Source organism: Lysinibacillus sp. NPDC059133, assembly GCF_042755925.1.
Lineage (GTDB): Bacteria > Bacillota > Bacilli > Bacillales_A > Planococcaceae > Lysinibacillus.
In genome coordinates this window covers 1-51,402 of sequence record NZ_JBHZDH010000040.1, presented here as the reverse complement: position 1 = coordinate 51,402, position 51,402 = coordinate 1, and the positions used below count along the sequence as shown (strand labels likewise).

The 51,402-nt window shown below is 36.7% G+C and carries 37 protein-coding genes, 5 pseudogenes and 1 other annotated feature; of the genes and pseudogenes, 33 read left to right on the top strand and 9 right to left on the bottom strand.

All coding sequences use genetic code 11. From position 1 onward, the window contains the following. Positions 1-792: 792 nt before the first annotated feature. The 3 genes and pseudogenes from ACFXN8_RS18615 to ACFXN8_RS18605 all read left to right on the top strand — a co-directional run bounded on the left by ACFXN8_RS18615 (position 793) and on the right by ACFXN8_RS18605 (position 2,150). The gene (locus tag ACFXN8_RS18615; RefSeq protein ID WP_386847168.1) at positions 793-1,170 is read left to right on the top strand and encodes a hypothetical protein; all 378 of its coding nucleotides are present in this window, start codon (positions 793-795) and stop codon (positions 1,168-1,170) included. A gap of 50 nt (positions 1,171-1,220) precedes the next feature. Beyond that, entirely contained in the window at positions 1,221-1,763 is a 543-nt protein-coding gene (locus ACFXN8_RS18610) for a TlpA family protein disulfide reductase (RefSeq protein ID WP_386847166.1), read from the top strand. Between the two features lie 105 nt (positions 1,764-1,868). Beyond that, positions 1,869-2,150: pseudogene (locus ACFXN8_RS18605) on the top strand (DinB family protein). 255 nt (positions 2,151-2,405) lie between these two features. On the opposite strand, the gene ACFXN8_RS18600 reads toward ACFXN8_RS18605, so the two are convergent. Then, positions 2,406-3,410 carry a nucleoid-associated protein gene (locus tag ACFXN8_RS18600; protein ID WP_376074692.1) on the bottom strand — a complete coding sequence of 335 codons (1,005 nt, stop codon included), beginning with the start codon at positions 3,408-3,410 and terminating at the stop codon, positions 2,406-2,408. 224 nt (positions 3,411-3,634) lie between these two features. Here ACFXN8_RS18600 and tsaA point away from each other — a divergent pair, with 224 nt between their 5' ends. Continuing rightward, positions 3,635-4,096 (top strand): tRNA (N6-threonylcarbamoyladenosine(37)-N6)-methyltransferase TrmO, encoded by a 462-nt coding sequence (gene tsaA / locus ACFXN8_RS18595; RefSeq protein ID WP_386847163.1) that lies wholly within the window; start codon positions 3,635-3,637, stop codon positions 4,094-4,096. A 46-nt stretch (positions 4,097-4,142) separates the two neighbouring features. Then, complete coding sequence (locus ACFXN8_RS18590) at positions 4,143-4,700, top strand: GNAT family N-acetyltransferase (RefSeq protein ID WP_386847161.1); 558 nt, start codon at positions 4,143-4,145, stop codon at positions 4,698-4,700. 217 nt (positions 4,701-4,917) lie between these two features. Here ACFXN8_RS18590 and ACFXN8_RS18585 read toward each other — a convergent pair whose 3' ends face one another. From ACFXN8_RS18585 to ACFXN8_RS18555, 7 genes are all read right to left on the bottom strand, one after another. Then, positions 4,918-5,778, bottom strand: a complete 861-nt coding sequence (locus tag ACFXN8_RS18585; protein ID WP_386847159.1) for a DUF6612 family protein — start codon at positions 5,776-5,778, stop codon at positions 4,918-4,920. A 607-nt stretch (positions 5,779-6,385) separates the two neighbouring features. Then, positions 6,386-6,670, bottom strand: coding sequence for a cytochrome aa3 quinol oxidase subunit IV (gene qoxD, locus ACFXN8_RS18580; RefSeq protein ID WP_386847157.1), 285 nt, complete (start codon positions 6,668-6,670; stop codon positions 6,386-6,388). Continuing rightward, positions 6,670-7,269, bottom strand: a complete 600-nt coding sequence (gene qoxC, locus ACFXN8_RS18575; protein WP_370075462.1) for a cytochrome aa3 quinol oxidase subunit III — start codon at positions 7,267-7,269, stop codon at positions 6,670-6,672. Before qoxC ends, qoxD begins: the two co-directional genes overlap by 1 nt. 1 nt (position 7,270) lies before the next feature. Continuing rightward, positions 7,271-9,214, bottom strand: coding sequence for a cytochrome aa3 quinol oxidase subunit I (gene qoxB, locus ACFXN8_RS18570; protein WP_386847154.1), 1,944 nt, complete (start codon positions 9,212-9,214; stop codon positions 7,271-7,273). A 27-nt stretch (positions 9,215-9,241) separates the two neighbouring features. Next, positions 9,242-10,165, bottom strand: a complete 924-nt coding sequence (gene qoxA, locus ACFXN8_RS18565; protein ID WP_376074696.1) for a cytochrome aa3 quinol oxidase subunit II — start codon at positions 10,163-10,165, stop codon at positions 9,242-9,244. 831 nt (positions 10,166-10,996) lie between these two features. Continuing rightward, a complete protein-coding gene (locus ACFXN8_RS18560) occupies positions 10,997-11,839 on the bottom strand; it encodes a DUF2785 domain-containing protein (protein ID WP_376074697.1) in 843 nt (280 codons plus the stop codon). Positions 11,840-12,161: 322 nt separating this feature from the next. Beyond that, positions 12,162-12,629: a hypothetical protein gene (locus ACFXN8_RS18555; RefSeq protein ID WP_376074698.1), complete on the bottom strand. Its 468-nt coding sequence runs from the start codon at positions 12,627-12,629 to the stop codon at positions 12,162-12,164. 529 nt (positions 12,630-13,158) lie between these two features. Between ACFXN8_RS18555 and ACFXN8_RS18550 the strand changes: the two genes are divergently transcribed. From ACFXN8_RS18550 to ACFXN8_RS18415, 28 genes and pseudogenes are all read left to right on the top strand, one after another. Further along, positions 13,159-14,148: a hypothetical protein gene (locus tag ACFXN8_RS18550; RefSeq protein ID WP_386847151.1), complete on the top strand. Its 990-nt coding sequence runs from the start codon at positions 13,159-13,161 to the stop codon at positions 14,146-14,148. A gap of 111 nt (positions 14,149-14,259) precedes the next feature. Further along, positions 14,260-15,549 carry a trigger factor gene (tig, locus tag ACFXN8_RS18545; protein WP_376074700.1) on the top strand — a complete coding sequence of 430 codons (1,290 nt, stop codon included), beginning with the start codon at positions 14,260-14,262 and terminating at the stop codon, positions 15,547-15,549. Positions 15,550-16,346: 797 nt separating this feature from the next. Continuing rightward, positions 16,347-17,618 (top strand): ATP-dependent protease ATP-binding subunit ClpX, encoded by a 1,272-nt coding sequence (gene clpX, locus ACFXN8_RS18540; RefSeq protein ID WP_376074701.1) that lies wholly within the window; start codon positions 16,347-16,349, stop codon positions 17,616-17,618. A gap of 230 nt (positions 17,619-17,848) precedes the next feature. Further along, on the top strand, positions 17,849-20,173 hold the full coding sequence (gene lon, locus ACFXN8_RS18535; RefSeq protein WP_386847147.1) for an endopeptidase La: 2,325 nt from the start codon (positions 17,849-17,851) through the stop codon (positions 20,171-20,173). Positions 20,174-20,177: 4 nt separating this feature from the next. Beyond that, positions 20,178-20,759, top strand: a complete 582-nt coding sequence (gene yihA / locus ACFXN8_RS18530) for a ribosome biogenesis GTP-binding protein YihA/YsxC (protein WP_249072773.1) — start codon at positions 20,178-20,180, stop codon at positions 20,757-20,759. 117 nt (positions 20,760-20,876) lie between these two features. Then, positions 20,877-21,050, top strand: a complete 174-nt coding sequence (locus ACFXN8_RS18525; protein WP_080709112.1) for a YjfB family protein — start codon at positions 20,877-20,879, stop codon at positions 21,048-21,050. 163 nt (positions 21,051-21,213) lie between these two features. Further along, complete coding sequence (locus tag ACFXN8_RS18520) at positions 21,214-22,872, top strand: hypothetical protein (protein WP_376074702.1); 1,659 nt, start codon at positions 21,214-21,216, stop codon at positions 22,870-22,872. A gap of 411 nt (positions 22,873-23,283) precedes the next feature. Further along, the gene (locus tag ACFXN8_RS18515) at positions 23,284-24,735 is read left to right on the top strand and encodes an S-layer homology domain-containing protein (RefSeq protein WP_386847144.1); all 1,452 of its coding nucleotides are present in this window, start codon (positions 23,284-23,286) and stop codon (positions 24,733-24,735) included. A 19-nt stretch (positions 24,736-24,754) separates the two neighbouring features. After that, complete coding sequence (locus ACFXN8_RS18510; protein ID WP_376074704.1) at positions 24,755-27,658, top strand: vWA domain-containing protein; 2,904 nt, start codon at positions 24,755-24,757, stop codon at positions 27,656-27,658. Between the two features lie 311 nt (positions 27,659-27,969). Continuing rightward, positions 27,970-28,724: pseudogene (locus ACFXN8_RS18505) on the top strand (MBL fold metallo-hydrolase). A 120-nt stretch (positions 28,725-28,844) separates the two neighbouring features. Continuing rightward, on the top strand, positions 28,845-29,378 hold the full coding sequence (locus ACFXN8_RS18500) for a hypothetical protein (protein ID WP_376074705.1): 534 nt from the start codon (positions 28,845-28,847) through the stop codon (positions 29,376-29,378). 848 nt (positions 29,379-30,226) lie between these two features. Beyond that, positions 30,227-31,591, top strand: a complete 1,365-nt coding sequence (gene hemA / locus ACFXN8_RS18495; RefSeq protein ID WP_376074707.1) for a glutamyl-tRNA reductase — start codon at positions 30,227-30,229, stop codon at positions 31,589-31,591. Positions 31,592-31,783: 192 nt separating this feature from the next. Next, positions 31,784-32,611 (top strand): cytochrome C assembly family protein, encoded by an 828-nt coding sequence (locus ACFXN8_RS18490; protein ID WP_370041722.1) that lies wholly within the window; start codon positions 31,784-31,786, stop codon positions 32,609-32,611. A gap of 18 nt (positions 32,612-32,629) precedes the next feature. After that, the gene (gene hemC / locus ACFXN8_RS18485) at positions 32,630-33,562 is read left to right on the top strand and encodes a hydroxymethylbilane synthase (RefSeq protein ID WP_376074708.1); all 933 of its coding nucleotides are present in this window, start codon (positions 32,630-32,632) and stop codon (positions 33,560-33,562) included. After that, positions 33,552-34,313: a uroporphyrinogen-III synthase gene (locus ACFXN8_RS18480; protein ID WP_376074709.1), complete on the top strand. Its 762-nt coding sequence runs from the start codon at positions 33,552-33,554 to the stop codon at positions 34,311-34,313. The genes hemC and ACFXN8_RS18480 overlap by 11 nt, the downstream gene beginning before the upstream one ends. Then, positions 34,310-35,290 (top strand): porphobilinogen synthase, encoded by a 981-nt coding sequence (gene hemB, locus ACFXN8_RS18475; RefSeq protein ID WP_376074710.1) that lies wholly within the window; start codon positions 34,310-34,312, stop codon positions 35,288-35,290. Before ACFXN8_RS18480 ends, hemB begins: the two co-directional genes overlap by 4 nt. After that, positions 35,291-36,583 carry a glutamate-1-semialdehyde 2,1-aminomutase gene (gene hemL, locus ACFXN8_RS18470; protein WP_386847139.1) on the top strand — a complete coding sequence of 431 codons (1,293 nt, stop codon included), beginning with the start codon at positions 35,291-35,293 and terminating at the stop codon, positions 36,581-36,583. It abuts the gene before it with no gap. 231 nt (positions 36,584-36,814) lie between these two features. Then, positions 36,815-37,261, top strand: coding sequence for an SRPBCC family protein (locus ACFXN8_RS18465; RefSeq protein ID WP_376074712.1), 447 nt, complete (start codon positions 36,815-36,817; stop codon positions 37,259-37,261). A 293-nt stretch (positions 37,262-37,554) separates the two neighbouring features. Beyond that, positions 37,555-38,361 (top strand): valyl-tRNA synthetase, encoded by an 807-nt coding sequence (locus ACFXN8_RS18460; RefSeq protein WP_376074713.1) that lies wholly within the window; start codon positions 37,555-37,557, stop codon positions 38,359-38,361. 269 nt (positions 38,362-38,630) lie between these two features. Next, positions 38,631-38,916: a binding site (T-box leader), on the top strand. 127 nt (positions 38,917-39,043) lie between these two features. Then, entirely contained in the window at positions 39,044-41,689 is a 2,646-nt protein-coding gene (locus ACFXN8_RS18455; protein ID WP_386847136.1) for a valine--tRNA ligase, read from the top strand. A gap of 257 nt (positions 41,690-41,946) precedes the next feature. After that, positions 41,947-43,239, top strand: a complete 1,293-nt coding sequence (locus ACFXN8_RS18450; RefSeq protein ID WP_376074716.1) for a bifunctional folylpolyglutamate synthase/dihydrofolate synthase — start codon at positions 41,947-41,949, stop codon at positions 43,237-43,239. Then, positions 43,236-44,489 (top strand): bifunctional folylpolyglutamate synthase/dihydrofolate synthase, encoded by a 1,254-nt coding sequence (locus tag ACFXN8_RS18445; RefSeq protein WP_386847133.1) that lies wholly within the window; start codon positions 43,236-43,238, stop codon positions 44,487-44,489. The genes ACFXN8_RS18450 and ACFXN8_RS18445 overlap by 4 nt, the downstream gene beginning before the upstream one ends. Positions 44,490-45,066: 577 nt before the next feature. After that, positions 45,067-45,711, top strand: a complete 645-nt coding sequence (locus ACFXN8_RS18440) for a hypothetical protein (protein WP_386847131.1) — start codon at positions 45,067-45,069, stop codon at positions 45,709-45,711. A 99-nt stretch (positions 45,712-45,810) separates the two neighbouring features. Then, complete coding sequence (locus ACFXN8_RS18435) at positions 45,811-46,404, top strand: Maf family protein (protein WP_386847129.1); 594 nt, start codon at positions 45,811-45,813, stop codon at positions 46,402-46,404. Between the two features lie 33 nt (positions 46,405-46,437). Beyond that, positions 46,438-46,911: pseudogene (gene radC, locus ACFXN8_RS18430) on the top strand (RadC family protein); the annotation flags it as partial. A 556-nt stretch (positions 46,912-47,467) separates the two neighbouring features. Further along, positions 47,468-49,281, top strand: a pseudogene (locus ACFXN8_RS18425) (reverse transcriptase domain-containing protein). 987 nt (positions 49,282-50,268) lie between these two features. Continuing rightward, positions 50,269-50,727, top strand: coding sequence for a hypothetical protein (locus ACFXN8_RS18420; protein WP_483869462.1), 459 nt, complete (start codon positions 50,269-50,271; stop codon positions 50,725-50,727). Between the two features lie 206 nt (positions 50,728-50,933). Next, positions 50,934-51,080: pseudogene (locus ACFXN8_RS18415) on the top strand (JAB domain-containing protein); the annotation flags it as partial. Positions 51,081-51,147: 67 nt separating this feature from the next. On the opposite strand, the gene ACFXN8_RS18410 reads toward ACFXN8_RS18415, so the two are convergent. After that, positions 51,148-51,402: hypothetical protein (locus ACFXN8_RS18410; RefSeq protein WP_386847127.1), on the bottom strand; the 255-nt coding region annotated here is incomplete at its 5' end.

Here is a 51,402-nt window from a genome sequence, read left to right as displayed (position 1 = left end):
ACAACTTTGTCTTATGCAGTAAAACAATATACTTTAATGCAAGAATCAAAACACTATCGAAAACAATTACGTTGCTACCAAAAAGCGAAAAAATCTAATGATTCTTGTAACGCTTCTCTTAAGTACATAAGAACCCCACTGCTTTAGCTGTGGGAGTAGTCAGTACTGATTTGTTAGAAAAATTTTTCACAGCTGAAAAAATGTCATCTTGCCAGATTGTATTGAATAAAAGGGGGATAGATACTACGTTCTATAGAGAGTAGACTGAATTAATAAAATTGGCTAAAATGGTAATTAACTGGTTAGTCACTAAAAGTTGTGCCTATTTGTTGATTGGAGTGGAGACCGGGCGACTCCTTGGGGATCAGTAATAGAGGAACGAAGGCTAAAACTATCACATCCTGTGATAACGCCTTCCAACATCGTGCTGCTGCCGCTACGTTAGCACTACGCTTTCGCGCAAAAAACATCTGTTGGCCCGAGACCCTGAAGCGAGCGCATAGGAGAACGAAGGCTAAAAGCATCACGTCCTGTGATAACGCTCCTTCGTGATCAACATCGGAGCCGCTTCGCTTTCGCGCAAAAAACATTTGCCGCTGCCGCTTCGCTTTCGCGCAAAAAACATTTGCCGCTGCCGCTTCGCTTTCGCGCAAAAAACATTTGTTGGCTCAAGTGCTCATCGGGCGCCCCCTAGGAAAGTGCACAGTCGGAACAGAAATCAACCACATGTTATGGTGATGATCCAATCTTATATAATGGAAAATTAAAAAACGAATGAAAGAGGTCAATAGAATGATAATCCAATCTACAAATAATAATTACATAAATACAATTAAAAAAGATGAACTAAATAGACTATCTCCAGATATATTTTTAGATAAAAATAAACAGAGCAAAGCAAAATATGAAATTAAAAAAGAAGATGGTTATATTCGCCATTATGTAACCAAATTGAATGGTGAAAGAGTAATGATAAAAGAAACCAAATTACCAAAGGGACAAGATACAGATCAAAGCACAGGCGAGATACCCGATATTTTAGTAGATAACCTATTAAAACAATATACAAAAACTTTAGATCATCAATTATCGGATGAATTATTAAAAACAGGATTAGCTGGTCAGAAAGCCAAAGAAAAATTAATAATAGCTTATCAAAATTCAATCTAGGAACGTTTGAGAAAAATTGATTTTTAAAGGGGTAATTTAGGTGATCGTTTATGCAGATTAAGAAGCGTTTAGGTTTATGTTTCTCAGCTTTGTTAATCATATTACTTGCTGGAATTGTTGTGAAAAATGTATTGCTAAAAGAAGCAACAGTTAACCCAATAGTAGAAAATGAAGATGGAACAAAACAGCTAGTTTTTGATGCAAAGTTAACACGATTAGACGAATCAACAACAACATTTAAAGAATACAATGGAAAGGTCCTAATCGTTAACTTTTGGGCATCTTGGTGTGGGCCTTGTCAAGAAGAGGCTTCGGAATTAAGGGATTTTTATAATAATAAATCTGAAAATGTTGAGCTGTTAGCGATTAATGCGACTTCTCATGATAGTAGTGAAAATGCTATGGAATTTCAAGATACATACAATTTGAATTTCCCTATATTTCTTGATTTAGATGGTACACTTCAAAAATCATTTGGAATAATGGCTTATCCAACAACTTTTATTTTTGATTCTAAAGGTATATTAAAGTACACGATAAAGGGATCGATTAATCAAAAAGAATTAAATGATTATATTGATAAACTCTACTAATTTGTAAACGCACAGCTCCCTTTCCGATTCCGGAAGCGATTATGCCGAGGCATAATTGATCGGTGGAATTATTAAATATTTATGCAAGAAAAGAGGGATATTATTATGTATCAGACTTTAAATGGTTTTTTTTAAGTCTTGGGGTTCGAAGCCAATTGTACACAGAAGTTATTGAATACTCTAACTGACGAATCACTTAAGCAGGAAATAACGTCTGAAAATTGGACTTTAGGACGTGTTGCTTGGCATACGGTTACTGCAATTCGCATTATTACTACGAATACAAGTTTAACATTTCATGCGCCAACTAAAGATTATCCTGTTCCAACTCGGTTGTATAAAGAAATAAATTACAAAAAAAGGGACATCACCAAACGATTTGGATGACATTTGTTTGTATGCCATATAAATTGATAGGATTGGAGACTGGGAGACCCTGTAACGAAGCGAGGGAAGAGAACGAAGGATAAAAGCAACAACGTCCTCGTGACCAACACCCTGTCTCTGTCTGCTCTGTTAGCACTCCGCTTTCGCACAAACACACCTGTTGCCCCGCTCAACTGAAATCAACCACACGTTATGGTGATGTGGAAAAAAAGAGACTTCCCCTAAACTAGGAGAGTCTCATTCCCATACATTTAATTATAGTTCTTCCTGGAAATAAATCTTATAAAACTTTCGATTTGTAGATTCATCGTAACCTACTTCAATTAGTTCATCTACTTGCTCGATATCCTGTACGTTTACCTGGATCTCAATATTGGAATCGAGTTTGATTTTACGTTTATATTTTTTCTCAGCCTTTTCAAGTGCGCTCTCAGAAATAACGGTTTCATAAGGTTTTACCGAATTGATAATAATATCTTTTTGTGTTGGCTCCGCATTTTCAAATACCGTATCAATATAATCATTTACTTGAAATTCATCTTCATTTCTAAAATAATCAAGCGTTCTATTTAAAAGACCTAGCTTTTCAGTATTTGTATAGCTTTCTTCTTTTAAAATATATTTTTTGCATTCTGTTAACGCTAAATTCGTTTTATAATAATGTTCATCTGCAGCTTTAATCTTTAAAAATCGTTCTTGCCAGTAGATAATATCTTCTTTCCTTTTCGTTTTCATAAAGACAGCAGGTGCCTGTTCCGTTCCCATATCTACGATAATGGCCATGTTATTGACTTTCTTTACATTAATGCCATCGATTCCGTTAATAACCATTTTGTTTTGGTCGTTTTTCACATCTAAAAACATTTCTTTCTCATCAATTTTAACGATGGCGATTATTTTTTTAGCTTCTGTAGATAAAAAACAATTGTCAAATAATCCAATAAACAGTTCGCCACTTTTAATGTTAGGATGTTGAGATACACTATGTAAGTGTTTAGCAATGTTGGTTGATTGTTCAAGGAAACTATTCTCCTGATCAAAAATTGCCCTCACATATGTGTGCACTTCATTTAACCCAATATCTGTTTCATGAAAAAATTCGAATTGCTGCTCCAAATCAATTTTGCTAAACGCTAGCTGTGTAAAAGCTGCCTCTAACATGACCTCTGGCTGTGATAATGATTCCTCACCTAACACGAGTGTATCGTCAATAAAATGTATAACGTATTGCGTTAATTTACTTTCACTTACTTCTAGCATGTTTTCCACCTTCTAAAATAGCATTGTAGATAATATACCATATCATAATCCTCACAACATTTTCATGTTTTTAATTTTTAGGAATTATAAAACAAAAAGGAACAGCGAAAGCATGTGTTTTAATTTTCCATGGCATATTTGCTATATCATCGGCGGTAGCTGAAGTATACTGGAATTAAACGGAAATGTACATAAAGAATTTCACGAGGGGAAGAGGCGTTAATATGATCTATAACATTAAACCAATAGCTGTAGTGAGCAACAGTCGAAAAATGATTGAAGACGACAATTGGGGTGGCGTCATTTCTACTATTGAATTGACAAAAGATATGTATGAATCATCTTTAAAGGGGATTGATGATTTTTCTCATTTAGAAATCATTTTTTATTTTGACAAAGTTGCAGATGAAAAAATCCAATATGAAGCGAGACATCCAAGAAATAATACGGACTATCCGGAAGTCGGTATTTTTGCACAGAGAGGTAAAAATAGGCCTAATAAAATAGGGGTAACTGTTGTAGAATTACTAGAATTAAAGGATAGAACATTAATCGTCAAAGGCTTAGATGCTATTGATGGAACACCAATCATTGATATAAAACCTGTCATGAAAGAGTTTTTACCAAAAGACGAAATAAAACAGCCAATTTGGGCAACTGATTTAATGAAGAATTATTGGGACTAGTCTATGTACACAAAAGAATTTTAATTCACTTGAAGGAGTAATCATTATGTTTTTAAATCTACATATTGAAACCGAGAGACTAGTGATTCGTCCATATGCTTTAACTGATTTGGATGAGTTATATACAGTCGTTTCTGAGCCTAATTTTTATCAATTTATCCCAGAGGATGTGCCTAGCCGTGACGATGTTCAACGAGTAATAGAGTGGTCCATTCAATGTAACCAAAAAAATACGCCTACTAAAATATATAAGCTTAATCTAGCCATTGTAGATAGGGTAAGCCAAAAGTTAATTGGTTATTGTGGCCTCGGTCCAGATGATATAAAAGAAACAGAAGTCGAAATATATTATGGTATTTCAGAAGTTTATAGAGGGCAGGGGATTTCGTATGAAGCTGCACAAGCTTTATTAAGTTATGCGTTTCATAAGATTGGTTTATATAAAGTTATTGCTGTTGTTCATCCTGAAAACGTAGCATCTTTACGAATTGTAGATAAACTGGGAATGAGCTATAAATATACGTATAATCATCTTAAATCGGAATTGAAGGATTTTGAAGGATTACACCATTATGCTATAGAGGCTACAGCATATCAAATGTAAATGCTTCTATGGATCAGTAGAAGTACTTAGATGGAATAGTCAAGGGAATTATTGCGTTTGTTGTTAAGCTTAAATGAGACCGATTTCCGTTAGTGAAGTCATTTCATTAGCGAAGAGACTCGTCCAATATGCTAACTTTGATGTTCTAATTGGAGTGTTACCCAAAGCAAAAGGAATCTGCGTACATTAAAGTATGCAGATTCCTTTTTTATATTGTTTACTGTGGAACAGTTTGTGCGTTATCGATAATTTCTTGTGGGATGTCGATTGTTTTTAGGTTATTGAAATCAGTATATGTTACAACTGTCTTCGTTTTTGACGAAAATTCTTCATCTTCCACTTTTATTTTCAGATCCATATTTACATCTATTTTATTTGTATCAAAAGTTTCTTTATCAATGTATAGTACGTAGTCCATTTTATTAATCGTTAAATTATCAAGAGGATTTTCTTGAAGGTTAAGATCTTTCATCGATTTTTTCATTTCAGAATCGATAAGCTCTTTAAATTTATCGCCTTTTGCGTCTAAAGTTAAGACATATGCATCATCTGTTTGCTCGAATTTAAAATCACCGACAAACTTTTTAAGCTGTTCTAATTGTTCCTTAGCGTTTGCTGCTGATGAAGTCTCCTTTAACATCGAATCGAAATCATCTCCTGGTAACTTTAACCATTTATCGGAAGTTTCGTCTTTTACGAAAATACCTTGATCCTTATTCATGTACATTTCAACTGACGCTTCATTATTTTCATCGCCTTCGTCAAGCATATCTGGCGCTGTCGTTGTCATTGAGAAGTGCATACCCAGTGGATCGCTAACTACATCCACGTCCATTTTTGTATCGCTGGTAAAGGCCTCTGCTTTGTCACCTGAACCCATTTTTGCCTCTTGAGTCACTTCCGCTTTTGCACTGGCACTTTTAATGTCTTCTTGGCGTTTCACTGCTTTGTCATACACTTGCTCTAAAGTGAGGTCACTTGTTTTAGTTGTACCTTTCGTTGGGCTAGCGCTACTGTTACAAGCTGCTAGTGTCAATGCTAGTGCTCCAACACTTAAAACTTTAAAAAACTTGTTCATTCTTTCATCTCCTATTCTTGGTAAAAACAATATCTATTAGTATACATTACTATAAAAGGAAAAGTTTCGTTATTTTTAAAATAATACTAGTTCAATATTAAAATAATAGTAAATGCCCAACCTATGCCTCTGTTTATAAGCCTTCCTACTTATCCTAAGTCGCAAGAAAAGTGGTTCTTGAATAATAATTGAAGGGTAAGCAATTTCATTTTATTCATGATATAAAAAGTTGAATTACGCCCATATATTCCTTTTTTAGTTATTCCGAAATAAAATCGCAATGGTGCTAAAACAATAAGAGATCATTAGTGTATTGAATAGAGGATTCTAATGGTTTTGTGTTGTAGCAAGGGACTATATTAGCTAGTAGTTTGTTATAGGTGAACATGCTGAACCTAAAAAGCCTTTTGTAAATTGGCGGTCTTCAAAAAATGAGATAGCTATCAAACTTTTAACAGTTCAGTGCGTGCTATGTTATGTAAATAAGTACGTGAGGGGGGCAAGACATTAGAAGGGGTGGTATTTTTGGATGTGCTTTTGGCGTTGAAAAAAAGTATGAAAAAAAGAAAGAGCCGAGAAAATGATATCATTTTCTCGGCTCTGTTTATCAATTATAGCCCCAGATCATTGCGAATAATGTACCAATGATTGTGACAACACCTACGAATACTGAATATAAAATCGTTGTATATAACGTTTTCTTGTCTTCAGATTCACCGATGTGCATGAATAATACTAATTGTACAGTTGCTTGCGCAAGAGCAGTTACTAGTAAAACAGCAAATGCCATGTTAAAAGACATATCGAATTTAACAACAGATAAAGCTACAAGTGTTAGTAATAGTGAGAAGCCGAAGCCCATCACATGTTGTTTTGGGAATAATTCCTTCATCAGCTAATCAGTCCTTTCAAGTAGACGAAGCTGAAGATGAAAATCCAAACAACGTCTAGGAAGTGCCAGTACAGTGAGAAGATAAACGCTTTGTTAGCCGTTTGTGGGTTTAAACCACGGCTAGCTACTTGGATTAAAATTGCAACGCCCCAGAAGAAACCGAATGTTACGTGGGCACCGTGCGTACCAAGTAAAGTCATTAATGCCGATAAGAATGCACTTGTTGTAATTGTTGCACCTTCATCAACATATGTGATAAATTCATCAATCTCAATGCCTAAGAAGCCAAGACCTAATAGAAGTGTGATGATGAAAAATGCCATCATCGCTTTTTTATTACCAATACGCATTGCATGAACACCAAGACCAATTGTGAAACTACTTGTTAATAATAAGAATGTTTCCCATAATACTGGTGTTAATTCGAAAATCTCAGCGCCATTTGGGCCACTACCAGTACGTGTTTGAAGTGTGAAATACACTGTAAATAGTGTGGCGAATAATACGATTTCGGCGCCAAGGAAAATCCAGAAACCGAAAATTTTCAGGCGATTTTCTTCTGTACTATATTCTAATGGAAGTGAAGAATCGATTTTCATATTATTTATCACCTCTCAAGCTTTTCTCAGTTGCCATAACTTCTTCAACTGAAATGTATCGACCATGATCTTTTTCAAATGAACGGTGAATCATAAAGCCGAATACACCAATCATACTAATGATGGCTGGAATCCATAGATTAAATACAGCGAAGAATGCTGCAAGGAAGAAGAATCCGCTCATCCAGAATGGTGTGCCAGTGTTGTTAGGCATGTGAATCTTTTCAATTTTACCGGCTGTAATATCGCGACCTTCTTTTTTCGCGAACCAGTATTCATCTAAACGTGTAACAGTTGGAACTACTGCAAAGTTATATTCTGGTACTGGAGAATGAGTAGCCCATTCTAGCGTACGACCATCCCAAACATCTGCTTTTTCATTACGTGGCATATGTTTCCAGCTGTAGTAAATGTTATATACGATTAACGCAAAGCCGACAGCAAGACCAAGACCACCGATGAACGATAGCATGTTCAATGGACCGTAGCCAGTAGACTCAGAGTAAGTGTACATACGACGAGCGTAACCATCTAAACCTAAAATGAATAGAGGGAAGAATGTTACGTTAAAGCAAATTGCGATAAACCAGAAAGCAGTTTTACCTAGTTTTTCATTTAAACGGAAACCGAACATTTTTGGCCACCAGTAGTGGTAACCTGCAAGTACACCAAATACTGTACCTGGAATTAATACATAGTGGAAGTGGGCAACTAAGAACATCGTATTATGATATTGATAGTCAGCACTTGCCATTGCAAGCATTACCCCTGTAACCCCACCAATTGTGAAGATAGGAATAAAGCCAAGAGCATAAAGCATAGGAGTTGTAAATTGAATTTTACCGTGTCTCATTGTGAGCAACCAGTTAAATATTTTAACCCCTGTCGGAACAGCGATTGCCATTGTTGTAATAGAGAATACGCTGTTTACCATTACACCGTGACCCATTGTATAGAAGTGGTGGGCCCATACTAAGAATGATAGTAACGAAATAACGACCATACTCATAACCATTGATTTATAGCCGTATAAGTTTTTACGTGCAAATGTCGCAATGATTTCAGAGAAAATACCGAAAGCAGGTAGGATAACGATATAAACCTCAGGATGTCCCCAAACCCAGAATAGGTTGGCCCAAAGCATATCCATACCGCCATTTTGCATGGCAAAGAATTGTGTACCGAATTGACGGTCTAACATCATTAATGCAAGTGCTACAGTTAAAACTGGGAATGCAAATACGATAATAATGTTTGTAATTAAAATTGACCAAGTGAACATTGGCATTTTCATTAATGTCATACCAGGTGCACGCATTTTAATGATTGTTGCGATGAAGTTAACACCAGTCATTAACGTACCAATCCCTGATAATTGTAAAGCTAAAGAATAGTAGTTGTTCCCAACAGTTGGACTAAATTCTGTCCCAGATAGTGGGAAGTAAGCTGTCCAACCAGCATCAGGTGAACCACCGATGATAAATGATAGGTTTAATAAACCACAACCAGCTGCAAATAACCAGAAGCTGACTGCATTTAGACGTGGGAAGGCAACGTCACGTGCACCAATTTGCAGTGGGATAACGATGTTCATTAAACCAATTACGAATGGCATAGCCATGAATAAAATCATTAATAAACCGTGTGTTGTGAAAATCTCATTATAGTGTTGTGCATCAAGAAGTCCGTTATCAGGAACTGCCGTTTGTGCACGCATTAACAATGCATCGATACCGCCGCGGAATAGCATCAAAAGTGCTGCAGCGATATACATAATACCGATTTTTTTATGGTCAACAGTTGATAGCCAGTTTTTGTAGAAATAGCCCCATTTTTTGAAATACGTAAGGCCAGCTACAATTACCACTGCTCCAACTACGATACTAATAGCTGCCGCTAAAATCATCGGTTCTTGCATAGGATGGAATACTTCTTCCATACTCATTGGATGCGCTCCTTTCGGGTTTGAAAATTAATGTGAATGTGTTGCTTCAGAATTTTCTTGTGAATCAGAATGATCCCCATGGTCCATATCACTATGATCCATGTCTCCCATTTTCATGTGTTCACTGTGTTCCATTGGAGCTGGACTAAATTCTAAGTGTGTAGATGAATAGCTTGAACGACCAACGTGTTCTGCTTTTAATAGTTCATCAAATTTTTCTTCTGTTAATGGTTTTTCTTTTGTTTTTACATCAGTAGCCCATTTGTCGAAGTCTTCTTGTGTCATAGATTGCGCTTCAAATTCCATTTCAGCAAATCCGCGACCGCTAAAGTTAGAGTTACGGCCCATGAATGAACCAACCTCATCTGCGGCAAGGTGAATAGTTGTTAACATGTCACTCATCGCGTATTTTTGACCAGCTAATTGCGGAATCCAGAAACTTGTGATTGGTCCGAAAGAGTAAAGTTTGAACTCGATTGGACGGTCAGTTGGAATATTTACATAGTTTACAGTTTCAATACCTTGCTCTGGATAGCTAAAATGCCATTTCCAGTTAGAAGATGATGCGTAAATAACAAGTGGCTCTTTATTGTCATAACCTTCTGGTGTTGCCTCTACTGTACTTGTTGTTCTTACAGTAACAATTGCTAAGAATGCCACTATGATAATAGGGATAACTGTCCACGTAATTTCAAGTAGATGACTACCCTCTTCGTGAGGAGGCTCATAATCGGCAGGTGTTTTTGAAGCACGGTATTTTGTTAACATAAATGCTAAAAGCACGTACACGACTAGTAATATAAAGGCCATTGTAATAATGGATAAAATAATTGTGTCTGATAATGTTTTGGCATTCGGCCCTTTTGGATCAAAGATTGTTAGGGGTTCACAGCCAGAAAGAACTGCAAGCGCACCAAATGCAATAAACATTAAACTTAACTTTTTCTTCATGTTTGACTCCTTTCTATAAAACGGCTATTCATAAATTTCATTTGTTTTATATAGATTCGAAATTATAAATAGTGGGTAATACGGTCACCTCTTTTAATTGTTGTACCAATCAAATGATCAGAAATACTTACAATGACATGGTTCATTATGAAACATTGAATCTAGTATTTGACTGGTCTAGTGCAAGCGTTCGCAAAATTATTAATCTGTGTAATCGATTTTTAAACAATGTGTCATAATCGATCGACACAAATGTCATTGTTTGCATATAGGATTATACGCCCTGTTTTAAAGAAAAAAATTATTTTTTTATATTTTTAATAGTAAACTGGGGGAGAATATGAACATTTTTTGAACAAAAATCGTTATTTCAATATTAGTATTTTTGTGTTTAATAAAATAAACACTGTTAGAACGTTGAAAACACTGAGTTTCTCATCTTTAACTATGTAAACTGTTTTTTGTGTGAAAATGTCATTTCACATTTTAGACGTCATTTTGTAATAAAATCGCCGTTGTGTTAAGGTGTTGAATGCTTTTTTGTTGCGTTTTAAAAAAAGATGACTACACGAAAAGTAGAATTGTGGATATATCAGGATAAACTCTCAATGTCAGGGATGATTGGAAAGAAGTATTTCGGAAACGAATATAAATTATGTTAATATAATTATTAACTTCCATTTATTTCATTCTCGATGTTTTACCAGGAAAGTAAAAAATGCAAACTAAGGGAATCCTTAGTTTGCTAAATTTGGTATGTGGACGAAAATAAATGTTCGAAGCAGAGAGAAAGTGGAATTTATCTTTATTCGGCGGATTACGCCAGACATTTTATGCGCCTAGTTTTAGCCATTTTGCGACTTGTCCGTAGATAGTATTTTGAAGTTTTGGGGCTAGGTTATGCATCTTTAAGGCAAAATACAATGTTTTCATTAAATTTAATGTACATGTACGTCCGCTAAAAAAGGCTTCGTTATAGCCTTGTGTCACTAAATGCATTTCAAATTTATCAAATACCTGTTCGACAAATTCTATTAATGCTTCCTCGGAGTAGTCACGAGCTAGTAACGCTTCAATTATGTTAACTAAGCGTTCCTCCTCATCGTTGACAAAGACAATATCTTTCCAAGTAACAAGTTTCAATGCGTGCAAGATTAAAGGCGCATGCTGTAAATCAAATTTAGGATGTTTAATCGTCATTGCTGCTAGATCTGCACCATGTGCAATGCTATGCGCCCAACCTTTATCTTGAACATAACCTCTTGTATCTTTTTCCAATAATAAAAAGCGACCGATTTTTTGAAAGAAAATTTGTAGATGATCTTCATTTAAAATCAGTTGTTCAGCATCTTTTGCAAGAATACTTGCTACAAGTAAAGCAGAAAACGAACGTGTGAAGACACTATCTGTCATTTCTTCACCTATGTTTAAATATAAAAAATCGTCACTAATTGCAGTATCAAATAAATATTGTAGCTGTTCAGTGCTCAATAAATTGTCGCTAAGTATATCAATAAAAGTTCGATAAACTAATTTATCTCGTAATTCGGCATCTGGTGAACCAATGTGCGTTAACATTTCTTGTAACAACCAATCACCCTTTTGTAACATAAAATCTTGTCGTGCTGAAGGTGTCATGGTTGAAAATGATTGTAATGTATTTTTGATATTCATATATAATTCCCCCGATGTTAAGTTAATTCTCTATAAGAGCATTCTTTTTAAAGTGTTCCTTGAGGATCACTAGCTTTGATATTACTTTAATTACAATGCAGAGACATAGTAAAGATGCTTATAGGAACTAGGTCTTTTTATTATAATGCTTCAACGGTAAATTTGTTGATTAGTGAAGTTTTCTAGTGATATAGAAGTATATTCGCAATGGGAATTCCAGAATCAAGAGAAAGTTGATATGATAGACAAGCAACAAAAATGGGAAAGACTTAAAAGGAGCACACAATAAAAGACATACCTATTTAAGTATGTCTCGTCTTAGTTATGATATTAGAGCTGATTTTATACCGAGCGGCCATTCAGTAAAGGTATTTTGATTGGTTTTTAATTCTACAAGAATATTTGCATTTTTAATGGCGTCGATTAGCCATTCACTATAATGAAGATTCGGTTGAGAGTGCTGTAAGATTCGTTGCATATCTTTTTTGTCGATACTTAGAAGTTTATAGTTGCATTCAATGTGTACACTTTGGGGAATAATAAAAAGTGACTCATGTTGGTGTCCAATTGAAATGGAGCCAGGAATGTAACCTTGGATACTTATAATATGTGTAATTGCTTCTTGCGTGTATAAATCAATCTTTGTCCGTGTGAGTATTTCAAATTCAATCGGGTAATCCTTGTGATGGGGATTGTCCGCTGTAGAAAACGAAACAACTTTAATTGATAGTGCCTCAAACATAGGAGAGATGCTACTACCAAATTCACTAACTGTATTTATTAATTGCATGTATTCCACTCCTTGTGAAGAACTTTTTCCATCAATTATGCCACGGCATAATTGCGTCCGGAATCAGCTTTGTGCTTAGGCTTGAATGTCGGTCATTTCGGTAATGCCACATGACGTGGGGTTTTTACCGATGCAAGTAAGTTAGCCGTTAGCTGAATGCCTGTAAACAGTAATAAATGAAAGATATTATTAATTATAATACAATTTATTACAAAATATGAAATGCTAAAGCGAAAAATAATCAGGGAGAAATTTATCTTGTCATTGTTGAAAGTTAAAATGACATTTGTTAAAACCGAATACCATCAAATGAGGTTGATTGGAGTAAATGAGGGGGAGCGTTATAGATAAGACCCTGGTGAGAGTCAGTAGAGGAACGCACCGAGTTCTGTGATAACACTTTTGTGGCCTACCGCCAGTAACCTATCGAAATTCCTGGTATAGCCCACGGTCAAATACAAAAATCAACCCCATGATCGGGTGATAATTCATATAGGAACTAATAAGTAAAAAAGTTGAGGTGAGAAAAATGACAAAGCGAAAACGACATGTTATAAAACATGACAATATTGTTGTTTTTCCTGGTGCTGTTCAGACATTAATACGTGAAGGACATATGTATGCGGAAAATTATCAATATGAAGAGGCTGTGGCCAGCTTTGAAAAAGCGTTTTTATATGAGGATGGAGATGAAATTGCATTAAGTACCTACGCGTATGCTTTATATGAATTAAAAACATACGATAAAGTTAAAAATGTTTGTGAGCAATTGTTTGCTATGGGTACGACATTGTATGTGGAAGTAATGGAACTGTATGTTACTGTGTGTATGCAGTTAAAGGAATATCATCAAGTAGAGTCGTTAATTTCGACATTAATTGAAGAAAACGTACTTCCGGAAGATCAGCTTGAGAAATTTGAACGCTTAAGAAGCTTGAATCAAGAGGTTTCTAGGAATCTCCAAAAAAAAGAGGATGCAAAACGATTGTTAGAAGAGCAAGAATATGAACTTTCGAAATTTAGTGCATTAACGCCAAACGAACAATCAATTCGGCTGCATCGCTTAATGGATACGAATGTAAGACAATTAAAGACAGCATTGAAAGCTATTATTGAATGTCCAACAATTCATCCATTTGTTCAGAGCTTAGCATTAATCCTTTTAGTGGAACAAGAAGTGTCAATTGAGATTACTGTTTCAAAATTTAATGGAACAAAAATTATTAACCCTAACAATTTAGTCTTACCAAATCAGTTGCCTCAGTATAGGGAAGTAAAAAATATAATCGAAAATAAATTAGAGCAAGACCCAACGACGTTAGAAATGGTACAATATTTAATGGCGAAGCATGCCATTGTGACGTATCCGTTTGAATGGCGCCCGTATGAAGCCGATGATATTGCTTATAGTTATATAGACTTTGTACAATCTATGCTCGGAAAAGTACAGGAAATGGACTATGAAATCATTGACTTTTTACAAATGTTAGAAAAATTAACGGAACTACATGAAGTATGAAATAAGTTGAAACTATACGCATCTATGTTATACTAAAATGGTTGTCAAAATCGTAGTTACGAATGAATTGTCTAACAATAAACTTGATCATTTATTTGGAGGTATTTATACATGTCAGCAAAATGGGAAAAACAAGAAGGTAATATCGGTACTCTTACAATCGAAGTACCTGCTGCAGAAGTAGACGCAGCAATGGACCAAGCGTTCAAAAAAGTTGTAAAACAAATTAACGTACCAGGTTTCCGTAAAGGAAAAATGCCTCGTAATATGTTTGAACAACGCTTTGGTATCGAATCTTTATACCAAGATGCATTAGAAATCATCGTTCCTGAATCTTATTCGAAAGCGATCGATGAAGCTGGTATTATGCCAGTTGATTACCCAGAAATTTCTGGTACAGAAAACTTCACACATGGTAAAGATTTCACATTTACTGCTCAAGTAACAGTGAAACCAGAGCCAAAACTTGGTGAGTACAAAGGTTTAGAAGTTACGAAACTTCCAGTAGAAGTTACTGATGAAGAAGTAGAAACACAAATTCAAGACCAATTAGCTCGTAAAGCAGAGCTTGAAATTAAAGAAGACGAAGCAATCGTAGAAGGCGATACAGCTGTTATCGACTTTGAAGGTTTCGTAGGTGAAGAAGCATTTGAAGGTGGTAAAGGTGAAGACTATCCACTAGAAATCGGTTCAGGCTCATTCATCCCTGGCTTTGAAGAGCAAATTGTAGGTATTAAAAATGGTGAATCTAAAGACGTAGTTGTTACTTTCCCAGAAGAATACCATGCAGCTGAATTAGCTGGTAAAGAAGCTACTTTCAAAGTAACTGTAAAAGAAGTTAAAACAAAAGTTCTTCCAGAATTAAACGACGAATTCGCTAAAGAATTAGACCCAGAAGTTGAGGGTGTTGAAGCTTTACGCGCTAAAATCAAAGAGCAAACTGCTGAACAAAAACAAGCAGAATCAGATGCAGCACTTCGTGATGAATTAGTAGAAAAAGCTGCTGAGAGTGCAGAATTTGAAGTACCTGCTGGTATGATTAACTCTGAAACTGATCGTATGTTACAAGAATTTGGTCAACGTTTACAAACACAAGGTATGAACTTAGACCTTTACTATCAATTCTCAGGTCAATCAGAAGAAGATTTACGTGGACAAATGAAAGAAGAAGCAGAAAGCCGTGTACGTGTATCTTTAACACTTGAAGCAATTGCTGAAGCTGAAAAAGTTGAAGCAACTGAAGCTGATATCGAAGCTGAATTAGAAAAAATGGCTGCTCAATTTAACATGACAAAAGAGCAAATTACTGGTGCTTTAGGTGGCACAACAGTTCTTGAAAACGACATTAAAATTCAAAAAACAGTTGAATTTTTAGTAGAAAACGCTAAAATTACTGAATAAGATTTTTTTGTAACTGGATAGAAAAATGAAAACAAGGTACGGCATTAAACCGTGCCTTGTTTTATCACATATTTTGTGTTTAGGTGTAGCTGGATTCCCTGTTGGTTAGTTTAGTTAATTACGACTGCTTTCACCGTAAAAGGGTCCTCCAAAAGGAAGAACTTTTTTGAAGAGGGGATAGACAAAGCCTTTACATTTCTCTAATACATAGTATTGTTTGACTTTTCACACGATGCTAAAATTTGACTTTATTCAGCAGAGAGAAGGCTTCCGGCGGATGTCAATTGATTGAAGTCTCAATTCTTCCAAATGAGGAACAACGAAATACATCCTCTTCTGAATGAAGTTAAGCCTCTGGCGAATGTAATAGATTTTAAAGGATTTGTAACTTGTACTACTGAATATAAAAAGTAAAGTCACGAGTCAATACCAACTGACGAGGGGCAGGGAGCTTAACTAAACGTAAGGTCTCTGGTCGCTGGAGCTTTCAGAAGAATCAGTTAGTTACACATATGTGGAGATAACAGGTATGATTAGCGGGATTCAGGCTTATCCCAAAAGTTGTGGATTACATTTGTTAAACGTATGCCATTAGTATAAGTCTAAACGTAAATAACCACACGCTAGGGTGATAAGCTGGAATTTATCGGATTTTGCGGTAAATATTCATGTTTTTTGTACAATGAATGTCAAAAATCTTGAACCATAAACGCCGTGGTGTAAATGGATGCAGACAATTTATTTGATAATGATTCAATAATCTTGTAAGATTGTTGCTTGAATAGGGGTGAAACATATTGTTCAAATTTAATGATGAAAAAGGCAATTTAAAATGCTCATTCTGTGGGAAGCCACAAGAACAGGTACGTAAACTAGTTGCGGGTCCTGGTGTTTATATTTGTGATGAATGTATCGAACTTTGTTCAGAAATCGTTGTAGAGGAACTGGGCGTTGAAGAAGAAATTGAATTCCAAGATATTCCGAAACCAAAAGAAATCTTAACGATTTTAGACGAGTATGTAATAGGACAAGATCGTGCTAAAAAAGCTTTAGCTGTTGCGGTTTACAATCACTACAAACGCATTAATACAAATAGTAAAATTGATGATGTAGAATTAGCGAAATCGAACATTGTGTTAATCGGCCCAACTGGTAGCGGTAAAACTTTATTGGCCCAAACATTGGCGCGTATATTAAACGTTCCTTTTGCTATTGCAGATGCAACTTCACTCACTGAAGCTGGCTATGTTGGTGAGGACGTTGAAAATATCTTATTAAAATTAATTCAATCGGCAGATTACGATATCGAACGTGCTGAAAAAGGGATCATCTATATTGATGAAATCGATAAAGTTGCACGTAAATCTGAAAATCCATCTATTACACGTGATGTATCTGGTGAAGGTGTACAACAAGCACTTCTTAAAATTTTAGAAGGTACAGTTGCAAGTGTCCCACCACAAGGTGGCCGTAAACATCCTCACCAAGAGTTCTTACAAATTGATACTACAAACATCTTATTTATTGTAGGTGGAGCGTTTGATGGAATAGAATCCATTATTAAGCGTCGTCAAGGTGAAAAAGTAATTGGTTTCGGTTCAGATCCTAACAAAATTGATGTGGATGAAGGCTCAATTATGGCGAAGCTGATTCCAGAGGATTTATTGAAATTTGGCTTAATTCCAGAATTCATCGGTCGATTACCAGTACTTGCAAGTCTAGAGCAATTAAACGAGGCTGCGCTTGTACAAATTTTAACGGAGCCCAAAAATGCACTAGCTAAGCAATATCAAAAAATGCTCGAACTAGATGGTGTTGAGCTTGAGTTTGATGAAGGTGCCCTTTCTGAAATTGCAAAAGAAGCAATTGAACGAAAAACAGGTGCACGTGGTCTTCGTTCAATTATTGAGTCAACGATGCTTGATGTAATGTACGAACTACCTTCACGTGAAGACGTGAAAAAATGTATCATTACGGCAAAAACAATTACGGATAAAGAAAAACCGAAATTGCTTCTTGAAGATGGCACTGAACTCGATGAAGGTAGCGACACAAAAACTTCAGCATAACGAACAGACGTGGCTGTCTATTGTTATGAGATAAAGAGTAATTTAGCTGACTTCGATTGTGCAATATTCGCACATATCGACAGTCAGCTTTTTATTCATTCATACATAAAGCCAACTGTAATTAGATGAAATTTTTGGCTCAATTGATTAACAAGTGTGAATCAGCTTTTTAGACACATACTAGTAGCGTGGGAGTGAATAAGAAAATTTTGACGGAGGTGAATACCCGCATGGTGACAATACAAAAAACAACAAATGTACCACTATTGCCTTTACGTGGACTTTTAGTATACCCGTCGATGGTGTTACATATTGATGTGGGTAGAAATCGTTCTGTAGCGGCGCTAGAACAAGCAATGTTAGAGGACCAACTGATATTATTGGTAACACAAAAAGAAATGCATGATGAACAGCCTGATGAGCAAGATCTCTATGCAATTGGTACGATGGCATATGTCAAACAGATGCTTAAATTACCAAATGGAACACTGCGTGTTTTAGTAGAAGGTGTAGAGCGTGCGACATGGTCTAACTATCGGGCGTTAGAAAAATATACGGTTGTTGACATCGATGTTAAAGAGGAAACAATCGATAAGGATATTGAAACACAGGCTTTAATGCGCACGCTGTTATCGCATTTTGAAAGATACGCGAAAGCCTCCAATAAGATTACTTCTGAAACCATCAGTACTGTAGCAGACATTGAAGAGCCAAGTCGTTTAGCAGACATCATTGCTTCACACTTGCCATTCAAGATTGCAGATAAACAAGAAGTATTAGAAATGCTCAGTGTAAAAAAGCGTTTAGATCATTTAATTATTCGTTTACATGACGAACAAGAAGTACTTGATCTTGAGAAAAAAATTAATACAAAAGTTAAGCAATCCATGGAACGTACGCAAAAAGAATATTATTTACGTGAACAAATGAAAGCTATTCAAACGGAGCTAGGAGACCGTGAGGGGAAAACTGGCGAAGTCGCTGAATTACGTAAACGTATTGACGAAACAGGAATGCCTGAATCCACGAAAGAAGCAGTGCTTAAAGAGTTGGATCGCTATGAGAAGCTACCAGCAGCTAGTGCAGAGAGTGGCGTAATCCGAAACTATATTGATTGGATTGTGGCATTGCCATGGACAAAGGCGACTGAAGATCGCATGAATATCGCACATGCAGAGGATATTTTAAACCGTGATCATGACGGATTAGAAAAAGTAAAAGAACGTATATTAGAATATTTAGCTGTACGTCAATTGAAAGAATCGTTACGTGGACCCATATTATGTTTGGCCGGCCCTCCGGGTGTAGGTAAAACATCATTAGCACGATCAATTGCAGAAAGTTTGGATCGCAAGTTTATCCGTATTTCATTAGGTGGGGTACGTGACGAATCAGAAATTCGTGGCCATCGTCGTACGTATGTTGGGGCAATGCCAGGGCGTATTATCCAAGGGATGAAAAAGGCGGGGACGATTAATCCTGTGTTCCTTCTAGATGAAATTGATAAAATGTCTAATGATTTCAGGGGAGATCCTTCAGCAGCAATGCTTGAAGTTTTAGATCCGGCTCAAAATAATACATTTAGTGATCATTACATCGAAGAACCTTATGATTTATCAAATGTATTATTTATAGCAACTGCCAATGATTTAAGTACAATTCCTGGTCCGTTACTAGATCGTATGGAAGTAATCTCAATTGCTGGTTATACAGAAATTGAAAAAGAGCAAATTACGAAAAATCATTTGATACCAAAACAGTTAAAAGAGCATGGCTTGAAAAAAACACAAATTATTATTAAAGACGAAGCAGTAGTGGATATCATCCGTTATTATACCCGTGAAGCAGGTGTTCGCGGACTAGAGCGTCAAATTGCAACTCTATGCCGTAAAATCGTGAAGATCATCGTTTCTGGTGAGAAAAAACGAGTAACAGTAAACTCGAAATCGTTAGAGGAATTACTCGGTAAACATCGTTTCCGATATGGACAAGCCGAAGAGGAAAATCAAATTGGTGTAGCTACTGGGCTTGCTTATACAACTGTGGGTGGTGATACGTTACAAATTGAGGTATCATTAACACCTGGTAAAGGAAAATTGCAGCTAACTGGGAAGCTTGGCGATGTCATGAAGGAATCTGCTCAAACGGCTTTATCGTATGTACGTTCAAAAATGGAAGAGCTAAAAGTGGATGCAGAATATTTTGAAACACATGATATTCATATTCACGTTCCTGAAGGAGCAGTACCGAAAGATGGACCTTCCGCAGGTATTACAATGGCAACTGCAATTGTTTCTGCAATTTTACACCGTCCAATACGCCGTGAGGTCGGAATGACAGGTGAAATTACATTACGTGGACGTGTACTGCCAATCGGTGGTTTAAAGGAAAAAACACTCAGTGCGCATCGAGCGGGCTTAACGACAATAATTTGTCCGAAAGATAATGAGCGAGATATTGAGGATATTCCTGAAAGTGTACGCGAACAACTAACATTTAAACTAGTGTCATCGGCTGATGAAGTATTAGCCATTGCACTGGACGGAGGTATTTAAGAAAATGAAAGTCCATAACGTCGAAATGGTCATAAGTGCTGTAAGACCAGACCAATATCCAGAAGATGGACTGCCAGAATTTGCACTAGCCGGTCGTTCAAATGTGGGGAAATCCTCATTTATTAACCGAATGATCGGTCGTAAAGCTTTAGCACGTATTTCTTCGAAGCCCGGAAAAACACAAACGCTTAATTTTTACAAAATTGAAGAGCAATTGTTTTTTGTAGATGTTCCGGGTTATGGTTATGCAAAGGTTTCAAAGACTGAGCGTGAAGCATGGGGGAAAATGATTGAGCGTTACATTACAGGGCGCAATGAATTAAAGGCAGTCGTACAAATTGTTGATTTACGTCATCCCCCTACAGCTGATGATCGCATGATGTATGATTTTTTAAAGCATTACAATATTCCTTGTATCGTCATTGCCACAAAAGCAGATAAAATTCCAAAAGGTAAATGGGATAAGCATAAAAAAGTCGTGAAAGAAACGTTAGACATGGAAAAAAATGATCCTCTTATTGTCTTTTCTTCAGAAAAAGGAATTGGCTTTGAAGAAGCTTGGCGTACTATCGAAAATAAAATGTAATAAGAAAACATCTATTGAGTCTATTATTTAGGACAGTAGATGTTTTTTTATTAAAATGGATAGAATTACTTGATGAATGAAACAACTGACCGATAAATTAAATAGGAGGTGGACTAAATGGATATCGCAGCTTTATCAATGGCAATGAATCAAGCAACTTTAATGCAAAATGTATCTCTAGCTGTAACGAAACAAGCAATGGATATGCAACAGCAAAATACAGAACAATTAGTTGAAATGTTAGATGCTCCACATCCAACAGCTGGACATACAATTGACGTTCAAGTTTGATGAAGGAAGGTAGCTTGAAATTGGAAGCTACCTCTATCTTTGTGTCTAATGGTAGATTTAAAAAGGAATTAAAAGCACTAAAATGTATCTTTTTGAATAGGAAAAACTACCAATAATACGATATACTATTTATTAATAACATTTTTCTAGGAGGTGGGATTTGTTGAAGAAGATTCCATACATACTAATGATTTTGTTACTAGCGGTTCTCGGGTTTTCATCAAATCAAACAGCACATGCTGCCCAAATGGTGACTGGAACTTTTGTAGATGTAACATTTTCAGAATATGAAAATACAAATGGAGTAATAGAAAAAAAGCTTAGTAATATTACTTTGCAAAATGATAGCGGTCGTCAAGTTACATACAATATAAATAACAATGCCCGCCTGTATATTAATAATACAGAGACAACGATCGAAGGTTTTAAGATGGGGATGAAAGTAGAAGCGGACATTTCCCTTCGAAGTGTTGTTGAGCTTCGAGGTACTTCTAATTCTACAAAAGAAACAGAATCTCCAACAGTTTCACAAAATACTAAAACACTTGCCGGGGTAGTAACAAGTATCGATCCAAACGGGCTATACATTATGCTGAAGTCGGATTTTGGAAAAGAAACAACCTACTATATAAATAAAGATACAAGCTACCAAAAAAACTCCTCTGCAGTCGATATTAGCGCATTATATGTAGGGGATCGTGTTAAACTTAGCCTTAAAAATCGAAACACATCCATTGTCACGAAAATAGAAATTAGTGACACAGGTACATTAGTTGAAAACTTATATAAAGGTGAGATACAAACGGTTAATGCCAATGCAAATAAATTAACTGTCAAAAACCAACATGCTTTTATCAATTGGCAATTTGGTTCTGATACAACAAAGGCTTTATCAACGATGAGTTTTTCATCGAAAGTTCCGGTATATGTTGGAAACACAAAAATTAATAAAGATCAGTTGAAAAATTACGTTGGCAGTGAAGCCTATTATGCAACAGTTAAACAATTTGGCAAAGAAGTCATTGAAAAGATTGTTGTATTGAAAAACAACGAGCGAACTTACTATGAGCCTATGCTTTCTGTGGATACTAAATATCAATTATTAAAACTTAAATCTGCAGGTACAATATACTTCCATGATGGAACGATTCTAATTCGAAATGATCGTTTAATCGAACCTACTGGACTATTAGCTTATGGAACAGCTTTTGTTATTTCGGACGGTGCTGCACGTGATCATTATGCCCAAGTTGTGCAAGTAACAAGTGATAGTTTTATGTCACCAAACTTAGCAGGTCATGAGTTATATTATGGACGCTTATCGCAAGCAGATGGCTATGTAATCGAAATTGATGATGCGATGAAGATCGAGTCAAATGTCTTCAAGAAAACAAGTCGTACTGTACTATCTGTTAGTAATTCAACAAAAGCAATAGTAGATGATGGTAACAAAACATACAGTGTCGTTCCTGATATTGAACTTCATTTATATGAAGGTCAATACGGATACTTCTATGTGAAAGATGGACATGTACAGGCCCTTCATATTCTTAATAAAGCGAAGCCTGTTGCACCATTAATGTTAACAGGTAAATTACAGTCAGTTAAATCGAAATTCCCAGCTGTAATTAATGTGAAGAGCGTTAGTCAATGGCAAAATGGTCGTTGGTATGAAGCTGGTGAAATGATTGATATGAATATTGACCAAGCAACAATTATTAAAGCTGGTAAAGTTATTCAAGCATCTGATTTAAAACCTTCTGATCGTTTAGTAGTATTATCAGATCGTTTTGTCAAAGCTCATTTAATATTAGTTGATTAACTTCTTTCAGCAAATGTCTTATGTAACGAAAGTGAAACGGCAGTTACAAATGTCTTATGTAACGAAAGTGAAACGGCAGTTACAAATGTATTTGTAGCGAAAGAGAAGCATCAGCTACAAGTGTTTTCTTTTGCGCTTGCTTATGGTGAGAAACTTTGTCCCTATATGAGTGGAAGGCGAGCGGATATTAACCATGAAATTTTTAGGTGTGTTGATTAGGAAAAAATAAGTTTATTCATATAAAATTTTTTTGCATATGTAAGCTTATTTTTGGGCTGATTGTAGTGAAGGGTTCGAGTGTTCCTATCATTTGCTTTCGTCGACACACCTAATTATTTTGTAATCTTAAAGAAATAATTGACAGCTCCAGATGCGGATATGCATGGAATGAAAGAGAGGAACAGAAAAAGAATGCGAAAACATTTATCTAAAATAATGTTAGTGGTTCTTGCTGTATTAATTATTGGAGCTACTATCCCAGATAATGCATCGGCGTCTTCATTAGAAACAACAGGTGCTGTAAAAAATGAATATACATATGAGGAAGCTGTTTTCATTTCAGGAACACCTATTATATTTAAAGGCACTAGTAGAGACATTAAAATTACACAAAAAGAATCTAAAGGAAAATTAACTGAAGCATATAGTTTAAAGCTAACAGCAAGTAATGGTGCTACATTGACACGTAATATTGCCTATGAATCAGATGTAGTAGATTATGCTACGATTGGTCAAAAAACATCGAATGGTGTTGTGAAAAAGTATACAGAGAAAATTGTTGCTGGGAAAATAACCTATACATTGGTAGATTACCAATTTTCACAAGGGACTGTAACGGACAATCGTGTAGCCTCTGATTATTTTTCAGGTAATGTGATTTCGAGAAAAACGTATTCCTATCAAACCGGGACTGGAAAAAATGCAGTCCAAAATACTGTAACAATTGATACTGATAGTCGTCATGCTGGCTATGAAAACTTCTGGGGAGCAACAGAAACACAGATTACAGAAGCTGTTTATAATTATAGCGATGGTAAGACAAGCCATGTGAAAAATCGTTTATCTACAAGTAAATCACGTGTACTAAACTATGAAGAAAACCTAGGGAGTTTAGGGAGCTTTGATGGTGGATATGCGGTAGTAAGTGAAAAGGATGTTATTTCTGAATATACGTATGATTTAGCCTCTGGACAAAAAGGTACTCTTGACTTAGATACACAATACATGCCGACAATTGAACGTTTAATCATTCCTAAGTTCCGTGATTTATCAAATCATTATGCGAAACAAGCTATTGAAAAATTATACTCTTTAGGTATTTACTCTGATGCAAGTAACTTCTTTTCACCAAATACCCCTATGAAGCGTATTGACTTTTCAACGGCGATTGGTAAGGCAGTTGACTTACGTGTTATGGCAGAACCGAAAACGAAAAAATCGAAAACTACTACAAGTATTTTTAAAGATATCAAGCATACAGTAAAAGATTATGCCTATATTGAGTCTGCGGTTCATAAAGGAATTATTAAAGGTGTATCACCAGAGTATTTCAAGCCTGATAATCCAATTACTCGAGCACAAGCCGCTACGATTTATGTGCGTGCCTTAGGGCTTGAGAATAAGGCGCCAGATCCGGGTTATATAACAAAGTTTAAGGATGATGCGCAAATTCCAGCATACGCAAGAGACGGTATTTACATTGTAAATGAGTTAGGCTTAATGACTGGTGACACTGTAGGTCGATTTAATCCAAATCAACCATTAACGCGTGCGGAAGCATCAGTAGTGTTAGAACGTTTTTTGAATTATTTGGAAGGTGACTTAAAACAAAACTATCGAGATGACATATTGTTCTTCAATTAAAGAAAGGACTGAGCAATAAATGACGTATGCTAAAAAAGCATTCCTATCCCTGCTATGTTTCGTACTAGTTCTGATGACAGCAACTCCTGCTGTAACTCAGGCAGCTACGACAATTAAGGATGTACCAACTAATAATAGTAAATTCAAAGCTATTTCATGGGCAGTCGATAATGATTTACTCTCATTGAATAGCGCTAATAACTTTTTACCTAATGAACAGCTAACTGAGCGAGAGCTTGTTGTCATGTTTGCAAAGCTTGATCGAAACTATGCATTAACATATGACGATAGTGTAGCTTATAACTTCTATAGTGATTTTTATTTGCCGTTCAATGGTACCTATACAACAGCCAATCGTTCAAAAGCTGTTACACGTGGACAATTTGCACGCATATATGCTGCCTTTAGAGGTTTAGATTTAGATGAGCCTCAGGCGGTTCAATATTTATACACGAATGATATTTCAACAGGAAGCACTGGTAAAAAGACATTTGCCGATTTCCAACCTTCTACAAAGCTAACTCGTGGAGATAGTGCTGAATTATTATACCGCAGTGTACAAAACGGCAACTTTGCTGTACTAGGATTAAAACGTACTGCTGCAGGCCGTGATAACGATAAAATTACATTACCTCCGGGCTTCATGGGCTCAAGCAACACAGAATTTGAAGAGCCAAAGGATAATAACAACGATTTTACTGGACCAGAGTATGTTAATAATGCTCTACAAAGTATTGATGTTGAAAAACCAGATTTAATCGCAAATGACCAAGATTCAACGCTCATTACTGTATCTTTAAAAGCTTGTAATGGTGATCCAATACCCGATGATAAATCTTATACATTCCGTGTAACTTCATCATATGGTGCAAAAATCGTTGACACATCTGGTGAAGCTGTTCGAAATGTACAATCAGATGGCTCTACTGTCTCTGCGATTGTTATAGCACCAAAATTAACGAAATCTGTACGTGATACAATTTCATTTGAGCTTATTAACAACACAGATCCTGGTATGAAATGTCTTGTAGGTGAAAAACTGAATGCACATGTCCGTTACTCACCGCAGCCGGAAATGCGCATTGATTATCAAGTGTATGATCCAGCAAATACGGATGACGAAAATGGAAATGTAACACCTCCATATGTACCGTATGAAAAATTACCAGAGTTCTTTACAGAAAATATTGTGAACGTTCATTGGATGGATAGAGAAGAAAAGCTATTTAGTATTGGGCAGCAAACAAATGTAACAAATGCTCTAGGAAATGTTGAAAATATATATTTACAATATGGTGGCAGCGATAAAAAATACCCTGCATTAGGCTATGAAAATGCCATTTTACAGTTTGAAAACTATAATATTTCAGTTTGGCTGTTCGAAGAAATTATTGAAAAACGCTTGATAGATTCGATTAATGATACGGTTGAAATTATGTATATGATTTCAGATGATGGGCGACCAATTTATCGTATTCAAGGAATTGATGATTCGATTGCCTCGCAGGTTGAGAACATTAACCCAGTCGGTGCTATTATTCAACTTATGGGCTATATGCCAGATGAAAAAAAACTGACGCTCGAGCATTATGATAGTGTCATGAAAATTTATGCTATTTTAACAAGCTTGAGTAACTATGATCGAACAGTATTATTAAAATACCAAGGTGGTAAATTACTCGGTCAAGTAGAAGCCTATAAAAAACGAGTGGAAGCATTAAAGGAAAGTGAAGAAGCGGCATCAAGACCATCTGGTAAAGATCGTTACACAAAAGTAATGGTTACATTAGTGAGACCAGGTGGAGAAATTATTACTGACTATCAAGGAACAGTAAAAATTAAATTTGATGGTGTTGAGAAAACAGCTTCATTTGTTACAAATACTTCGGATTATTTAAATAATACAGGAAGCCCAGGGACAGCTGTAGCGTACTTTGACTCGGTTATTTATGGGAAATCAAAAGCTGAAGCAACATTAGTAAATAAAATAGATCCTCGTTATGCAACAATATTGAAGGATTTAAAAGATAAAACAATTACAAAAGAAATATTTACAAACCCTTACTTTAGTAAAAATTCTTGTTCTTTAGCAACAGAAGTCGCTTATGTAGTTGATTACTCTGCTTCCATGAAAGCTTCTGACCAAACCAATTACCGTGGTAAGAAAATGATGGAAGTCATCAATCAAATTAAGGCAAAAAATAATATTGTGATTGAAACAAATACAAAAGCTACTGTTCTTGGAGAGGGCAGTACAGACAATGTATTGAAAAAAGATCTGTATAAAGCATCGAAAGAGAAAGGTGCCACAGATATTTTTGCAGGTATTGAAATCGCACTGTCTAAATTCTCAAATGACTCAAAAACGTCAAAAGCGATCATCGTCGTATCAGATGGTAAAACAAGTAAATCTAAGATGACAAAAGTGTTGAACGATGCCAAAAATAAAGGGGTTAAGGTTTACACTGTAAGCATGGGTAAGAAATCACAAGTCAATGATGCAATGTTAACGCAATTGGCTGCTGATACTGGCGGTATTTATTACCACGCGATCGATAACTTACAATTACATCAAGTTTTCCAAAAAATTATTGATGCAATTTTATGTAAAACTACGCCTTCAAGTTGCGTGAATCCTGAAGATTTATTTGAAGAAGCGACAGTAACTCTACGCAAAGGCAATATTACAATGAATGCAAGAATCGATGGTAATTGCTCAAATGTTGAAAAGATTAATGTACGTTTCCCTTCTTTAAGTGGAGATGCGCAATTTGAATTGAAAAAGCGTAGTGATAATGTCTACATGCTAACAAAAACAGTGCAAACAATGCAGGACTTCAAAGTTAATAATGAGATTGAATTTGTGGCATATGATAAAGACGGTAAAATCATAGCTACTAAAACTGTGACAATCACAAATTAAAAGATAAAAGTTTTAAAGCTGAACTAATTCTAACAATTAGTTCAGCTTTTTTTATGAAATATTTATATAGCATTTACCATATCGTGTGGTTGATTTCCGTTCCGACTGGCACATGCATCTGCAAAGGTCTCATGGAAAAACGTGTAAAGGGCATGTGTAATATACAAAACGTCAATAGCTCCATAGTTTGCTTGAAGAAATGGATAAATTACTTTAATGGTGTCACAAATATTTTCAATACATAAAGAAATATTGAAAGTCATACTCGTATTTTTGGGGGGATTATTATGGTTAAGGACTCGTGATTTACGATTCAAGAAATCGATAATAAAACATTCGCAATTAGTGAATATGGACATTGGGAAAAGGTGCATTCATTTCTATTAGTCGGCAATGAAAAAGCAGTTCTTATTGATACTGGTCTTGGAATTGATAATATCAAACGCATAATCAATTGACTGATTTGCCGATTGTTGTTTTAACAACTCATGTGCATGTTGATCATATTGGAAGCCATGGAGAATTTGAAAATGTTTATGTTCATGAAGCTGACTCAGATTGGTTAACTAATGGTGTTAAAGGATTGACCATAGAACAAATAAGAAGAGATATTAGTAGAGATATAACAATTCCAACTCCAAAAACGTTTAATCCAGAAACATATAAACCATATCAAGGAACACCAACTGGCTTATTACAGGATGCTGATATGTTTGATATAGGGAATAGAGAATTAATTATTCATCATACTCCTGGGCATTCTCCAGGTCATATATGTATTTTTGACAAAACAAACGGTTATTTGTTTACTGGTGATTTACTTTATGATGAAACACCTATTTATGCTTTTTACCCTTCGACTAACCCTCTTGATTTAGTTGATTCCTGGGAAAAGATATCAAAGATCCCATATGTCACAAAAATTTATGGTTCACAGAATACATTAGGTCTTGAACAAAGTATCCTACAAGAACTCGTAAACGCAGTTAAGGAACTTAAAGAAAAGGATCTAGTAAAGTTTGGAACAGGGATTCATAAATTTAAAGGGTTTAGTGTACAGTTTTAATTTTTTCTTGAACGGAGATATAAGCTCAATTGCACTCCTTAGAAGAGGGTTGATTATTCATTATATAAATTTAATGAATTTGGGAATGTTACACCTAAAGATATTTTGAGGTGGAAACAAATGAATAGAACGCTTTATCTTTTCTTAGTTTCATTTTGTACATTTTTTTTAATAACATTACATGCATCTGCAAAGGATAAACCAAGTCCTTATGAAGAAATATATCCTGAAATAGGATATAAATCGGTTGAAGAAGCAAGGAATGATTTTGAACAACATTTTAACCAAAAACTAAAGCTACCGCTTAGAGTTCCCCCAATAAGCTTTACACATCATTTTGGACGATTCTCCGATTCAAAATATGTAGGCAATGATACATTTGAAGTGACATTTATAAATGATCAATTATCCGAAAATCACTATAAAATTGATATTCGTCCACTTAAGTACAAATTGCCTCTAAGAGAGAAATATGTAGTAAAAACTTATGAATTAAAAAATGGGGTTGTGGCCACATATATGACCATTTCAGGTTTTAATGTGCTTGTTTTCGAGAGAGAAAATTTGCAGTATATGCTAAGTATAGATAAACGAGTTTCAAATAAAGTAACTCCTGAAACTTTAGTGGACATAGCTAATTCTATTGATTATTAAATGGAACAAAAATTTTGATGTGACTCGAGAAACAATAGTATAGAAAAGTAAAAATAGCCTTGTTAAAGATAATTAAACAAAGGCTATTTTTATATATCTTAAAATAAATTTCATTTAAACTGTTCAAATTAATAATAGAGACGTTCAAATTTAGTTCGACTCTATTAGGATGATCTTTTTAAAACGTATGTCATGTGGATAAGTTGATTGTAGTGGAGGCTTGGCGACTCCTTGGGGATCAGCAATAGAGGAACGAAGGCTAAGAACGTCACGTCCTGTGATAACGTCTTCGTGACCAACATCGGTGCTGTTGCTGTCGCTTCGTTGCACTACGCTTTCGCACAGAATGAAACCCTTTTGCTGACGCTGCGTTAGCACTACGCTTTCGCGCAAAAAACATCTGTTGGCCCGAGACCCTACAGCGAAGCGGCTCATCGGACGCCCCCAGGAAGCTTTGCTCTGTGCGAAAGCGTAGCGTCAGCAATTGTTTTATCTGTGCGAAAGCGTAGCGACAGCAACAATTGTTTTATCTGTGCGAAAGCGTAGCGACAGCAACAACAAATGTTTTCTGTAGCGAAAGCAAAGCGGCAGCTACAAAGCGCCAAGCCGGAACGGAAATCAACCACACGTTTTGGTTAAGAGCCATTTAATTCTGTCCTTTTAAAACAATGTTCTGGACAAACATTAAATTTGAAACAGAACGTATAATTTGTTACACTTAGTTTATAATAATTCTAATGTAGAAGATGAATTTCAGTTCTTCATGACATGTTCACAAATTATTAATGAACTCTTGTCGAACTGTGCTATAATGAGATTTGTCAATTAGAACGTGAGAGGTGTTATTCATGCATACCATCGTAGTAGGCTTGAATTATAAAACAGCGCCTGTTGAAATTCGTGAAAAGTTATCATTCATAGAGAGTGAACTACCACAGGCAATGGAAGCGCTACAACAACAAAAAAGTATATTAGAAAATGTTATTGTTTCGACATGTAACCGTACAGAAATTTATGCAGTGGTTGATCAATTGCATACTGGACGTCATTTTGTTAAACAGTTTTTAGCAAATTGGTTCGACCTACCTGTGGAGACATTTTCTTCGTATTTAACAATTCGAGAAGAAGATGAGGCAATCGAGCATTTATTCCAAGTGACAGCTGGAATTGATTCGATGGTACTTGGCGAAACTCAAATTTTAGGACAAGTAAGAAAAAGCTTCTTAAGTGGACAAGAGATTGGAACTACAGGAACGGTATACAATCAGCTATTTAAACAAGCAGTGACATTTGCGAAACGTGCACATAATGAAACGGCTATCGGTGAGAACGCGGTATCTGTCTCTTATGCAGCAGTTGAACTAGCGAAGAAAATATTCGGATCTTTACAACGTAAACATGTAGCAATTTTAGGTGCAGGAAAAATGGGGGAACTTGCTATTGAGAACCTTTACGGTAGCGGTGTAGGAAAAGTAACCGTAATTAACCGTACGTTCGAAAAAGCAGAAAGTTTAGCAGCTAAATTTGACGGTGAAGCAAAATCTATGAAGGAACTACAATGTTCGTTACTTGAAGCGGATATTTTAATTACGTCTACAGGTGCAACAGATTATGTGATTGACTATGAATTGATGCAATTTGTCGAACGTTTACGTAAAGGTAAACCATTATTTATGGTAGATATTGCAGTTCCACGTGATATTGATCCACGTGTTGGAGATTTACCAAATGTTTTCTTATATGATATAGATGATTTACAAGGCATCGTCGAAGCAAACTTAGCAGAACGTGAACGTGCTGCTGCTGATATTTCTTCGATGATTGGCAAAGAGGTTGTGCAATTTAAAGATTGGGTTGCGACTCTTGGCGTTGTCCCTGTCATCTCGGCTTTACGTAAAAAAGCGAATCATATTCAAGAAGAGACAATGATTAGTATCGAAAATAAAATGCCGGATTTAACGGATCGAGAACGTAAAATTTTAAGTAAGCATACAAAGTCTATTATTAATCAATTGTTAAAAGAACCAATTTTACAAGCTAAGGAAATGGCAAATTCACCAAAAGCAAATGAACAGTTACGTTTATTCCAACAAATTTTCGGTATTGAGGATGCTGTGGAAGCTGAAGTTACTGCGATGACAGAACAAGAGCTTGAACGCAAAGAGCGCTTACAGTCGTCACAATCTTCTACTGAACCAAAGTATTCTTTCTAAAGATGTCTATGTGTTCGCGGTGCAACTTTAGAAAAGTTGCCCTTCGAGCTTTTTTCCGCGAACGAGATTTTCTACTGATTTTTAAATGAGGCGTTTTCGTATCTGTATGGTAAACTAAGGATACGAAAACGTTTTTTTTTCTAGGCTAAAGTACACTACTTTAGCACTTTCAATATAAAGAAGGGATGTCTATTGGCTGATTTGACAATGACAAGGCTCTATGAAGTAATGATCGTCTTGTATGCGATCAGTCTAGTATTTTACTTTACTGATTACTTTTATAAGCAAATACGAGCAAGGCGAGTTGCTTTTTGGCTTGTTTCATTCGTATGGATAATTCAAAGTGCCATTATTTTATTAACTTTTGTGGAAACGAAGCGTTTTCCGATTTTATCCTTGTCAGAAGGGATTCTCTTTTATTCCTGGCTGCTCGTGACATTGTCTATTATTTTGCACTGTATTGCACGAGTTGATCTACCGGTATTTATTATTAATATACTAGGATTTTTATTCGCTAGTATCTTTACTTTTATGCCGAAACGGCCGACAGGAGTAGTTAGTGATACTTTAATTTCGGAATTGCTTTTTATTCATATATCATTTGCCATTTTATCTTACGCAGCGTTTTCTTTAACATTTGTTTTTGCGATATTGTATTTAGTATTATATCGTTTGCTGAAAAAGAAAAAATGGTCACATTTATGGACAAGGTTGCCATCACTACAGCAGACGAGTAACTGGATGAATGTTTCATTTTACATTGGTATTCCAGTGTTATCTGTAAGTTTAGTTTTAGGGTTTGAATGGGCACTACTAACGCTAGAGAGTTTTTCAATTTTTGATGCGAAGATTATTGGGTCCTTTATTATTTTAATTTTGTATTGCTTTATATTGTATGTGAATCGTAAAGGTAAACTGACAGGGACAACTTATGCGTGGGTACATATATACGCTTACCTATTAGTTGTTGTTAACTTCTTTTTAGGAAGCAGTTTATCACGATTCCATTTATGGTATTAGAAGAGAGGTTGAAGACTGTTGAGAAAAATTATTGTAGGTTCTAGAAGAAGTAAGCTAGCTTTAACACAAACAAATTGGTTTATCAATGAGTTAAAAGCTGCTGGTGTTCCATTTGAATTTGAAGTGAAAGAAATTGTCACGAAAGGTGATCAAATTTTAGATGTGCAGCTATCTAAGGTTGGTGGTAAAGGGCTTTTCGTAAAAGAAATTGAACAAGCACTTTACGACAAAGAAATTGATTTTGCTGTTCATTCTATGAAGGATATGCCTGCATTACTGCCTGAAGGATTAGTCATTGGCTGTATTCCACCACGTGAAGATGCGCGTGATGCATTTATTTCAAAAGGACATGTGAAATTTGCAGATCTTCCAGCAGGAGCTGTAGTTGGGACAAGTTCTCTTCGTCGCAGTGCTCAACTTTTAACAGTCCGTCCAGATATAGAAATTAAATGGATTCGTGGAAATGTAGATACACGCTTAGCTAAACTTGAAACTGATGAATACGATGCTATTATTTTAGCGGCAGCTGGACTAAAACGCCTAGGCTGGAGCGATGATGTAGTTACTGAGTTTTTACCTGTTGAGGATTGTCTACCAGCAGTAGCACAGGGCTCTCTAGGTATTGAATGCCGTGGAGACGATACAGAACTATTAACGGAATTAGGCAAGTTAACAGATAGCATTACATGGCAAGAAGCACATGCAGAACGTGCTTTCCTAGCGGCTATGGATGGCGGCTGCCAAGTACCTATCGCAGGATACGCAAAGTCTAACGGGGAAGAAATTACATTAACTGGTCTTGTTGCTGCACCAGATGCTTCAGTTGTTTATAAGGAAACGGTTGTGGGCACTAATGCGGAAGCAGTTGGGAAAGAGCTTGCTGAGATTTTAACAAAGCAAGGAGCCTTTGATTTAATTCAACGAGTAAAGGCAGAGCAAGATGCAAAATAATTTACCTTTAGAAGGTAAAACTATTATTTTGACAGGTACATCTAAGACGACAACAATAATAGATGACATTACAGCTTTAGGTGGCCATGCAGTAATTGCCCCATTGATTGAAACTTGCGAGCTGATTGATAGTAACGACGATGTGCAGTTAGAGTTTGCACATCAATTTGAATGGCTCATTTTTACGAGTCAAAATGCGGTAGAAGCTTTTGCTAACAAGATGCAACGCTTTAATGTAAGTGCTGCGCATTTTCAAGGGAAAATTGCTTCTATTGGTACTAAAACTACTGCAGCTTTAGAAAAGCTAGGATTCCATGTGAGCTTTATGCCTTCTATATTTAGTGCAGATGTATTTGTTCAAGAATTTCCTAATGTAGCAGGTAGCAATCCTACGTGTCTATTTATTCGTGGAGAAAAAGCGAAAAAGACATTAAAGGAAGGGCTACCCTTTAAATTGAAGGAATGGACAGTTTATGAAACGATTGAGCGACATGATCAAATACAATTAATGATTGAATGTATCTGTGCGAATAGTGATGTCACAGTGATTTTTGCTAGCCCTTCCGCGGTTGATGCCTACGCCAAGGATGTAGCTTCGGTAGTTGGTTGGAGGGCAGTGCGTGTAGCAGTAATCGGTCATATTACAGAAGCAGCTATTTTAAATCACGGTGCTATTGTAGATGTTATGCCGAGCGTATATACAATGCAAGCAGTTATCGAGGAAATAACGAAAGTAGGAGAAAGAAAATGACAAAATTACAATTTCAGAGACATCGTCGTTTGCGTGCAAACGCTGCTATACGATCAATGGTAAAAGAAACATACTTACACAAAGAGGACTTAATTTATCCAATTTTCGTTATGGAAGGCGAAAATATTAAAAACGAAGTATCTTCTATGCCGGGAGTTTTTCAATTTTCATTAGATAAACTTGAAGCTGAGATTGATGAAGTTGTTGCTTTAGGTATTCCTGCGGTTATTTTATTTGGCTTACCTGCAGAAAAAGATGCAGTCGGAACTGGTGCATTCCATGATCATGGTATTGTGCAAGAAGCAACACGACTTATTAAAGCTCGCTACCCAGAGCTTTTAGTTATTGCAGATACATGCTTATGTGAATTTACAGATCATGGTCATTGTGGCTTAATTGAAGGCGATCAAATTTTAAATGATCCTTCATTAGAAGTTTTAGCACGTACAGCAGTATCACAAGCAAAAGCCGGTGCGGATATCATCGCTCCTTCCAATATGATGGATGGTTTTGTGGCAGCGATTCGTGCAGGTCTAGATGAAGCAGGCTTTGAAAATGTTCCGATTATGTCATATGCCGTAAAATATGCATCTAGCTACTATGGTCCATTCCGAGAAGCAGCTGATGGCGCGCCTCAATTTGGTGATCGTAAATCATACCAAATGGATCCATCGAATCGTATGGAGGCATTCCGTGAAGCGGAGTCGGATATTGCAGAAGGTGCAGATTTCTTAATCGTTAAGCCAGCTCTAAGTTATTTAGATATTATTCGTGATGTAAAAAATAACTTTACATTACCGATTGTTGCATACAACGTTTCTGGTGAATATGCAATGATTAAAGCAGCGGCTATTAATGGCTGGATTGAAGAGAAAAAAGTAGTGCTTGAAACGTTACTTAGCATGAAACGTGCAGGCTCAGATTTAATCATTACGTATCATGCTAAAGATGTTGCACGTTGGTTGGAGGAGAAATAAATGACGCGTTCTTACGAAAAATCAAAACAAGCTTATGCTGAAGCAATTAACTTAATGCCAGGTGGCGTTAGTAGCCCAGTACGTGCATTCAAATCCGTAAATATGGATCCGATATTCATGGAATCTGGTCAAGGTGCTATTATTAAAGACATTGATGGCAATGAATATATTGATTATGTATTATCATGGGGACCTCTTATTTTAGGTCATACACATCCTGAAGTTGTACAAGCAATTGCAGAAACAGCAGCGAAAGGCTCTTCGTTTGGAGCACCGAGCTATACAGAAAATCGATTAGCTAAATTAGTATTAGATCGTCTTCCTGGTATGGAAATGATTCGCTTCGTGTCTTCTGGGACAGAGGCTACGATGTCTGCTTTACGCGTAGCTCGTGGTGTTACAGGACGCGATAAAATTTTGAAATTTGAGGGTTCTTATCATGGTCATGGAGATTCCTTACTTATTAAAGCAGGCTCAGGGGTAGCTACATTAGGCTTACCTGACAGTCCTGGTGTCCCAGCGGATATTGCGCGTAATACGTTAACAGTAGCGTACAATGACTTAGAAGGGGCAAAACTAATTTTCGAAAAGTTTGGTTCAGAGCTTGCGGCAGTGATTGTTGAGCCAGTTGCAGGAAATATGGGCGTTGTCCCTCCACAACCAGGCTTCCTACAAGGCTTAAGTGAATTAACAAAGGAACATGGATCATTGTTGATTTATGATGAAGTTATGACAGGCTTCCGTGTTGACTATGGCTGTGCACAAGGTTATTTTGATGTAACACCAGATATGACAACATTAGGAAAAGTAATTGGCGGTGGACTTCCTGTTGGTGCATTTGCAGGGAAAAAGGAAATTATGGAGCAAGTGGCACCAGCTGGTCCAATCTATCAAGCTGGGACATTGTCAGGGAATCCATTAGCGATGACAGCTGGCTATGAAACATTAACTCGCCTTGATCATAATTCTTATGAATACTTCAAAAAGCTAGGAGATCAATTAGAGGCTGGTTTCCGTGAAGCCGCAACGAAATACAATATTCCACATACTGTAAATCGTGCTGGTTCAATGATAGGTTTCTTCTTTACGAACGAAGATGTTATTGATTTTGATTCAGCAAAAACGTCTGATTTACAATTATTTGCTGAATACTTCCGTCTAATGGCAGAAGAAGGTATTTTCTTACCGCCATCTCAATTTGAAGGTTTATTTATTTCTACTGCACATACGGAAGAGCATATCGCAAAAACAGTTGATGCTTTCCATAAAGTATTTGCACAATTAGCAAGATAATAGGTAGTTACAAAATAGCATGCTATGAGTATTTTCTCGCATGCTATTTTTTTGTTGTTTAGTAATATGTTTTTTATTTTTGCCCGTTAAAAAATTCATTGGATTATCAATGAATGGAAAAATCGTTACCGCTTGAAAAAAATTTATTAAAATTATAACTTTCAGCATAGCCAAATCGTGGGCGAAATCGTATATAATATAGCTATTCATAAAAGAAAGTAGTGAATTGATATGGCAACTGGCACACATATGGTCGAAGTACCCGTAGGAATTGAAAATGTATGGGATTTCGTCAGTGATATGGAAAAATGGGCAAAGCTTGTCCCAGGTTATAATGCACATGAAATGATTGATGAAAAACATTCAAATTGGACGTTTAAAGGTAATGTTGGTGTACTGAAAAAAACAGTACAAGTAGAGATTACTATTTTAGAATGGGCAGCGCCTTCTAAAGTAACATTCGAATTAAAAGGAATTTCTGATAACTTTTCAGGAAACGGTTATTTCCTAGCAGAGAGTATTGATGCAGAAAATACAAAAATGACAGGCTTCTTGGAAGTAATAGCAGGAGGATTAGCTGGTCCTGTTTTAAATCCAATCTTTAAGCCGATCGTACCAAAAGCAACACAAATGTTAACAGATCGTGTAGCAAATAAAATTAAATTGGTGAATGTATAATAAGTTGTTGAACCAACAGTAAAAAGGCATGCTAGAAGAAGTTTTCTAGTATGCCTTTTTTAGGCTCATTATTTGGGTTGTTACGGCTGGGCTCTTTCCTAGGGGCGTTTCGATGAGCCGCTTCCCGTGAGTGCAATACAAAATCCGAACGCATTGTTTATCTGCGCGAACGCAAAGAGTCAGCTATACAATTATGCCAAGTCGAAATTGATTAATCATCCTATAGCATACTATCCTTCAAAGCTTCATATGATGCAAGAGGAGGGATTATTATCGAACACAAAACTTGGAGTATGAGTGAAACTTTTTGTTTTCCTGGTTACGGCTGCCCAACAGAAATAGCAGCTGTACAAATTAAGCCACGGTGGCAGACAACGCAGCTAGAAGATTCTCTACGATTAATGGGTATTTATCATATCACAGCACATGTTCGCTTTGATTTTCAAGACATGCGAGCTTTCATGGATGATGAAGAATTAGTACAAATCGATAACCTGGATATTCAAGGGGATACTGGTTATTTTGAGTATGCAGTTCCTTTAAATGTAGATTTACCAATGGATGCAGCTATTGAAGATTTAATGGTAAAGGATATTCGACCTATTTTGACGAATCAGATGTGTCAGCTCGAATGGACGGTTACAAGTGTTTTTAATGAGCCTGAGCTAGCATTAGAAAAAGCTCACGTTTTAGAAACTGCTAATGCCTCAGCTCAAATAGAGGTGGACCTTGCAAAAGAAACGGCACAGGTAAAACAACCTGCAACTGTAGTAGCTTCGAATCAAGAAGAAAAAACTGTAGCTGTAACGGCTTCGGTACAAGAAGAGAAGTCTACAGCAGTAGTAGCTTCGACACAAGAGGAAAAATCAAAGATTGTTACATTTGCAGCTCAAAAGGAAAAGTCTGAAGCAATAGTAGCTTCAGACAAAAAAGAAAAGCCTGCACCAGTTGAGCAAAAAACAATGTTGAGGGAATCCTCAAGTCATATTGTAGTCCGTGAATCTAGCTCCTGGCATGAAGTTCCATCGATGATCTGGGATTTAACCGAAGACTATACACCGCTAAAGGTTCGTGTTTCAAATGACTTCATTCAAAAGTAAATAGCATAGAAGTAACAGGAGCAATAAGATGATGAAATCTCCAGATGTTGGAATGATGATGACACGTATAAACTGAAAAACACAAATTGGTACAATTATCGTTTTGCAATAAAAACGAAATTGTCGTAGCCATGGTGGTAAAAGCCAAGGATTATACTTACGTCGTCGCATTTGAATTTTCACTTCCTTTTCTAGTAGTGCTTCCTAAAAAATGACTAAATCACTTGAAAAATTGCACGATTCTGCGGTACAATGTGAAAAAGTCGAATATAGATGCTATGACAGGGAAGAGTAAATTAGTAGTGCATTTTAAGAGAGGAAACGGTAGCTGAAAAGTTTCTATATGTACCTAATTGAATGTAGCCCTCGAGCAGCTTTAGTGAACTAACAGTAGTTAAAGCCGGTTAAACACCGTTACCGAATTGAGAGCCAGTAGTAAAAGGCTTAAGCAAGTAGTATATTCTATTTCTTGATGAAATGTGTATAGTGACCGCTTAACTCGCCTCTGCTGGAATTAAAGGTGGTACCGCGAATTTAAACTCCTTCGTCCTTTTAGACGTTAGGAGTTTTTTTTATTTTCTTTAAATCTTCTGGTAAATGTGCCTCAGCATGAGACATAAAAACAGAATGATTGGTACTATCTCACACCGGTAAAATTAATAAGTCAACAGGAGGAGTCAAAATGACAGAAAACATTTCAATGCCTACAAAATATGATCCACAGTCCATTGAAGCAGGTCGTTATGAATGGTGGTTACAAGGGAAATTTTTTGAGGCGCAGCCTACAAGTGAAAAGGAGCCTTATTCTATTGTTATTCCACCACCGAATGTAACAGGTAGACTACATCTTGGCCATGCTTGGGATACAACATTACAAGATATTTTAATTCGTATGAAGCGCATGCAAGGTTATGATGCACTTTGGTTACCAGGTATGGACCATGCAGGTATTGCGACACAAGCAAAAGTAGAAGCCAAACTACGAGAAGATAATATTACACGTTATGATTTAGGTCGTGAAAAATTCCTCGAAAAAACATGGGAATGGAAAGAAGAGTATGCTGGGCATATTCGTGATCAATGGGCGAAGCTTGGTCTTGGATTAGATTATTCTCGTGAGCGTTTCACACTTGATGAAGGTCTTTCTGATGCAGTTAAAACTGTTTTCGTTCAATTATATGAAAAAGGCTTAATCTATCGTGGCGAACGCATTATTAACTGGGACCCTGCTGCAAAAACTGCATTATCAGATATTGAAGTTATTTATCAAGATGTTCAAGGTGCATTCTATCATATGAAGTACCCATTAGCTGATGGCTCAGGATATGTGGAAGTTGCGACTACACGTCCTGAAACAATGCTAGGAGACTCTGGGGTAGCCGTTCACCCGAAAGATGAGCGCTATCAACACTTAATCGGTAAAACAGTTATTTTACCAATCGTAGGCCGTGAAATTCCTATCGTAGCAGATGACTACGTAGAGATGGAATTTGGTACTGGGGTTGTAAAAATGACACCAGCACACGATCCTAACGACTTTGAGGTTGGTAACCGCCACAACCTAGAACGCATTCTTGTCATGAATGAAGATGGTACAATGAACGAACTTGCTGGCAAGTATAACGGTATGGATCGCTTTGAATGCCGTAAGCAAATCGTAGCTGATTTACAAGAAGCAGGCGTGCTTATCCGTATTGAAGAGCATACACATTCAGTAGGTCACTCCGAACGTTCGGGTGCTGTTGTAGAGCCATATCTTTCTGCACAATGGTTCGTAAATATGCAACCACTTGCTGATGCTTCACTTACTCTTCAAAAAGATGAAGAAGGGCAAGTAAACTTCGTACCATCTCGTTTTGAAAACACATATTCTCGCTGGATGGAAAACATTCGCGACTGGTGTATCTCTCGTCAATTATGGTGGGGTCATCAAATTCCTGCTTGGTATCACAATGAAACAGGTGAAATTTACGTAGGAAAAGAAGCACCAGCAGATGCAGAAAATTGGACGCAAGATGAAGACGTATTAGATACATGGTTCTCGTCAGCACTATGGCCATTTTCTACAATGGGTTGGCCAGATGAGACAAATGAAGAATATAAACGTTACTATCCAACAAGCACACTTGTAACTGGTTATGATATTATTTTCTTCTGGGTTTCTCGAATGATCTTCCAAGGTCTTGAATTTACAGGTCAGCGCCCATTCAAAGATGTATTAATTCACGGTTTAGTACGTGATGGTGAAGGACGCAAGATGAGTAAATCACTTGGCAATGGTGTAGATCCTATGGATGTTATTGATCAGTATGGTGCCGATTCATTACGTTACTTCTTAGCTACTGGTTCTTCTCCTGGTCAAGATTTACGCTATACAACTGAAAAAGTAGAATCAGTATGGAACTTTGCAAATAAGATTTGGAATGCCTCTCGTTTTGCTTTAATGAACATGGAAGGTATGACATATGATGAAATCAACTTAACTGGTGAAAAATCAGTTGCCGATAAATGGATTCTTACTCGCTTAAATGAAACAATTGAACGTGTAACATCTCTTGCAGAACGTTATGAGTTTGGTGAAGTTGGTCGTGAGCTGTATAACTTCATTTGGGATGATTTCTGTTCTTGGTATATTGAAATGGCTAAATTACCGTTATATGGTGATGACGAAGCAGCTAAGAAAACGACTCGTTCTATTTTAGCTTACGTTTTAGATCAAACTATGCGTCTATTACATCCATTCATGCCATTCATTACAGAAGAAATCTGGCAGCACTTACCTCATGAAGGCGAATCAATAACAGTGGCAGCATGGCCAACTGTACGTACGGATCTTCATTTTGCAGAAGAAGCGGACAATATGAAGCTCCTAATGGATATTATACGTTCAGTACGTAATATTCGTGCGGAAGTAAATACACCTATGAGCAAAAAAGTACCACTATATATTTCAGCGAAGGATGCTGCAACGGTTACAGTACTTGAAGCCAATAAAGCATATTTAGAAAAATTCTGTAATCCAGAAACGCTAACAATTGGAGAAAGTTTAGAAGCTCCTGGTCAGTCAATGACAGCAGTAGTTACTGGAGCTGAGCTATTCCTACCGCTTGTTGGACTAATTAATCTAGAAGAAGAAATTGCTCGTCTTGAAAAAGAATTAGAAAAATGGGCAAAAGAAGTGAAACTTGTAACTGGTAAGTTATCGAATGAAAAATTCGTATCTAAAGCGCCGGAAGCATTAGTTAATGCGGAACGTGAAAAATTAGCAGATTATGAAAGTAAACATGCGGTTGTATTAAAACGTTTAGAAGAACTGAAAAATATGTAAGATGGAGACAGCGGATGGCAATAGTCATCCGCTGTTTTTTTATCTTCATTCAGTAGAAGACCCTCACCTCTGAAGGTGGTAAGACTAAAACCTCTGGCGGATGAAATTAAACTTAAAACACACGGATTCGCACTTTCTAAAGTGTTTTTTTAGCTTTCATATAAGTGTAAGTAAACAAGAGTTTTTTACGAAAAGTATGTGTATTGGGCGCTACTTGTACTAAAATAGAGATATTGTAGTAAGAGGGAGTGTTTCTTTTGTTTAAAACGATGAAAGAATGTACAGATTTTATTTTTACGTTAAAGGCAGTTGATCATAAACGTGCACCGCTCGTATTGATGCGAGAGGTATTAGCATTTCTTAATAACCCACAGGACAGGCTACGTGTTATCCATTTAGCAGGCTCAAATGGAAAGGGGTCAACAGTGAATGCGCTAAGAGAAATGTTACAACTTACTGGTTACAAAGTAGGCGCCTTTACTTCACCTCATTTAGAGCGTGTTAATGAACGTATGACTATTAATGGGATTCAAATTTCTGAAGCACAATTTTTACACTATATGAACAAAGTTGCTGATATTATTGAGACACACTATGAAGGTGACTTTCCGAGCTTTTTTGAAGTTGTAACACTTATTATGTACCAATATTTTGCGGATGAAGAAGTGGATTTTGCGCTAATTGAAACGGGTCTTGGTGGGCGTTTAGATGCTACGAATGTCGTTACGCCTCTAATTTCAATTATTACAACAATTTCATTAGAACATACTGCGTTTTTAGGAGATACATTAGCAAAAGTAGCGTTTGAGAAAGCGGGAATTATTAAAGAAAGTGTACCTGTTATAGTGGGTGTTAAAAGTGAGGAGGCACTTTCGGTTATCAGTGAGGTAGCAAATGAGCGTCATGCTCCATGCCTTGTTTTAGGGAAGGATTTTACGGTTGAAAATATTGAACAAGGTACTGATATGCAACATTTTAATTACCGTAAAGCAAATGTGGAGATGGAAGCTATCCCATTAAAAATGGCTGGCGCGCATCAAATAAATAATGCAAGCCTTGCGATTACGGCGATCCTAACGTTAAGAGAGAATGGGGCCATTGATATTTCGGATACATCAATCCGTCAAGCTTTGGAAAAAGCTCAGTGGGCAGGCCGTTTTGAGCAATTACCTGGCAATATTATATTAGATGGGGCACATAATTCTGAAGGTACTACTGCACTAATTCAAACACTTAAAACGGTTTATCCACACCAAAACTATCGATTTATATATGCAGCACTATCGGATAAAGATCATGCGAAAAGTATTGCTTTAATGGATAGTATTGCTACATCAATTGCATTTACACAAATTGAGCTCCCTAATGCTATGCCTGCTGATCAATTAGCTGCATTATCTACAAATACGAACAAAATATATAATGCGCATTGGTGTGAAATGGTTCAAACGATGCTACATCAAAGAAATAATGAGGATGTTATCGTCATTACAGGCTCTTTGTATTTTATAGCTGAAATTCGACAATGGCTACAGGGGGAACAACGATGATCCCTAAATTGAATAGCTACAAGGAAAAATGGAATGTTCAGAGTGATGATGTTATTAAACCTGGTCTAACTGCGATTGAAGAAGCATTGGCACTAGTAGGTAATCCAGAAAACAAATTGCAAGTTGTGCATTTAGCAGGGACTAACGGTAAAGGCTCGACACTTACATTTCTAGAATCAATCGCCAAGGAACATGGCTTACGTGTTGGTAAATTTATGTCTCCTTGTATTTTGGACGTGCATGACCAAATTCAAGTAGAAGGTCAAGCTATTACAGAAGCTGAAATGAATCATGTATTCCAACAAATGCAGGCAGCCGGACTTAGTGGGAAACTAACAGATTTTGAACTTTTAACAGTTGCAACATTTTTACATTTTGTTTCTAGTAATGTAGATATTGCCCTTATTGAAGCTGGTATGGGGGGCTTACTTGATAGTACGAATGTGGTCACACCAATTGTCTCTATCATACCTAGTATCGCATTAGAGCATACGAATTTTTTAGGAGATACGATAGAAAGTATCACCTACCATAAAGCAGGGATTATTAAGCCATATCATCCAGTTATTATTGGCGATCTACCGTTAGAAGCAAAGAATATAGTCTACCAGGAAGCCAACAAAAAACATGCATCCGTTCTTGAGCTAAATCATCAATTTTATGTGGAACAAGAGAAAGATGGAGAGAGATATGTGTATAATGACACTGGCCTCCGTGTTACAAAGCTTACACGCACTATAAAGGGAGCACATCAGGCGAATAATATGGCACTTGCTACTACAGCTTTTTTCGAAGTGGCGACCGCACTAGCGTTACAAATTAGTAAAGAAGCTATTCAAAAAGCTGTAAAAAACGCAACCATTTTAGGACGTTTTGAAGAAATTATGCCTTATATTGTTTTAGACGGTGCGCATAATCCAGCGAGTGCTGAGAAGTTAATAGAAACGATTAAGCATGAGTACCCAGATGAGAAGATTACTTTTGTAATTGGAATTCTTGCAGATAAGGCTGTAAAAGAGATTTTGCAACAATTTGAGCAAGTAAGTGATTGTTTTTACTTTGTTGATTTTGATAACCCCCGTGCGATGGCTGCTCACAACATGCTTGAGCTGTCCAACGCCTCTCATAAAGCGGTTTTAGAAGATTATGTGCAATTTTTAAAACGACAGTCAGCAAACAAATCGAGGACTATTGTATCGGGTTCGTTGTATTTATTAACGGAAGTACGTAGTAGATTAAAAAATAATTAGCATTTAGTTGAACGAACAAGATCAGGTACTCTTAAAAATGAGTCCTGATTTTTTTTATTTAGTGTGAAAAATAATTTATACGATGGACTATTTGAGTAAAATTGCTCTTTGATCTTTTTTCAGGCGTGTTGATTAGGGAAATATAGGTTTTTATTGGCGGATAAAAGGATTTTTTTGTTGATATTGTGCTAATGTATGCCCATTTTAACTGATTGTAGCGAGGGCTACTCGACGCTCGCCCGCAGGAAGCCTTGCTCTGCGCGAAAGCGAAGCGTCAGCGACAATGTTTTCTGTAGCGAAAGCAAAGCGGCAGCTACAAAGCGAGTAGCCCGTAGCGGAAATCAGAGCCTTCTAATTAGAGTGGATAAAAATGGTTAATAAACACGCTTGATCTTTTTTGTTTATAGTAAAACTTTCATTGCAAAAATAGTTAATTTTGCAGCAAAACTTCGCAAATAACTATTCAATCAAAATGTAGTAAATTCGCATTTACACATCCTTTTATACATATACTTATATATCAAATTGGTCTTTTCTAAATTTACTTTGATAGGTTAAAGAAAGAGGTGATGGTCGAATGAAAATTGTCAGTCAAGTAATGAGAAAACAAGTATTTCGAGCGATGGTTATTGGGGGAATAGTTGGACTTTTTGGTGTAGGCATTTTTTTAGGTATTCTTCAAGCAAGCACTCAATTTTCTTTAAAAAATGATAGTAATGAGGTAGCCAATAAAAGTAATAATAATACGAACGGAGAAACAGTTCCGACAGCGGGAGGAGCAACGAATGGACCCATGTTTTTTGCAAGTCAAGCAGGGGTCTATTCAAATTATGAAAGTGCAAGCGCATTTGTATCTGAACATCCTTCATTAAAAGAAAGTGCCATTGTCGAGGTTGATGGAAAATTTCACATTTGGACAAGTGTGGTAACAGATGAAAGTAAACTTGTCTTTTTAAAAGATCCTCCAACATTTAAAAAAGCATTCACTTTGAGTGGTGACAGTTGTAAGGAGGCGACGATTGCAGAGCTTCCATCTGTGCTAGCTGACAAAAATGCAACAAAATTAAATTTTAAGGATAATTCCAAAGATTCTACGCTACCTGCTGATTGGCAATCTATTGGAGCGGCGGCCTCGTCTATATCAACTGATATCAGCATCATTCGCTTGCAAGTTTTGGCCCATTATAAATCGAAAAATGCTTGTCTTCAAGTGAAATTTTAAGCATAAAAGATAGTGAAATAAGCATTATCTTGATTTTTAGAAAATTTTCAAATCCCAAATTCTCCGTTATGATAACTAATGAGGAGGAATGGTCAGATAATGTTTAAAACAACTCAAAAGCTAGTGCTTGCTTCTGCTTCACCACGTCGAAAGGAATTACTTGCTATGCTATCCCTTCCATTCGACATAATAACTAGTGAAGTAGAAGAGACAAGCGTCCAGGCAACTACAATGCAAGATTATGTAAAAGGTGTAGCTCTATTGAAAACACGTGATGTGGCAAAAAAAGCTCCAAATGCAACGATTATTGGAGCGGATACGATTGTTGTTTATGATGACGAGCTACTCCATAAACCAAAAAATCGTGAGGAGGCAATTTCTCACTTATTGCGCTTATCAGGTAAGCGTCATGCGGTCATGACAGCCGTTGCCATTATTGAGCCTAACGGTAATGAAACTACATTTGTTGAAGAGACAAATGTTGTCTTTCATCATTTATCGCAGGAGCTCATCGAAGCATACGTAGATTCGGGAGATCCATTTGATAAAGCAGGCGGTTATGGCATTCAAACTGCTGGAACCCTTCTAGTGAAACGCATTGAAGGAGATTATAACAATGTTGTCGGCTTACCACTTGCAGCGTTGTTTACGCAATTGGTAGCACTCAATATTATCCAATTTGCAAAGGAGTGAGACTTTTTGACGAATGATGTTTTACCAAGGACGATGATACGAGATATTCATATAGAAGATCGCCCCCGTGAAAGACTGCGTAGACAAGGAGCTATGAGTTTATCGAATCAGGAACTACTGGCTATTTTACTAAGGACAGGCACTAAAGAAGAGTCTGTTCTTGTACTTGCCAATCGCGTACTAAGTGTTTTTGAGCGTTTACATCATTTGAAACATGCAACAATAGAAGAAATGGTTGCTATTAGAGGGATTGGTGAGGTTAAAGCCATTCAATTATTAGCGGCAATTGAACTCGGTAGACGTCTCGCACAGAAACATAGCGATGAAAAATATACGATTCGTTCACCTCAAGATGCCGCTGCCTATTTAATGCCTGATATGACCTCACTGAACCAGGAGCATTTCGTCGTTCTTTTTCTAAATGTAAAAAATCAAATTATTCATAGACAGACGATTTTTATAGGCAGTCTAAATGCTTCGATCGTCCATCCAAGGGAGATTGTGCGCCCATAAGGGTTTATAAGGAATCTGCTTTCGCACAGCAGTAGGGAAATATCACTATCTGTACCCTATCATTAGCCAACTTATCTGAAAGGGAAACTAATCAGGGAGTGTAGCATGTTGGAAAAGCCAGAAGTTACTTAATGACCAAAGTACGACTGAATGGCGAGATGAATTGTATAAATAAGGATAAAGGCTAAACTGCTTGAATGATAGCTCAAGGGGGACTACTCGGACCTTTAGCGGGAGGTCATGATTTACGCTATTTGAAATGTGCATTGTTCTTAAAGATTTCGAGAATGATGATGTGATACCATTTCACCCAACTTTCATATAAAAGTAACGAGCAAACGTCATATCCGACATTATACATGCGATAAGTCTTTATAAATCTAAATGGGGATTACCTAAGTCAGGATGCCTATGGGCTATGTGTTTAGACACTGAATATCTGATATGGTAACGGAGCTCTCGTAGTAGTCCGAGCTAGGGAAAGCCTAGTACATGGCGAAGGGGAGCAGTTTACCCTGTTAATACCAAATTGGGAAGGAGCGGAGGCTCTATGAGAATTCCAAAAGTAGTATTAAATCGTCTAACTGCCAAAGCAAGAGATGAAAGCTATGTATTTGAACGACTATATCGTAACTTGTACAACAAAGAATTCTATTTTGAAGCTTACGTAAAACTGTATAAAAACAAGGGCAGTAATACAAAAGGAATCAATGAAGATACAATTGATGGCATGAGCATAAAGCGTATAGAAAAGCTCATTGAGAAATTAAAAAATCAAGCGTATCAACCAAATCCAGCACGACGGACGTGCATCCCAAAGAAGAACGGGAAAACAAGACCACTTGGCATCCCTACTTTCGAGGATAAACTAGTCCAAGAAGTTGTTCGGCGATTACTTGAAAGCATTAATGAGCCACAGTTTTCGGTACACTCTCATGGATTTAGACCAAATCTTAGCTGTCATACAGCATTAAAAGAAATCCGTAATACTTTTACGGGAACTAGATGGTTTATTGAGGGTGATATTAAAGGGTTCTTCGATAATATAGACCATCATGTGTTAATTAGCATTTTAAGAAGACGGATTCATGATGAAAAATTCATCAACTTAATCTGGAAATTTTTACGAGCAGGTTATGTAGGAGATTGGGAGTTTCATAAAACTTATAGTGGTGCACCACAGGGAGGAATCATCAGCCCCTTGTTATCGAATATTTATTTAAATGAACTCGATAATTATGTGGAGCAATATATTGAAAGCTATAACAAAGGTGACAAACGAATACACAATTTAACATATCATAATCTTGCTTCAAAGATTAATCATCGCAAAAGTAAGAATAAACATGATTGGGCGACCTTATCCGAAGTGGAAAAGAAAGAACGCTTAAAGGAATTAAAATTCCTTTATAAAGAACTGCAAAGCCATGATAGTAAAGACCTTTTCGACCCAAATTACCGACGTCTAAAATATGTTCGTTATGCAGATGATTTTATACTTGGCGTCATCGGTAGTAAAAAGGAAGCTGAACAAATTAAACAAGACTTGGCAATGTTCTTAAAAGAACGGTTAAGGCTAGAATTAAGTGCTGAGAAAACATTGATTACTCATAGCAAGAAGAATGCCCGTTTTCTTGGGTATGATATTCGTGTCGTAAGAGATTGGCAACGAATGAAAATGCCAAACGGAACTAAAAAGCGTAAATTCAATTATCAAACAAAGCTTTTCGTTCCACATGAAAAATATATTCAAAAGCTCTTACAATTAAACGCGTTAATAATAGGAACGAATAATGGTTGGAAACCTATTCATCGCCCGTATTTAGTGCATAATGACGACCTTGAAATTATTCGTACGTACAATGCAGAAATAGAAGGCTATTACAATTACTATCGCCTAGCAAGTAATGTACATGTTTTACAGTCTTTCCGTCAAACGATGAAATACAGCATGATTAAAACGTATGCGAATAAATATAGGAGTACTGTTAGCAAAATTATCACTAAATATAAGATTAATGGGGAATTTGGCATTCGATATGAAACAAAAGAAGGTCCGAAAATTGCTTACTTTACAGAGCAACGAATGGAAAAGAACGATGCGATTAAACAGCCAACAGTTGATATAGTTGAAAATATACACTAATTTATACAGGGCGAACAAGTCTGATTGACCGATTACTTGCCGAAAAATGTGAGTGGTGTGGTGTATCAGGTGTATCTCTTGAAATGCATCATATTCATAAATTGAAGAATTTACAAGGTAAGAAAAAATGGGAACAGAAAATGATAGCCCGTAGACGAAAAACAATGGCATTATGTATATCGTGCCATCACGATTTGCATAATGGCAAGTTAGATTAAAGTAAATGGAAAGCCGTATACTCTGAGAGGAGTACGTACGGTTTGGAGGGGAGTTCTTGGAAACCTAATATAGAAATATATCAAGGCGCTGGGTTCTCACCCTACTTTCGCGAGGCTGTAAAAAGATCTGCGGCCTCTATTATTTGTGCGCATAATCATCGTGCGACACGTTCGTAACTGAAAAGGTTGCGCATGATGTCCGAACGTCAAGTTGACAAGTAAGAGAGTCGTGAACTCTTCACTCGATAGGTGGAATGATAGGGTAACGCCTTGAAACGCCTACTCTAATACTCCGACATGCGTTATTCGAATGTGTATAAGAATAAGGTGTGAAGCTCGGTGAAGTCGGCTGAATGTTACCGTAGTGCCAATCTAATTGGTAACCGAAAGCTAACTAGAGGTAGTTGGTGTAACGGATAGGTCGGGAGTCGTTAAAACTTAATATGGTGAGAATGTGGTAAAACACTGACGAACTAGCGAACGAAATGTCTGTAAGTGTGACTATTTAGAAATGAGTAGACTTGATGAAAATTCAAGTGCGTTTCCGTGGGCGAGTAAGTATGGTGGTTTCGAAAGCTCCATGCATCGTTACAGGCGATGGAGAGGACGCCAGGCAAGAGCTAGCACCTAAGTTAAGTATTGATAGGGTTAAGGGAACGTGGAAAGCTATCAACATGAAGAGTACACACTCGATGAAGTGTTAGGAAGGAAAGGAATGTATCTATAACTTCCTTTTATGATAGTGCGAGTAGAGGCAGGAGTAATGAAGTTTCTGTAATGGAAATGGAACAATAGCCTCAAGTCGTTTCGTCTAAACTATTTCAACTCAATCATTTCAAGGATTCTCGTAAGACTAAAAAAGGTCACGAGCCATGATTGGAGCGTGATAGACCTTGAGCGAAAACTTTAAGAAAATCCCTAGACTGAAAAACACAAGGTTACGACATGCAGAGTACTATGGTATGACTGAAACCTTTGATGAACTTTATGCAAAAAGTAAGGATAACCAAAAAATTTAATAACCTTATGGCTATCATTACTTCAGACAATAACATCCTACTAGCCTATCGAAATATTAAACGAAACAACGGAAGTGCCACGGCTGGAGTAGATGGAGTAACAATAAACGATATTGAAAAGCTGGATATGCATGAGTTCATTAAAATGGTAAAGAAAAGATTTACACATTATAATCCTCGAAAAGTAAGATGTGTGGAAATTCCAAAACCTAATGGGAAAACTAGACCATTAGGTATTCCATCAATGTGGGATAGAATTGCACAACAATGTATTTTGCAAGTGTTAGAACCTATATGTGAAGCTAAATTCTATAAATATAGTTTTGGATTTAGACCGACAAAATCAGCAGAAAATGCGATAGCCGCATGTGCGGGGCGACCACTAATACAGAAACTATCCAAACATATCTTGAATTTCTCAAATTAAATAAGGAACAAATTGAGAAAGTAAACAAACTAAGGTTGTTAATTGGGAATGAAGCAATAAAATAGGGATGCAAATTAGATTTAGTAGATTGAGGTAAATGAAATAGTAGGCAAACGATGGAATGCCGTGTGCGATGAAAGTTGCATGCACGGTGTGGAGCAGGGGAAAAGGTAGAGATTACTTCAAAGCCTTACCTATTGCTATCTAGTGGCGTACCAACACCCAGTGATGAGGATATTGAAGTGACGAGAAGGATTATAGAGGCTGGTTATATTATTGGCATTGATTTAATAGACCATCTCATCATCGGTGATCATCAGTTTATTAGTTTGAAAGAAAAAGGATACTTTTAACTCTGCAATATATTTTGCAGAGTTTTTTCGATGGAAATCTTTGGGTTTTGTTGAAGTATCAGGTTCATCACCAAAAGTTGTTGTGGATGATTTTGTTAAAACGTCTATAATGTAGATAGGTTGATTGGAGTGGAGACTGGGCGACTCCTTGGGGATTAGCAATAGAGGAACGAAGGCTAAAAGCATCACGTCCTGTGATAACGCTTTCGTGACCAACATCGGTGCTGTTGCTGTCGCTTCGTTGCACTACGCTTTCGCACAGAATGAAACCCTTTTGCTGCCGCTTCGCTTTCGCGCAAAAAACATCTGTTGGCCCGAGACC

Excerpts from the sequence above, each read along its gene's own strand:
- ACFXN8_RS18465 (WP_376074712.1), top strand. The coding sequence starts at position 36,815 with ATGGCAACTGGCACACATATGGTCGAAGTACCCGTAGGAATTGAAAAT.
- ACFXN8_RS18525 (WP_080709112.1), top strand. The coding sequence starts at position 20,877 with ATGGATATCGCAGCTTTATCAATGGCAATGAATCAAGCAACTTTAATG.
- ACFXN8_RS18510 (WP_376074704.1), top strand. The coding sequence starts at position 24,755 with ATGACGTATGCTAAAAAAGCATTCCTATCCCTGCTATGTTTCGTACTA.
- qoxB (WP_386847154.1), bottom strand. The coding sequence starts at position 9,214 with ATGAGTATGGAAGAAGTATTCCATCCTATGCAAGAACCGATGATTTTA.
- ACFXN8_RS18435 (WP_386847129.1), top strand. The coding sequence starts at position 45,811 with ATGTTTAAAACAACTCAAAAGCTAGTGCTTGCTTCTGCTTCACCACGT.
- ACFXN8_RS18590 (WP_386847161.1), top strand. The coding sequence starts at position 4,143 with ATGTTTTTAAATCTACATATTGAAACCGAGAGACTAGTGATTCGTCCA.
- ACFXN8_RS18480 (WP_376074709.1), top strand. The coding sequence starts at position 33,552 with ATGCAAAATAATTTACCTTTAGAAGGTAAAACTATTATTTTGACAGGT.
- ACFXN8_RS18610 (WP_386847166.1), top strand. The coding sequence starts at position 1,221 with ATGCAGATTAAGAAGCGTTTAGGTTTATGTTTCTCAGCTTTGTTAATC.
- ACFXN8_RS18455 (WP_386847136.1), top strand. The coding sequence starts at position 39,044 with ATGACAGAAAACATTTCAATGCCTACAAAATATGATCCACAGTCCATT.
- ACFXN8_RS18600 (WP_376074692.1), bottom strand. The coding sequence starts at position 3,410 with ATGCTAGAAGTAAGTGAAAGTAAATTAACGCAATACGTTATACATTTT.
- ACFXN8_RS18515 (WP_386847144.1), top strand. The coding sequence starts at position 23,284 with ATGCGAAAACATTTATCTAAAATAATGTTAGTGGTTCTTGCTGTATTA.
- ACFXN8_RS18550 (WP_386847151.1), top strand. The coding sequence starts at position 13,159 with ATGACAAAGCGAAAACGACATGTTATAAAACATGACAATATTGTTGTT.
- ACFXN8_RS18445 (WP_386847133.1), top strand. The coding sequence starts at position 43,236 with ATGATCCCTAAATTGAATAGCTACAAGGAAAAATGGAATGTTCAGAGT.
- hemA (WP_376074707.1), top strand. The coding sequence starts at position 30,227 with ATGCATACCATCGTAGTAGGCTTGAATTATAAAACAGCGCCTGTTGAA.
- ACFXN8_RS18460 (WP_376074713.1), top strand. The coding sequence starts at position 37,555 with ATGAGTGAAACTTTTTGTTTTCCTGGTTACGGCTGCCCAACAGAAATA.
- ACFXN8_RS18555 (WP_376074698.1), bottom strand. The coding sequence starts at position 12,629 with ATGCAATTAATAAATACAGTTAGTGAATTTGGTAGTAGCATCTCTCCT.
- yihA (WP_249072773.1), top strand. The coding sequence starts at position 20,178 with ATGAAAGTCCATAACGTCGAAATGGTCATAAGTGCTGTAAGACCAGAC.
- tig (WP_376074700.1), top strand. The coding sequence starts at position 14,260 with ATGTCAGCAAAATGGGAAAAACAAGAAGGTAATATCGGTACTCTTACA.
- ACFXN8_RS18440 (WP_386847131.1), top strand. The coding sequence starts at position 45,067 with ATGAAAATTGTCAGTCAAGTAATGAGAAAACAAGTATTTCGAGCGATG.
- hemB (WP_376074710.1), top strand. The coding sequence starts at position 34,310 with ATGACAAAATTACAATTTCAGAGACATCGTCGTTTGCGTGCAAACGCT.
- ACFXN8_RS18615 (WP_386847168.1), top strand. The coding sequence starts at position 793 with ATGATAATCCAATCTACAAATAATAATTACATAAATACAATTAAAAAA.
- ACFXN8_RS18585 (WP_386847159.1), bottom strand. The coding sequence starts at position 5,778 with ATGAACAAGTTTTTTAAAGTTTTAAGTGTTGGAGCACTAGCATTGACA.
- qoxD (WP_386847157.1), bottom strand. The coding sequence starts at position 6,670 with ATGAAGGAATTATTCCCAAAACAACATGTGATGGGCTTCGGCTTCTCA.
- qoxC (WP_370075462.1), bottom strand. The coding sequence starts at position 7,269 with ATGAAAATCGATTCTTCACTTCCATTAGAATATAGTACAGAAGAAAAT.
- ACFXN8_RS18500 (WP_376074705.1), top strand. The coding sequence starts at position 28,845 with ATGAATAGAACGCTTTATCTTTTCTTAGTTTCATTTTGTACATTTTTT.
- tsaA (WP_386847163.1), top strand. The coding sequence starts at position 3,635 with ATGATCTATAACATTAAACCAATAGCTGTAGTGAGCAACAGTCGAAAA.
- ACFXN8_RS18420 (WP_483869462.1), top strand. The coding sequence starts at position 50,269 with ATGCAAAAAGTAAGGATAACCAAAAAATTTAATAACCTTATGGCTATC.
- lon (WP_386847147.1), top strand. The coding sequence starts at position 17,849 with ATGGTGACAATACAAAAAACAACAAATGTACCACTATTGCCTTTACGT.
- ACFXN8_RS18560 (WP_376074697.1), bottom strand. The coding sequence starts at position 11,839 with ATGAATATCAAAAATACATTACAATCATTTTCAACCATGACACCTTCA.
- hemL (WP_386847139.1), top strand. The coding sequence starts at position 35,291 with ATGACGCGTTCTTACGAAAAATCAAAACAAGCTTATGCTGAAGCAATT.
- qoxA (WP_376074696.1), bottom strand. The coding sequence starts at position 10,165 with ATGAAGAAAAAGTTAAGTTTAATGTTTATTGCATTTGGTGCGCTTGCA.